The organism is Paracoccus onubensis, assembly GCF_003591515.1.
GTDB classification, from domain to species: Bacteria; Pseudomonadota; Alphaproteobacteria; order Rhodobacterales; family Rhodobacteraceae; genus Paracoccus; species Paracoccus onubensis.
This window is the reverse complement of the sequence record NZ_QZCG01000008.1, coordinates 1-57,671: the sequence shown is the minus strand read 5'-3', so window position 1 is coordinate 57,671 and position 57,671 is coordinate 1. Positions and strand designations below refer to the sequence as shown.

General features: G+C 61.4%; 48 protein-coding genes (1 of these 48 running past the window's edge). 27 read left to right on the top strand and 21 right to left on the bottom strand.

Going from position 1 to position 57,671, the window contains the following annotated elements; translation table 11 throughout:
* Positions 1 to 64: the beginning of a YbfB/YjiJ family MFS transporter gene (locus D3P04_RS12425; RefSeq protein WP_182912831.1), read on the bottom strand. The gene continues 1,085 nt to the left of window position 1, outside the view; only the first 64 of its 1,149 coding nucleotides appear in the window; the start codon lies at positions 62 to 64; the stop codon falls past the left edge of the window.
* 133 nt (positions 65 to 197) lie between these two features.
* Positions 198 to 422, bottom strand: coding sequence for a hypothetical protein (locus tag D3P04_RS23115; protein WP_147391928.1), 225 nt, complete (start codon positions 420 to 422; stop codon positions 198 to 200).
* Positions 423 to 448: 26 nt separating this feature from the next.
* On the opposite strand from D3P04_RS23115, the gene D3P04_RS12420 reads away from it, so the two are divergent.
* Positions 449 to 1,768: a short-chain fatty acid transporter gene (locus D3P04_RS12420; RefSeq protein WP_119749345.1), complete on the top strand. Its 1,320-nt coding sequence runs from the start codon at positions 449 to 451 to the stop codon at positions 1,766 to 1,768.
* 72 nt (positions 1,769 to 1,840) lie between these two features.
* On the top strand, positions 1,841 to 2,755 hold the full coding sequence (locus tag D3P04_RS12415) for a LysR family transcriptional regulator (protein WP_119749344.1): 915 nt from the start codon (positions 1,841 to 1,843) through the stop codon (positions 2,753 to 2,755).
* 172 nt (positions 2,756 to 2,927) lie between these two features.
* Here D3P04_RS12415 and D3P04_RS12410 read toward each other — a convergent pair whose 3' ends face one another.
* Genes D3P04_RS12410 through D3P04_RS12400 form a run of 3 tightly spaced genes read right to left on the bottom strand, consistent with a single transcriptional unit; the run spans position 2,928 to position 7,760 of the window.
* The gene (locus D3P04_RS12410; protein WP_119749342.1) at positions 2,928 to 5,126 is read right to left on the bottom strand and encodes an acetate--CoA ligase family protein; all 2,199 of its coding nucleotides are present in this window, start codon (positions 5,124 to 5,126) and stop codon (positions 2,928 to 2,930) included.
* Positions 5,127 to 5,136: 10 nt separating this feature from the next.
* Positions 5,137 to 6,672 (bottom strand): acyl-CoA carboxylase subunit beta, encoded by a 1,536-nt coding sequence (locus D3P04_RS12405; RefSeq protein ID WP_119749340.1) that lies wholly within the window; start codon positions 6,670 to 6,672, stop codon positions 5,137 to 5,139.
* A gap of 11 nt (positions 6,673 to 6,683) precedes the next feature.
* Positions 6,684 to 7,760: a mandelate racemase/muconate lactonizing enzyme family protein gene (locus tag D3P04_RS12400; RefSeq protein ID WP_182912830.1), complete on the bottom strand. Its 1,077-nt coding sequence runs from the start codon at positions 7,758 to 7,760 to the stop codon at positions 6,684 to 6,686.
* A gap of 189 nt (positions 7,761 to 7,949) precedes the next feature.
* Between D3P04_RS12400 and D3P04_RS12395 the strand changes: the two genes are divergently transcribed.
* From D3P04_RS12395 to acnA, 4 genes are all read left to right on the top strand, one after another.
* A complete protein-coding gene (locus D3P04_RS12395) occupies positions 7,950 to 8,921 on the top strand; it encodes a Bug family tripartite tricarboxylate transporter substrate binding protein (protein ID WP_119749336.1) in 972 nt (323 codons plus the stop codon).
* Positions 8,922 to 8,945: 24 nt separating this feature from the next.
* The gene (locus D3P04_RS12390) at positions 8,946 to 9,443 is read left to right on the top strand and encodes a tripartite tricarboxylate transporter TctB family protein (RefSeq protein ID WP_182912829.1); all 498 of its coding nucleotides are present in this window, start codon (positions 8,946 to 8,948) and stop codon (positions 9,441 to 9,443) included.
* A 13-nt stretch (positions 9,444 to 9,456) separates the two neighbouring features.
* A complete protein-coding gene (locus tag D3P04_RS12385) occupies positions 9,457 to 10,929 on the top strand; it encodes a tripartite tricarboxylate transporter permease (protein ID WP_119749332.1) in 1,473 nt (490 codons plus the stop codon).
* Positions 10,930 to 11,069: 140 nt separating this feature from the next.
* Positions 11,070 to 13,724, top strand: coding sequence for an aconitate hydratase (gene acnA, locus D3P04_RS12380; protein ID WP_119749330.1), 2,655 nt, complete (start codon positions 11,070 to 11,072; stop codon positions 13,722 to 13,724).
* A gap of 82 nt (positions 13,725 to 13,806) precedes the next feature.
* On the opposite strand, the gene D3P04_RS12375 is transcribed toward acnA, so the two are convergent.
* Together D3P04_RS12375 and D3P04_RS12370 are read right to left on the bottom strand one after the other, a co-directional pair.
* A complete protein-coding gene (locus D3P04_RS12375; RefSeq protein ID WP_119749328.1) occupies positions 13,807 to 15,165 on the bottom strand; it encodes an acetyl-CoA carboxylase biotin carboxylase subunit in 1,359 nt (452 codons plus the stop codon).
* A gap of 5 nt (positions 15,166 to 15,170) precedes the next feature.
* Entirely contained in the window at positions 15,171 to 15,392 is a 222-nt protein-coding gene (locus D3P04_RS12370; RefSeq protein ID WP_119749326.1) for an acetyl-CoA carboxylase biotin carboxyl carrier protein subunit, read from the bottom strand.
* Positions 15,393 to 15,795: 403 nt separating this feature from the next.
* On the opposite strand from D3P04_RS12370, the gene D3P04_RS12365 reads away from it, so the two are divergent.
* Positions 15,796 to 16,659 (top strand): TrmB family transcriptional regulator, encoded by an 864-nt coding sequence (locus D3P04_RS12365; RefSeq protein WP_182912828.1) that lies wholly within the window; start codon positions 15,796 to 15,798, stop codon positions 16,657 to 16,659.
* Between the two features lie 90 nt (positions 16,660 to 16,749).
* Here D3P04_RS12365 and D3P04_RS12360 read toward each other — a convergent pair whose 3' ends face one another.
* The 6 genes from D3P04_RS12360 to D3P04_RS12340 all read right to left on the bottom strand — a co-directional run bounded on the left by D3P04_RS12360 (position 16,750) and on the right by D3P04_RS12340 (position 24,676).
* The gene (locus D3P04_RS12360) at positions 16,750 to 18,099 is read right to left on the bottom strand and encodes an MFS transporter (RefSeq protein ID WP_119749322.1); all 1,350 of its coding nucleotides are present in this window, start codon (positions 18,097 to 18,099) and stop codon (positions 16,750 to 16,752) included.
* Positions 18,100 to 18,324: 225 nt separating this feature from the next.
* Positions 18,325 to 18,507, bottom strand: coding sequence for a hypothetical protein (locus D3P04_RS23110; protein WP_147391927.1), 183 nt, complete (start codon positions 18,505 to 18,507; stop codon positions 18,325 to 18,327).
* Positions 18,508 to 18,584: 77 nt separating this feature from the next.
* Positions 18,585 to 20,705: a glycosyltransferase family 2 protein gene (locus D3P04_RS12355; RefSeq protein ID WP_119749320.1), complete on the bottom strand. Its 2,121-nt coding sequence runs from the start codon at positions 20,703 to 20,705 to the stop codon at positions 18,585 to 18,587.
* 39 nt (positions 20,706 to 20,744) lie between these two features.
* Complete coding sequence (locus D3P04_RS12350; protein ID WP_182912827.1) at positions 20,745 to 22,451, bottom strand: HAD-IIIC family phosphatase; 1,707 nt, start codon at positions 22,449 to 22,451, stop codon at positions 20,745 to 20,747.
* 157 nt (positions 22,452 to 22,608) lie between these two features.
* Positions 22,609 to 23,682, bottom strand: a complete 1,074-nt coding sequence (locus D3P04_RS12345; protein WP_119749316.1) for a hypothetical protein — start codon at positions 23,680 to 23,682, stop codon at positions 22,609 to 22,611.
* 226 nt (positions 23,683 to 23,908) lie between these two features.
* Positions 23,909 to 24,676, bottom strand: coding sequence for an IclR family transcriptional regulator (locus D3P04_RS12340; RefSeq protein WP_119749314.1), 768 nt, complete (start codon positions 24,674 to 24,676; stop codon positions 23,909 to 23,911).
* Between the two features lie 202 nt (positions 24,677 to 24,878).
* Between D3P04_RS12340 and D3P04_RS12335 the strand changes: the two genes are divergently transcribed.
* The 4 genes from D3P04_RS12335 to D3P04_RS12320 all read left to right on the top strand — a co-directional run bounded on the left by D3P04_RS12335 (position 24,879) and on the right by D3P04_RS12320 (position 30,984).
* A complete protein-coding gene (locus tag D3P04_RS12335; protein ID WP_119749312.1) occupies positions 24,879 to 26,186 on the top strand; it encodes an MFS transporter in 1,308 nt (435 codons plus the stop codon).
* Between the two features lie 59 nt (positions 26,187 to 26,245).
* A complete protein-coding gene (locus D3P04_RS12330; RefSeq protein WP_119749310.1) occupies positions 26,246 to 27,901 on the top strand; it encodes a GMC family oxidoreductase in 1,656 nt (551 codons plus the stop codon).
* 10 nt (positions 27,902 to 27,911) lie between these two features.
* Positions 27,912 to 29,693, top strand: a complete 1,782-nt coding sequence (gene xsc / locus D3P04_RS12325) for a sulfoacetaldehyde acetyltransferase (protein WP_119749308.1) — start codon at positions 27,912 to 27,914, stop codon at positions 29,691 to 29,693.
* Positions 29,694 to 29,964: 271 nt separating this feature from the next.
* The gene (locus D3P04_RS12320; RefSeq protein WP_119749306.1) at positions 29,965 to 30,984 is read left to right on the top strand and encodes a phosphate acetyltransferase; all 1,020 of its coding nucleotides are present in this window, start codon (positions 29,965 to 29,967) and stop codon (positions 30,982 to 30,984) included.
* Positions 30,985 to 31,094: 110 nt separating this feature from the next.
* Here D3P04_RS12320 and D3P04_RS12315 read toward each other — a convergent pair whose 3' ends face one another.
* Positions 31,095 to 31,961: a MurR/RpiR family transcriptional regulator gene (locus D3P04_RS12315; protein WP_119749305.1), complete on the bottom strand. Its 867-nt coding sequence runs from the start codon at positions 31,959 to 31,961 to the stop codon at positions 31,095 to 31,097.
* A gap of 91 nt (positions 31,962 to 32,052) precedes the next feature.
* On the opposite strand from D3P04_RS12315, the gene D3P04_RS12310 reads away from it, so the two are divergent.
* The 6 genes from D3P04_RS12310 (at position 32,053) to D3P04_RS12285 (ending at position 39,128) form a co-directional block, all read left to right on the top strand.
* Positions 32,053 to 32,688, top strand: a complete 636-nt coding sequence (locus D3P04_RS12310) for a TRAP transporter small permease subunit (RefSeq protein WP_408634377.1) — start codon at positions 32,053 to 32,055, stop codon at positions 32,686 to 32,688.
* Positions 32,688 to 34,016, top strand: a complete 1,329-nt coding sequence (locus D3P04_RS12305) for a TRAP transporter large permease (RefSeq protein ID WP_119749303.1) — start codon at positions 32,688 to 32,690, stop codon at positions 34,014 to 34,016. Before D3P04_RS12310 ends, D3P04_RS12305 begins: the two co-directional genes overlap by 1 nt.
* Before the next feature lie 51 nt (positions 34,017 to 34,067).
* Entirely contained in the window at positions 34,068 to 35,108 is a 1,041-nt protein-coding gene (locus tag D3P04_RS12300) for a TRAP transporter substrate-binding protein (RefSeq protein ID WP_119749301.1), read from the top strand.
* Positions 35,109 to 35,181: 73 nt separating this feature from the next.
* Complete coding sequence (locus D3P04_RS12295; RefSeq protein WP_119749646.1) at positions 35,182 to 36,549, top strand: glutamine synthetase family protein; 1,368 nt, start codon at positions 35,182 to 35,184, stop codon at positions 36,547 to 36,549.
* Positions 36,550 to 36,577: 28 nt separating this feature from the next.
* Positions 36,578 to 37,960: an aldehyde dehydrogenase family protein gene (locus D3P04_RS12290; RefSeq protein WP_119749299.1), complete on the top strand. Its 1,383-nt coding sequence runs from the start codon at positions 36,578 to 36,580 to the stop codon at positions 37,958 to 37,960.
* Between the two features lies 1 nt (position 37,961).
* The gene (locus tag D3P04_RS12285; protein WP_119749297.1) at positions 37,962 to 39,128 is read left to right on the top strand and encodes an iron-containing alcohol dehydrogenase; all 1,167 of its coding nucleotides are present in this window, start codon (positions 37,962 to 37,964) and stop codon (positions 39,126 to 39,128) included.
* A gap of 112 nt (positions 39,129 to 39,240) precedes the next feature.
* Here D3P04_RS12285 and D3P04_RS12280 read toward each other — a convergent pair whose 3' ends face one another.
* On the bottom strand, positions 39,241 to 39,927 hold the full coding sequence (locus D3P04_RS12280) for a GntR family transcriptional regulator (protein WP_232844995.1): 687 nt from the start codon (positions 39,925 to 39,927) through the stop codon (positions 39,241 to 39,243).
* Positions 39,928 to 40,080: 153 nt separating this feature from the next.
* Between D3P04_RS12280 and D3P04_RS12275 the strand changes: the two genes are divergently transcribed.
* From D3P04_RS12275 to D3P04_RS12230, 10 genes are all read left to right on the top strand, one after another.
* Positions 40,081 to 41,019: a sugar phosphate isomerase/epimerase family protein gene (locus D3P04_RS12275; protein ID WP_232844994.1), complete on the top strand. Its 939-nt coding sequence runs from the start codon at positions 40,081 to 40,083 to the stop codon at positions 41,017 to 41,019.
* Positions 41,016 to 42,758, top strand: coding sequence for a dihydroxyacetone kinase family protein (locus tag D3P04_RS12270; RefSeq protein ID WP_119749291.1), 1,743 nt, complete (start codon positions 41,016 to 41,018; stop codon positions 42,756 to 42,758). Before D3P04_RS12275 ends, D3P04_RS12270 begins: the two co-directional genes overlap by 4 nt.
* Positions 42,759 to 42,903: 145 nt before the next feature.
* Positions 42,904 to 43,956, top strand: a complete 1,053-nt coding sequence (locus tag D3P04_RS12265; RefSeq protein WP_119749644.1) for a PdxA family dehydrogenase — start codon at positions 42,904 to 42,906, stop codon at positions 43,954 to 43,956.
* A 54-nt stretch (positions 43,957 to 44,010) separates the two neighbouring features.
* Positions 44,011 to 45,006 (top strand): tripartite tricarboxylate transporter substrate binding protein, encoded by a 996-nt coding sequence (locus D3P04_RS12260; RefSeq protein ID WP_119749289.1) that lies wholly within the window; start codon positions 44,011 to 44,013, stop codon positions 45,004 to 45,006.
* A 104-nt stretch (positions 45,007 to 45,110) separates the two neighbouring features.
* Entirely contained in the window at positions 45,111 to 45,623 is a 513-nt protein-coding gene (locus D3P04_RS12255) for a tripartite tricarboxylate transporter TctB family protein (RefSeq protein WP_119749287.1), read from the top strand.
* A gap of 15 nt (positions 45,624 to 45,638) precedes the next feature.
* Positions 45,639 to 47,144, top strand: a complete 1,506-nt coding sequence (locus D3P04_RS12250) for a tripartite tricarboxylate transporter permease (protein WP_119749285.1) — start codon at positions 45,639 to 45,641, stop codon at positions 47,142 to 47,144.
* A 10-nt stretch (positions 47,145 to 47,154) separates the two neighbouring features.
* Complete coding sequence (locus tag D3P04_RS12245; protein WP_119749283.1) at positions 47,155 to 48,546, top strand: NAD(P)H-dependent oxidoreductase; 1,392 nt, start codon at positions 47,155 to 47,157, stop codon at positions 48,544 to 48,546.
* 10 nt (positions 48,547 to 48,556) lie between these two features.
* Positions 48,557 to 49,813 carry a 3-oxo-tetronate kinase gene (gene otnK / locus D3P04_RS12240; protein WP_119749281.1) on the top strand — a complete coding sequence of 419 codons (1,257 nt, stop codon included), beginning with the start codon at positions 48,557 to 48,559 and terminating at the stop codon, positions 49,811 to 49,813.
* Positions 49,810 to 50,463, top strand: coding sequence for a 3-oxo-tetronate 4-phosphate decarboxylase (gene otnC, locus D3P04_RS12235; RefSeq protein WP_119749279.1), 654 nt, complete (start codon positions 49,810 to 49,812; stop codon positions 50,461 to 50,463). The genes otnK and otnC overlap by 4 nt, the downstream gene beginning before the upstream one ends.
* A complete protein-coding gene (locus tag D3P04_RS12230) occupies positions 50,460 to 51,233 on the top strand; it encodes a hydroxypyruvate isomerase family protein (protein WP_119749277.1) in 774 nt (257 codons plus the stop codon). Before otnC ends, D3P04_RS12230 begins: the two co-directional genes overlap by 4 nt.
* A 236-nt stretch (positions 51,234 to 51,469) precedes the next feature.
* On the opposite strand, the gene D3P04_RS12225 is transcribed toward D3P04_RS12230, so the two are convergent.
* The 6 genes from D3P04_RS12225 to D3P04_RS23870 all read right to left on the bottom strand — a co-directional run bounded on the left by D3P04_RS12225 (position 51,470) and on the right by D3P04_RS23870 (position 57,492).
* Positions 51,470 to 52,327 carry a MurR/RpiR family transcriptional regulator gene (locus tag D3P04_RS12225; protein ID WP_119749275.1) on the bottom strand — a complete coding sequence of 286 codons (858 nt, stop codon included), beginning with the start codon at positions 52,325 to 52,327 and terminating at the stop codon, positions 51,470 to 51,472.
* Positions 52,327 to 53,229, bottom strand: coding sequence for a PHP domain-containing protein (locus tag D3P04_RS12220; RefSeq protein ID WP_119749273.1), 903 nt, complete (start codon positions 53,227 to 53,229; stop codon positions 52,327 to 52,329). The genes D3P04_RS12225 and D3P04_RS12220 overlap by 1 nt, the downstream gene beginning before the upstream one ends.
* 67 nt (positions 53,230 to 53,296) lie before the next feature.
* Complete coding sequence (locus D3P04_RS12215; RefSeq protein ID WP_119749271.1) at positions 53,297 to 54,568, bottom strand: ABC transporter substrate-binding protein; 1,272 nt, start codon at positions 54,566 to 54,568, stop codon at positions 53,297 to 53,299.
* Positions 54,569 to 54,603: 35 nt separating this feature from the next.
* Positions 54,604 to 55,440: a carbohydrate ABC transporter permease gene (locus D3P04_RS12210; protein ID WP_119749269.1), complete on the bottom strand. Its 837-nt coding sequence runs from the start codon at positions 55,438 to 55,440 to the stop codon at positions 54,604 to 54,606.
* Positions 55,437 to 56,369, bottom strand: a complete 933-nt coding sequence (locus D3P04_RS12205) for a carbohydrate ABC transporter permease (RefSeq protein WP_119749267.1) — start codon at positions 56,367 to 56,369, stop codon at positions 55,437 to 55,439. The genes D3P04_RS12210 and D3P04_RS12205 overlap by 4 nt, the downstream gene beginning before the upstream one ends.
* Complete coding sequence (locus D3P04_RS23870; RefSeq protein ID WP_119749265.1) at positions 56,359 to 57,492, bottom strand: ABC transporter ATP-binding protein; 1,134 nt, start codon at positions 57,490 to 57,492, stop codon at positions 56,359 to 56,361. The genes D3P04_RS12205 and D3P04_RS23870 overlap by 11 nt, the downstream gene beginning before the upstream one ends.
* Positions 57,493 to 57,671: the final 179 nt, after the last annotated feature.

Below are 57,671 nucleotides of genomic sequence, written 5' to 3'. Positions count from 1 at the left end.
CCCCGACAAACGGCGCCGCCGCGCCTGCCAGAATAAGCGCGTATTCGGATCGGGTCTTGCGCATTCGCCCTCCTGTCGACCGGCCATCGTGAAACCGTTCTGTTTCGGTGGTAACTGTCCGGACCGGCATAAGGCAAACCACATCTGTTGATCTTCTCATATCAGAATTCCCGAACCCGGGACTTTCGGCTGATGGTTCAAATCCCTTGATCCGAACGCTCCAATTTAACTCGCTTGAGCGACGGCATGAATTCAGCAATGTTTTTCAGGCAAGCCGGATTGCGCAGACTGGCGGGGAAATCAAACATTGCATCAGTGATTTCCGCAATAGCCTTTACCAGCGCGATATAGGGAGCGAGCCGGGCACGGGGGGTGTCCGGCGGCCTTGCTGTTACCTGAGAAGTAACAAAATCGCGGAGCATGCCGCGCGAAGGGAGGAAGCCTGCAAATGTTTGGAATGATATTTAAACTATCGGTCCGGGCCGTCGAAAGATGGATGCCCGACCCTTTGCTGTTTGCCTTCATCCTGACAATTCTATCGGCCATCGCCGCAATCGTGCTGATGGGGACGGGGCCGGTCGAACTGGTCAATTACTGGGGCGATTCAGTCTGGGAATTGCTGGCCTTTTCGATGCAGATGGTGCTGATCGTCGTCAGCGGCTTCGTGCTGTCGACGACCCCGCTGTTCAGCCGGATGCTGACACAATTCGCCTCGCTGGCAACGTCGCCGGTCAAGGCCATCCTGCTGGTGAGTCTGGGCGCCCTGACCGCAAGCTGGCTGAACTGGGGATTGGGATTGATCGTCGGCGCCATTCTGGCGCGCCGGATCGCCGCGCGCGTGCCGCAGGTCGATTACCGCCTGCTGGTGGCAAGCGCCTATTCCGGCTGGATCGTGTTTCACGGCGGGCTTTCGGGATCAATTCCCTTGCTGATCGCAACGCCCGATCATTTTCTGGTCGACACGATCGGGGTCATTCCGGCATCCGAAACCATCTTCACCGCCTTCAACCTGTTCATCGTCATTTCGCTGTTTATTGCCGTTCCCGCAATAAACCTGCTGATGCTGCGCGGGATCGACAAACCCGTCTGCGTCGACCCCGAAAAGCTGAAGGCGGAGGACAGCTTTCCGGTCGATCCCGGCAACGAAACCCTTGCCGACAAGTTGGAAAACAGCTGGCTTGTGTCCCTGCTGATCGGCGGGGCTGCCATGTTTTACGTGATCTATTGTCTTGTGACCGGGAAAAGCGGGCTGAATATCAACACCATCAATCTGTTATTCCTGGCTCTGGGCATTATCCTGCATGGCACGCCAAGGCGCTTTATCGCGGCACTGAACGAAGGCATCAAGCATGTCGGGGCCATCGTTATCCAGTTTCCGTTCTATGCCGGGATCATGGGAATCATGTCGATGTCCGGCCTGTCATCCGCATTGAGCGACTTTTTCATCCAGGTATCGAATGCCGATACTCTGCCGATCTGGTCATTCCTGTCCGCCGGCGTCCTGAACCTGTTCATTCCGTCGGGTGGCGGGCAATGGGCTGTGCAGGGTCCGATCATGATGGAGGCCGCCCTGCAGTTGAATGCCGATCTTCCACGGGTCGCCATGGCTGTGGCATGGGGCGACGCATGGACGAACCTGATCCAGCCTTTCTGGGCGGTGCCCATCCTTGCCATTGCAGGGCTGAAGGCACGCGATATTATGGGATTCTGCATGATGCAGACCTTTGCGTCGGGCGTGTTGGTCATCAGCGGTCTTTGGTTGTTCTGAAAGCTCTCTTGAAAACCTGGCCGGGCGGTTCGTCATGACTGGTCCGGTCATTCTTGCCTGGCAGGATGTGACGTGAATCTCAGACGACTTGAAACCTTTTACTGGGCCGTGAAACTGGGCAGTTTCAAATCCGCGGCGGAAAAGATCAACTCGACCCAATCCACCGTTTCGATGCGAATTCAGGAACTCGAACGGGAACTGGGCGTGGTTTTGTTCGACCGCGCCAAAGGGGCTGCCCGGCCAACCGATCTTGGCCGCGAACTGCTTCCCTATGTCGAAAAGGTTTTGCGCAGCACCGCAGAGATGCGCGATCGCATTTCGGCAACGGGAAGCATCTCGGGGCTGGTGCGTATCGGCGTGGCCGAGGTCGTATCGATGACCTGGCTGCCGCTTTTCGTCAGCGAGATGCGGCACAGGTTCCCCAAGGTGCAGATCGAGATCGAAGAGGCCCTGACCCGCGAGTTGGAAACCAGGCTGGATGCCGGCAGTCTCGATGTCGTGCTTGCCCCCGGCGGGGACCGGAACAGCCGGCATGTGACCCGCCCGCTTGGGTCGGTGGAATTCGCATGGATGGCCAGCCCGTCCCTGTGTAACCCCGGGCACCCGCTGGCGCCCGCCGATCTGGTCGAGCTTCCGGTTATCACGCTTTCCGAAGAAAGTTTTCATGCCGTTACCATTGCCGAATGGTTCGGTTCGGTCGGCAGCCCGGATTATGTCGGCATCTGCAAAAGCATGGGGGTTGCGGGATCACTTGCGATGATGGGGCTGGGCATTACGCTGCTGCCGGTGCAATGTTTCACCGACGCTCTGGCCGAGGGGAAGCTGATCCGGGTGCAGACCACGCCGGCATTCCCGATTATCCCGTTTCGGGCGCTGGCCAGTCGCACGAATGTCAGTAGGCTGCCGGAAACCGTTGCCAATATCGCGGCAGAACTCAGCACATTCACCGACGCCCCGGACATGCCCCCGCATTCCGGCGCTGCCTAACCGCAATCTCGATACCGGTTAATGCTGCGGATGCGTGGATCCAAAGGATAAGCGGCGATGAAATCCGTCATTCGGCAGATCGCGCTCCAGCTTTACGCCATCGGAGTGTCGTTCGAAAGAAATCCCGTATCACCAGATGCGAATGTCAGGCCGAAGGCGATACGGGAGCAGGTCAGGACGTTTGGTTTCGGGCAGCGAACCTCCGTTCGAGATGGCCCATGATCGACAGAGCCCGGGCCATCGGCGCAATTTCATCGAAGACCGGCAACCCGATCAGCCGGGCCTTTTCCCGGTATTGCCGCCGTTTCTCGTCAAGCTCCGCCGAGCCGTCGGTGCGCAGCGCCAGCACGAAATGCGCAATATCAGGATATTCATGTATCGCGTTTTCGATTACCGTGAAAAGGTTACCTATCGGGTCAACGCTGCCCCGGCCAACAAAAGCTGCAAGATTCAGGTGCAAGGCGATTGCGTCGGGCCGGGCCCTTTCAAGCACATGCCCAAGGATATCGCCAGCGATCCAGCCGTCCTTTTCCTGAAGGGTACGGACGGGAGTGTCGATTGGATTGACGACACTCGTCCCCGGCGGCAAATCCATCTGGGCAAGCGGCGCCATCGCCTCTGCGGAAAAGGGCGAGACGTTCAGCCCATATTGCGCGAACGCGTCGGTGCCCAGCACGCTTGATCCGCCGCCATTGCCGAACAGAACAACTTCCTGCGTGGGTCTGCCCGGCCGAAGTTCCAGCGACTGCAACGCCAGAAGCGCGTCGATGAATTCGTCGATCGTCGTTACCAGCGCCACAGGAAGCTGGGCGGCAAGCGCATCCCATGCACTGTCGTCACCGGCGAGCGCCCCGGTATGCGAGGCTGCCGCCGCCCGGCCATGCGCGCTGCGTCCGCCTTTCAGAATGATCACCGGTTTCGGCGCCGGATAGCGGCTTAGCAGATCAAAGAATTCTCGGCCCTCGCGGATATCCTCGATATAGAGACCGACAGCCCTGGTCTGTGGATCGGCGAAGTAGAATTCCACAAGTTCATGCGGCGTCACATCCGCGCTGTTGCCAATAGTGACGAGTCCCGAGAAGCGCAGGCCACGCCACTGTCCGCGTTTGATGATATCGGTCGAGAGCCCGCCGGATTGCGAGACGATACCGATCCGCCCGGTTTCGGTCGGGGCTCCGACCGGAAAGGTCAGCCCGCCGCGTGGCGAATAGGTGCCCAGGCAATTGGGACCAATCACCCGCACCCCGGCGATGCGCGCCCTGGCAACCAGATCGGCCTGCAATTCGCGCCCCTCTGCAACCTCGCCAAAGCCCGAAGAGATGACTTGAGCGATTTTCAACCGGCCCTTCGCCTCGGCAATGACGTCGGGAATATGTCGGGCGCCGATCGCGATATAGGCATAGTCTACAGGCGCAGGAGCAGCAGAGATGGAAGGATAGGCGGGCAGCCCCTCGATCTCGGAAGCCTGCGGATGGATCGGGAAGATCCGACCGGTATAGCCGAAATCCTTAAGCCGGCGGATGAAAGTGTTGGCAATCGCGACGTCTTTGGTGGATGCGCCAAGCACCGCAACGGTTTCGGGAGAGAAAAGCGGTGCGAATTCGACAAGTGGAACCTTCGCGTCAGCAGGGGCAGGCGCCTCGGGCTGCCCGGTTTCGGTCGTCAGGATAAAACGCGCATCCGCCGCCATCATGCCGCGTTCGGACAGGATCACCGGGTTCAGATCGACCTCGGCAATCTCGTCGGCGAAACCGAGAAGCAGCCCTTCAGGACCGCCAAGGGCAAGCATTGCGTCGATCAGCGGCTCTTCGTTTACCGCCGCCTCGCCGCGGACACCGGCAAGAAGGGCATACCCCTTCAGTTCTGCCAGCATTTCGGCCGCCATGCGACGATCGATCGGGCAGATGCGGAAGGACACGTCCTTCAACACCTCGACAAAGATCCCCCCGAGACCAACCATCAGCATTGGTCCGAATTCGGGATCGCGGAAACCGCCGATGACGATCTCGCGGCCTGTCGGGATCATTTCCTCGACCAGCCAGCCCTCGACCCGGGCAGTTGCGATTTTCGGACGGCGGGACATCTCGCGAATTGCATCCGCAACATCGGCAGGACCCGCAAGGTTCAGGATCACCCCACCCGCATCCGACTTGTGCATGATTTCGGGAGAAATGACCTTGACCACGAAAGGACCGGTCATCTTTGCAGCATGCCCGGCGCCTTCCTCGGGCGTAATCACCACCGCCGAGCGAGGCGCATGAATCCCGACGCGGGCAAGAAGCGCCTTGCCCGCAGCCTCGTCAAGCGCAGTCCGCCCGCTGGCACGAGCCTGTGCGATGATGTCGCGTATGGTCTTAAATTCGGCGTTCATGAGAATCCCCTCAATAACTCGTGGGCCAGCTGCGCATCAGATGCTGGCCGATGCCGCCGGTCCGCCGCTGACGCTGGATGTCAAACATGCGGATCAGATAGGCACGGGTTTCCTGGGGCTTGATTACGTCCTGGGTCGAGAAAATCTCCGCCATATCCCAGACCTCAAGGTCTTTCCGGATCTCGGCCAGAGCGTCATCGAAACCCTCTTGTCCGGGTGAGAGGTTGTGAACGATGTTGGTGGCGAAGACGGGATCCATGAATGAAATCTCGGCCATCGGCCAGGCGATCATCGCGTCGTTATGCGCGCCGCCACCCATTGCCACATAGGCGCGACCATAGGCTTTGCGGCAAATCACCGTCACTTGCGGCACGGTGGTCAGACAGGTGGCATTCATGAAATTCATGATATGGCCCGGCGCGCCACGCTTTTCGGCATCGGTTCCGACGACAAAACCCGGCGTGTCCATGAACCGCACGATCGGGATGTTAAAGCTGTCGCAAAGGACGGTGAAATCGATGATCTTGCGGCAGGCTTCAGCCGACAGCGCACCCCCGCCGACCTGCGGGTTATTAGCGATCACGCCCACCACCTTGCCGTCAAGCCGCGCCAGCGCCACCACTGCGGATTTGCCGAAGCGAGCCTTGAATTCGAACAAGCTGCCTGTGTCGAATATTACCTCGAGGATCTTCTTCATGTTATAGACTTGCGCGCGCCGCTCGGGGAGGACAGCGAGAATCCGATCCTGATCCTCGCCCGAACCATCGCTGACGGCAGCTTCGGGCGGGGTCTCGCCATTATGCGACGGCATATAGGACAGGAATTGCCGGATCGCGGCCATCGCCTCTTCGTCGGTATCGACAAACTGGTCGATGAGGCCGGTCATTTCGGCATGGATACGCCAGCCGCCCAGTTCCTCGAGATCGACCTTTTCACCGATCGCCATCGAGACGAGCCGCGGGCTTGAGACCGACATGATCGAGCCTTTGCGCATGACCGAAAAATCCGAACAGCAGCACAGCCATGCCGATGAACCAAAGGATGTGTCCAGCGCCGCCGCCGCCCAGGGCGTGTCGCGCATCCGACGAAACTGGGTGATGTCGTTGCCCAGCAGCATACCCATGCCCTTCGAGCCCATGGCATCCGGCAGCCGCGCGCCCGTCGATTCGCCGATATGGACAAAAGGCATCCCGCGCTCGGTGCAGGTGCGCCGTATATAGCCCATCTTTTTCGAATTGGTGCTGCCGGTCGAGGCGCCCTTGACCGTGAAGTCGTTTACCACCACGCCTGCGTCGCGCCCGGCGATCCGACCGAAACCGGTGATCTTGCCGTCGCGAGGCGTGCGTGCGGCCTCATCTGCGGAATAATTCGAACGGCCAAGCAGACCGGTCTCGAAGAAACTGTCCTCATCCACCAAAGCAGCAAGCCGTTCGGCAGCATTGAGCTGGCCCTTTTCGCGACGCTGAGTCAGTTTCCTTTCGCCGCCCATGGCGGAAGCGGCCTCGCGCCTTTGGTCAAGATCGGTCATCAGGGTTTCATGCGGCATCTTTATCCTCCTCAATTAACGTAGTCGCGACGTTCGGCGGTCAGCCGTTCAACCTGCGTGGAATCCAGCGTGGGATGGAAATTCGCGGGCAGATGAACCGCTCCGTCACGGAACTGCATGGGTTCGGCGAACAACCGATCCCTTGGCTTCAGGAAGCCATTGAATTCGCCGGCATTACGGACGACGCTGCGGGCGATGCATGCCTCCATCCAATTGTGGATTTCCGAGCCCAGACCGTCACCCAGCACCGGCTCCATGCCATGAGCGCGCACTGCCTCCAGCCCTTCCCGCAGCCGCTGCAATCCGCCGAAGCGCTTTAGCTTCAGCTTGCAGAAGCCAACGCCGGGGATAGTGCCGGCGCGTTCGATATCCTCCAGCGCACAGATCGGCTCATCAAGCATCAGCGGCACTGTCGAGGCTGCGGCCACCGCGCCATTCGCCTCCCAGTCTTCGGCAGGACAGGGTTGTTCGAAAAGCTCGATCCCGGTGGGATCGAGCGCGGCGGCAAAACGAATGCCCTCATCGCGGCTGAACCCGCGATTCGCGTCAAGGCGCAACGTGGCGCGCCCGGCAACCGTGGTCTGGATCGCGGCCACCCGGGCAAGATCTGAAACCATATCCTTGCCGACCTTTACCTTGAAGGTCCGAAAACCCTGCGCCAGCCATTCCTCAATTTCCGCCGGAATCCGGGAAAGATCGGTCTGGTTGATCGGGGTCAGAAGCGGCAGTGTCGCGGCCTCCGTCACGTCAAGCAGCGGATGACGGCCCAGATGTTCAAGCGCGGTGGCAAGCGTCGTGGCCGCGACTTTGCTCTGACCGAACTCCTCAAGCACCTGCTCCAACGCTTCGGCCGGTTCTCGCCCACATGCAGCCCGCAGGTGGCGGTCAAGGAATGCCCAGGCCCCATCGCGCGTTTCGTCACTCGATCCCGGCGAGACGTGGCCATCGGCAAAACCGCAATTGCCGTCCTCATCCTCAAGTTCAAGCAGGAAAGGCTCGAATTCCTCAAAGGTGCGGTAGGACAGGCGATAGGGGCGGATAAGCGGCAGGTTCAATCTGCGTAATACGGCTTTCATAAGTCTCGGCACCGGGTTCCTCCTGAGAGTCTGCCGCATTTTCCAACCGCTCTTTCCGCGATCGAAGCGGCGTAAGACGCGGGCGGTATGGTTGGTTATTTAGTAGTTGCGTTAGCGACTACTCTACCCTAACCTTTGCCATGCGTTCCCCGCCGATGCAACAGCATTGTTGTCGGGGAAAGCGCGAAAAGGGAGGAAGACATGAGAGCTTTGATGAAGGCGGCCGTGCTTGCGGCTGCAGCCGCAGGCTTGACCGCTCCTGTCGCGGCACAGGACTACCCTTCGGGCGACATCCGCTACATCCTGCATGTGAAACCCGGCGGCGCGACAGATGTGATGGCACGGCGTCTGGCGGATGGGCTACAGAAGGCATTGGGGGTGAATGTCGTCGTCGAGAACCGCGACGGCGGCAGCGGCGCGCGACAAATGGCACAACTCGCCCGGGCCAAGCCGGACGGCCAGACCATCGGTTCGGTCACCGCGTCCCATCTTGGCATGTTCCTGCAATCGAATACTTTCGACGCGGATTCGGTGACATGGGCCTGTAACATGGTACTTGACCCATATCTGCTTGCCGTCCGGTCCGACAGCGGGATCGATTCTCTCGCCGATCTGGTCGAGAAGGCAAAAGCTGCACCGGGAGAGTTGTCCGTCGCCGGTTTTGGCGAAGCTTCAGGCGGACAGGTCGCCTGGCAGATGTTTGCCGATTCGGCCGAGCTTGGCGATGGCGACATAAACTGGGTGCCTTACAGCAGTGTCGGCGACGCGGTGGTCGCAACTCTCGGCGGCCATAACGATATCGCAATCGCCTATACCGACCTTGTTCAACAGCATGTAAAGGCGGGCACACTCAAGGTGATCGGCGTCATGTCGACGGAACGCCTGCCGAAATTCCCCGACGCGCAGACTTATGCCGAGGCTGGCTATCCGGTTGATACCACATGGCAGCAGTTCCGGGGTATCGTCATGCCGGCCGAAACCCCGGCCGAGATTCAGGACGCGCTTTGCGGTGCGGTCCAAGAGGTCATGCAAGCCCCTGAAATGGTAAAATATATCGAGGATTCCGATCTCGTTCCGGGCTTCATGGCACATGAGGAGTTCACCGAATTTGTGCATGCGCAGGACGAGGCGGCAAAGACCTGGACCGCAAAGCTCGGCATCGCGGGTAATTGAGCAATGAATAGTCAGGACATAGCCTTGACCAGGAACATCAAGCACAAACAACAGGTTGAAAACCCCACGCGGACAGAGAAAAGCCTCCGCCTGTCGGGCCGAACGGTCGATATCATCGTCTGTCTGGCGCTTTTGATCATGGGAATTTGGTTCGTGGTGGAAGCGTTACATATGCCCTCGGGCCGCGAAGCTCTGGATCCCGGCACCTTCCCGATCATTGTCGGAGGAGCGCTTGCGCTCTTTTCCCTCTTGCAACTTGGCCTTTCGATCTCGGCGCGCGGGCAATGGGCGGCGGTCGAGGTGCAACGCCCGCTCTGGCTGGTGATCAGCATGGCGATGATACTGGCCTTCCCGGCCGCCGTGGAAAGGCTGGGCTATTATCCCGTCGCGGTGATCTGGGTGCCGGTCTTCGGCTGGATCGCCGGCATCCGCAGCCCCGTCGGACTTATTGCCGCCACGCTGATCGTTCTGGCGCTCGGGAAGTTCGTTTTCGAGATGCTGCTCAGCACACCGCTGCCATGACCGGAGGTTGGAAATGATCGAGAATTTTCTGCATGCCGCGGCGCTGGTGCTGACGGTCAAAGTGATGGGCGCACTCTTTTTCGGGGTACTGGTCGGTTATTTCGTGGGAGCCATGCCGGGGCTGACATCCTCCATAGGGATGGCGCTGCTCATTCCCTTCACCTTTGGACTTGAACCCATCCCGGCCATTGTCATGCTGGTGTCGATCTACATGGCTTCGGACTATGCTGGCGGAATCCCGGCGATCCTCGTCAACGCGCCGGGTCAGCCGGGTTCTGCGGTGACCGCCTTTGACGGGTATCCGATGTGCAACCGGGGTGAATCTGGTCTTGCACTCAACCTTGCAATCATGGCGTCGGGGGCAGGGGCGTTCATCAGCTTGCTGCTGCTCGTCGTCTCGGCTCAGGTAATGGCCTCATCCGCGCTTGCATTCGGGCCATCGGAATATTTCGCACTGGCAATCATCGGATTGTCCCTGATCGGAGTGCTAAGCGCCGGTTCCACTCTCAAGGCAATCATCGGGCTCTTGTTCGGACTGACCGTCGTCACCATTGGCATTGACCCGATCCGCGGCACCGAACGTTTCGTTTTCCACCCCTATCTGATCGACGGAATTCCCTTTCTGCCTGCACTGATCGGGCTTTTCGCGCTTTCCGAGGTCTTCGTGATGATCGAGACGGCGAATGACAGGATCGACCGGGTAAAGCACGCATCTTCGGCCAACCATTCGCTGCGCACATTGATGCCCTACCGGCGGACGGTGCTGCGCTCGTCGCTGATTGGTTATCTCATCGGGGTAATTCCCGGGGCAGGCGCCTCGATCGCTTCATTGGTCAGCTATGGTGTGGCCAAGAAACTGTCGCCCAGCGGCGCGAGCTTCGGGACAGGCAATCCCGAAGGGATCGTCGCCTCCGAGGCGGCCAACAATGCTTCGGTTTCGGGGGCGCTGGCGCCACTCCTGTCTCTTGGCATTCCCGGCTCGGCCAGTGCGGCGGTGCTGATCGGCGGGCTGACGATTCAAGGGCTTCAACCTGGACCCCTTCTTTTTGCAGACAATCCCGAGATCCCTTTCTCGATCTTCGTAAGCCTGCTGGCTGGCCTGCCGATCATGCTGCTGATCGGTCTCTTCGGCGCAAGGCTCTGGGTGCAGATCACGCGTATTCCACGACCGATCATCGCCACGGTCGTGGCTTCGATCTGCATGCTTGGATCCTATGCCGCCGCGAATGACACTTTCGAAATGATGGTGACGGCCACCTTTGGGGTGATCGGCTATGTACTGCGCCGTTGCGACATTCATCCCGCGCCGATCGTGCTGGCCCTCGTGCTGGGCGAAATGCTGGAAGCAAATCTGCGCCGGGCGATGATTCTGGCCAACGATAACTTGCTGACCGTGATTTCACATCCGATTACGGCGGGGCTGATCCTTGCCTCGATCCTGGTACTTGCGTCACCGCTCTTCGGGCGGAAGCCAGCCGCAAGCTGAACCGATGACCCCTCCGGCATCAGGAACCACCATCGCCGTCCCGGCTGCGGTGCTGGCTCTGTCGGCGGGGTCGCGGTCGTGGTCCGTACAACACCAGAGACCTGCCAAGGGCCGGCGATTCCAAAGGAAGGTCAAAAGACATGCAGGATTGTGCAAGTCCCGAACTGCTTCGTCCGCTTGGCGGTGGAACGCCGGGTAACCATTATCTGAGCCTTGCCGCTGCGGAAGCCCTGTACGGGCCGCTTTGCCATTTACCCAGATCGCTGCTGGTATTGGCCGAGGATATTCTTTGGCGCAAAAACGGGGATGCCGCCCGGATCGAACTTGACGCGCTACGTGCCGCCGTGACCGGAGACATGAATGCTGCCCCGATCTCCTTTGCACCGGGCCGGGCGCTTTTGCAGGACTTCCTTGGCATTCCGTTGATGACCGATCTCGCTTCGATGCGCGACGTACTTGCGCATGCAGGGGCCGAACCTCACCGGTTGGAGCCACGGATCCCGGTCGACTTCGTGGTCGACCATTCGCTTTCCGTCGAGATCGCGGGCCGGTTCGATGCATTGCTTCGCAATCGAGAGATCGAATTTCAGCGAAATACCGAACGCTTCGAATTCATTAAATGGTGCGAGAATGCGTTCGAAACGGTTCGGGTGATTCCACCCGGCCGCGGCATCATGCATCAGGTCAATATCGAATGGCTAAGCACCGTGATCCGGGACACGCGCATTGCCGGCCGCCGGGTTCTGCGCCCCGATACGATGATCGGAACCGACAGCCACACCACGATGGTCAACGCGCTCGGCATTCTCGGCTGGGGTGTCGGCGGGATCGAGGCAGAAGCCGCGATACTTGGCCTGCCGCTTGGGCTTGAAGCGCCGAGAGTAGTGGGGCTGGAATTGCGGGGCGTGCTGCCTCGCGGCGCGGCGGCGACTGATCTCGTGCTGCATATCACCGCTTTTCTACGCCAGATCGGCGTGGTCGGCGCCTTTGTCGAAATGCACGGATCGGGGCTTGCCGGCCTATCGCTGGCCACCCGCGCGACCATCGCAAATATGGCCCCGGAATACGGCGCCACTTGCTGCTATTTTCCAATCGACCGGGCAACGATTGCCTATCTCGCCATGACCGGGCGCAGCGGCGATCATCTTGCCGAGATAGAGAACTATGCCCGCGTGCAGGGTCTCTGGTCCGAAACGGGCGAAGCGGCAACCGGCCTGACTGAAAATCACGTCTTTGACCTTGCTACGGTCGAGCCGGTCATGGCAGGACCAAGCCGCCCCGAACAGCGGGTGACGCTTGGTCAGGTGCCGGCATCCTTCGATGCGCGGCTCGCCGCTCTGAAGGTGGACGAACCGGCTGCATCCGGGACATTCGGCCACGGCGCGATAGTCATCGCTGCGATCACAAGCTGTACCAACACCGCCAATCCCATGCTGATGATCACAGCCGGGATGCTTGCTCGCAATGCTGCGGCGCGAGGGCTGACGCCAAAACCGTGGGTCAAATGCTCGATGGCGCCGGGTTCGCGCGCGGTTACGGATTATCTCGACGCCGCCGGCCTGACGCCTGCGCTCGAGGCTCTGGGTTTCCACACGGTCGGCTACGGTTGCACCACCTGCAATGGAAATTCCGGGCCGCTTGATCCGGAATGGCAGAGGCAAATCACCGAAAACAACCTTGCCACCGTCGCGGTTCTGTCCGGTAACCGGAATTTCGAAGGACGCATTCATCCTTCGGTAAAGGCCGCCTATCTTGCATCTCCGGCGCTGGTGATCGCGGCGGCAATCGCGGGATCGATCTCGGTCGATCTGTCGCACGATCCGCTGGGTGTGGATGCAAAGGGCCGCCCGGTGCATCTTGACGAAATCCTTCCTGACCCCGATGAGGTCGAGGGCGCGGTGCGGCGTTTCGTTACCGCCGGACGTTTCCGCGATACGTATTCATCGGGGCAGATGATGACGGAAGACTGGCGCTTATTGCCCGCCCCCGCCACCGCTCGTTTTCCCTGGAAGGATGACAGCCTGTTCATCCGTTCTTCGGATTTTCCCAAACTTCCGCCGGCATTCGATCCACAAACGGGCGCCGCGGGAATGCGGCCGCTCCTCGTGCTGGGCGATGGAATCACCACCGATCATATTTCGCCCAACGGGGCGATCCGTCCTGGCACGCCGGCAGCGGAATGGCTGACTGAACGTGGCGCAACGCGACCCGGAAACTATGGTCTGCGCCGCGGAAACCCCGCGATTTGCGCACGCGGAATGTTCGACAATCCACTTCTTGAAAACGCATTGGCTGGCGGGCTTCGCGGCAATCTCGCGCCCGCTGCCTCTGGTGAGCCCGTTCCGGTCTGGACCGCCGCGCAAGAGCGAATAGCGCGCGGCGAAAGCTCGATCATCGTTGCCGGACGCAACTATGGCGCCGGTTCATCGCGCGACTGGGCGGCGAAAGGATTGCGAATGCTGGGCGTCGTCATGGTTCTGGCGGAAAGCTTCGAACGGATCCACCGCAGCAATCTGGTCGGGATGGGCGTAGTGCCACTGACCTTTGCGCCGGGCTGGAACGCAGCGCGAATTGCCCTGACAGGAACGGAATTGCTCGATATTTTGCCCGAAGCCATGTTCGCCCCCCGTTGCCGGATGCGGTTACGGATCCGCCGCGCACAAGGAACCGGGCAGGAAAGCGAAATCCTGTTTCCCGTCAGGCTGGACGTGCAATCCGAGTCGGAAATCGAGACCCTGCGCGCGGGCGGCATCCTGCCACAGATCCTTGGCCGGCTGCTGGATGACGCTGCCTGACAGAAAGGATGCATCGCGAAAGATTATGGCATCTCCAGGGTGACAGACCTCGCGGCAGGATTCCGGTTTATTTATCCTCAGCCTATGCGGGTTCAAGTAGCGTGACGCGCTGGTCGTCTATGAAACCGGTGTAAATGTCGCCACGGCGGAATCCCGGGCTTGACAGACAGGCGATCAGAAAGTCCCGATTGCTCCGCAACCCTTCGATCGCGATCCCCTGCAGTGCCGTGACAGCCCGGTCGCAGGCATCTGCGCGATCCCGTCCATGCGCAATCACCTTCGCCAGCATCGGATCATAATAGGGCGTCACAACATCACCCTCGCGATAGGCGCTGTCGATCCGCAAACCCTCTGTCTCGGCCGGAAGCTGGAAGCGGGTAAGGGGTCCCGGCGAAGGCAGGAAATTCTTTTCCGGCATCTCGGCATAAAGGCGGCATTCGATGGAATGGCCGCTTGGCGCGATTTCGGTCTGCGCCATCGGTCCAAGATCTCCACGGGCAAAACGCAACTGCATCTCGACAAGATCAAGACGGGTGACCATCTCCGTCACCGGATGCTCTACCTGGATGCGCGTGTTCATCTCGAGGAAAAAGAACTCGAAGCTCTCGACATCGACGATGAATTCCACGGTGCCCGCACCGCGATAGGTGGTGTGGCGGCAAAGCGCAACCGCAGCCGCGGTCATCCGTTCAAGAGTTTCAGGCGGAAGCAGAGGGGCAGGGCTTTCCTCGATCACTTTCTGAAATCGCCGTTGCAGCGAACAGTCACGTTCATAAAGGTGAATCGCACCCGCCGCCCCGATACCGAAAACCTGAATTTCGACATGGCGGGCCTTGGGCACGTAGCGCTCCAGGAATACGCTGCTGTTGCCAAAAGCTCTGCCGGCCATGGATTGCGTGGCGGTGACAACCCGGTCGAGCTGATCCGGGCCGTCAATCTGACGCATACCGATCCCGCCTCCGCCGGCCGCAGCCTTGACAAGCAGCGGATAGCCCACCTGCGCGGCTTCGTCAGCCAGATCGCTGTCAGGGCCGATCACACCCGAACCCGGAACCACCGGCACACCGGCCGCAGCGGCCAAGGCGCGTGCTTGCGCCTTGTCGCCCATGGCGCGGATCGTTTCGGGCGCAGGGCCAACCCAGGTAAACCCTTCCGCCACGACACGGCCCGCGAATTCGGCGCTTTCGGACAAGAACCCATAGCCTGGATGTATCGCATCGGCACCGGTCTGCCTTGCGGCTGCCAGCACTTTTCCCATGTCGAGATAGCTTTCACGTGCGGGTGAGGGGCCGATAGCCACGGCAATATCTGCCTCTTCCACATGAGCAAGCGTGGCATCCGCCTCTGAATAGATCGCAACGGTTTCGATACCGAGTTTACGGGCAGAGCGGATCACCCGGCGCGCAATCTCGCCACGGTTGGCGATAAGCAGCCTTCGCATCGCGATCAGGCCTCGAGACGGGCGACGACCGTGCCTTCGGTCACTGTGGCGCCCTCTTCGAACAGGATTTCGTGTAGCACACCCGGCTCGGGCGCGGATACGGGTATCTCCATCTTCATGGATTCAAGAATCATGATCGCCTCGCCCTCGTCGATCCTGTCACCCGGCTTTGCCTCGATCTTCCAGATATTCCCTGTGATCTCGGTCTTGATGTCGATGATTGTCACCTCGGTCTCCTCCTTCGCTCCGGCACAAGATCGCCTTTCTTGAAAAGAGAGATAGCATGAGGTATGCGTAGTTGCAATAACAACTACTTTTGGGAATCAACTCAGGTGACGCAAGGCCGGTCCTTCGTCAATCCGGCCGCTGCGTGGAATATCCGCCTAGCATCACATGCCCTGAGGATAAGCGAGAGGAAGAGAATCAGGATTTCGAGGGTCGCCATTAGTTGTTCCGTTTGCTACTCCTATCAAGTCCGGGACATGGCGCGGCCCGCGCATAAGCTGCAATCAGCAGTACGGGGAATACCGCAATTGCACTGTCGTCAGAACCGGTCCTGACTGGCAGAGACGGAATGCCCCGGCTAATGGACGGATAGAATGAAATGCAAGGTGAACCATGACGGCACGAGTGTCAGAAGCAAGCAACGCCCCTGCGGATGTAATTTCCGATCTGCGCAAGCTTGGGCTAACGGAATATGAAGCCCGGGTTTATTTCCAGCTGCTCTGCGCAAGCCCGGCAACGGCCTATGAGATCGCCAAAGCCGCAAATCTGCCGCGACCGAACACCTATAACGCGCTGGAAAGCCTCGTGCAGCGCGGCGCGGTGCTGCCGGTCAGCGAATCCCCCGCCCGCTATGTCGCGGCACCGCCCGAGCAATTCCTCGAGTCGGTCGCGCGACGAACCAGTACACTTTGTACCGCAATCACTTCGCGGCTGAAGGATGTCGCGCGGCCGATAGATGACCAGTATGTCTGGACATTACGCGGCGTGACCAATGTGCATGACAAGATCGCCTCCCTGATCGATGGCAGTCAGGAGTCGTTGATGATCAAGGCCAGCGATGAGATCCTCCGCCGCCATACCGACAGCCTGCGCGCCGCCGCCGAGCGCGGAGTCGAGATGCTGATGGTCCTTTTCGCCAGCGATGTAAGCGAATTTCGCTTCGGCCCCAACTGCAAGGTCTACAGCCACGAGGGCAACGGGGTCCGAATGGGCAAGACCGATAACCTGTTCACCATCGCGGCCGACCATGTAGAGATGGTAACGGCTCAGATCCTCGAGGTCGTGGTGGCTGTCCATACCCGCAATGAACCAATCGTCACCATGGCCGAATCCCTTGTGCGACATGATTTCTACATGGCCGAGATTTTTCAGCGTTTCGGCCCCCAGATCGACGACGCTTTCGGCCCCTATTTACGCGATTTGCGGCTGGCCTGCTTTACACCGGCGCAGGCGGATTCATTCCGGCTGAAGACCGGTATCCGCGACTGAGGCGGCACGAATTCGGCGATGACCTTGATTTCCGCGCCAGACACCGGCCATCAGACCGGAAACCGGTGATGGCCGATGCAGTTGCTGAAATCATGATCGGGCCGGCTTGTGGCGTGGGCGCAGCCCGGGGAACCCACGTCCCCGCAGCGACGCACCGGCGGTTTCGGTCACGAACAGCAAGGCGACCGCCCCGACCACGCAAGCGCCCATCATGTAATAAGCCGGTATCAGATGACTTCCGGTTTTCGCAACCAGCCAGTCATTGATCAGCGGCGCGGTTCCTCCGAAAAGCGAAGTCGACACGTTATAAGCAATCGCCAGCCCCGCATATCGCACATGGGTGGGGAACATCGCCGGGAAAGTGGCCGAAATGGTGGCCAGTTGCGGAACATAAAGCAGACCCAGCACCGCAAGGCCGACAAGGGCACTGACCGGCCCCCGCTCCATCAGCTGGAACATCGGTACGGCGGCGATGAACAGCCCGACGATGGAAAACCACCACAGCGCCTTGCGCCCGTAACGATCCGAAAGGGCGCCCGCAAAGGGAAGCAGCACCATCATCGTCAGCATGGCCAGCAACGGCACCAGCAAAGAGGCGTTATTTCCCATCTTCAGCGTCGTGCTCATGAATGTGGGCATATAGGCCAGCAGGACATAATTGACGACGTTCAAGGTCACCACAAGCCCGCTCAGCAGCAGCAGCGGTTTCCAGTATCCACTCAGCAATTCCCGCAGCGGCACGGTTTCGTTCTCTTCCTGCTCAGCGGCCTCAGCCAATTCGCGGAATACCGGCGTGTCCTCCATTTTCGACCGCAGATACAGCCCCGACAGGCCAAGCGGCGCCGCGATTAGGAAGGGCAGACGCCATCCCCATTCACCCATCGTTTCATCCCCAAGAACAAGCGAGCAGCCCAGCATCAGGAAGGCGCCCAGCGAAAAGCCGGCCAGCGTCCCGAATTCAAGGAAACTGCCGTAATAGCCGCGCTTGTCGTCGGGGGAATACTCGGCCATGAAGGTTGCCGCCCCGCCATATTCGCCACCGCTGGAAAATCCCTGCACCATGCGCAGGATGATCAGCAGCACCGGCGCGGCCCAGCCGATGCTGTCATATGTGGGCAAAAGGCCGATGCCCAATGTCGCCACCGACATGATGATGATCGTCCAGGCCAGAACAGTCTTGCGCCCCAGCCGGTCGCCCAGGGGGCCCCAGAACAATCCACCCAGCGGGCGAACCAGAAACGAAATCGCAAATGTCGCAAGCGCAAACAGCGTCGCCTCTGCAGTGCTGCCGGGAAACAATGCGGCCGAAATATAGGTCACGCCATATGCGTAGACCCCGTAATCAAACCATTCTGTCGCATTTCCGATTGCCGATGCCGCAATTGCACGCCGCAGCAACGCAGGAGAGGCCTCCTCTGAAGCCAGTGCTGGATTGTCCATGATACCCCCTAAAAAACAACTAGTTAAATTGGATTCTACATTTGAATATTTGTCACCCCGAGGATTAACTATCCACGTTCGACTGCGGCTGTAAAGATGAATATTATAGAATTCTGCCTTCGGACGACAGAAAATTTTATCGCGGTCATGCCTGCGGGGTACTGAACTACCTGCGATGCGGAACCGGAATCCGCCGATCCTGACGGCCTGTGTCTTGTATGATTTTCACATCCGGGAAAGCCGCTCTTCCGGGATCAGGCCTGAAGCGATCCGGTTGCGGTCCGGCTCGGCCATGATGTTGTCCAGCGCGGTTTGCGTCAGCGGCGTGCGGGGAAGAAATTCCGGCAGGTGACGACGGCGCAGGCTGTCGCTTCGCGCCGGTATTCTTCGATGACCTGACCACGACACCCGCGCTTACCCGGATAAGGGACATACCGGTCTTCGTCGCCTGCCACGATCCCGGCCCGGCGGCTGGAATGAACCGGTCATAGCGGGCGATCAAGCCCTGAATTGACCGTTGGGATAGCGCGTTCCAGCCGATCAAGGCGCTTCTTGCCGCCGCTGACAAGCGCCCGCTCTCGCAGAACCTCCAGATAATCCGGTGTCAGGCGGCAGTTGCGATACAGTTTCAGCAGGCTGCTGCGCGTGGCCTCCCCCGTCACGATGCTGCGCATGGTTTTGCTAAGCACCTTGCCGTTGCGCAGCATCAGGGCGGTCTTGTGATCGGCATGGCGCAACGGAATGTGACAGGAATTCGCGGGACTGAACCGTTCGCAATGGCGCCGGTCCAGTTCCACTTTCGGATCGTAGAACAACCAGACTTGCGCCGCCGAGGCCGATTCCCTGGCGGCATCGTGAAACGCGCCATCCCAATCCGCCATCCGCCCGGAAAGATAGCGGCCATCCCAGCCGGCAATCCGGCTTGAAAGGCTGGACTGAGGTGAAAACGCCGCCACTTTACAGCCCGGCGCCAGGGATGAAAAAGCCGCAGCCCCATATCCGCCCATCGAGGTTCCGAACATGGTTACAGACTGGAACTGCCGGAAAAAGCCGCTTTCCTTGAGCGACAGCAGATAACGATGCAACCCGTCATTGCGATACCAGGCGGGAATGAAGGTCATTACTCCCAGATGCGACCAGCCCGCCTTGCGGACGAAATCATAGCCCCAGGGATCACGCGCCACGGGATTTTCACGGGCCGAGGACAGATTGTCGAAGGAAACCAGCAGATGCTCGTGGCTGCGCGCGGCATGTACGCATGCATAATTCGGCATCGAATGATAGAATCCATGCGCCTGTCCCGATAGCCGGAAATCCCCCAGCCAGCCGGGCGCAAGGCTTTGGCGCGGCAGGTTTTTCCCCTCGGTATCTGCGGCCCTGTCCGCGCCATCTTCTTCGGATTGGTCATCCTGTTCCGTTCCGGCCCAGGTCTCTTCTTCATTGTCAGGTTCTGCCTCGCGCGCCGTCAGTTCGGACGCCCAATGCATATTGCTTTCATCCTGAAACGGCCGCGTCGTCGCCACCCCGACGGGAACATGCCACTGGAACATCGATGCTGGAGGATGCTTGCCCTCCAGAAACAGCGCGATGGCCTGACGCGCCTGCGGATCCTGACCGGCCAGCAACCGGTCCAGCCGTGATCCGAATTCGGCGATCACGGCCTGATGCGCGTGCAGGATATCCGGGAATTCCTGAAACAGATCCTGTCGCAGCTTGTCCAGCTTCTGACAGCTGTCCTGCGGCAGGATGATATCGATAAAGTTGAAATTCCACCGGAAGAACTGGGTTATCGTGGCTTTCAGCATATCCGGTGTTATGAACGGCAAATCTGGACCCGCGCCCACATGCCGCAGCAGCCAGGTTTCCGGGTCCTGCGACACATAGGAAACCACTCGCCCAAGACCAAAGCCCGGCGCCTCCCGCGGAGCAAGCCAGCCACCCTCGAGAAAACGGCCCTCGGTATCGTCGCCGGCGCCGTTCAGCCAGATCAGAGGCTCTTTCCGCTTCGCGAATTTCGGTTTCAGAATCGGTCGCCCGGATTGTAACCTGCGGGCGACCGAGGGGCGGAAAAGCGATCGCATTATCGTTGCCAGCAATGGCCCGCGCCGCCCGTCGCTCGTTCCCCGTCCGAACCGTTGGCACAGCAATTCCCCTGAATGACGCCGCTGCCCCGAGCTGCCGACAATCTGGCAGGTCAGGCTCAGCACATCGGGGGCCTGCGGCAGCGCCGCGAACAAATCCCCCAGCATGCCGTCGCCGGTCTCGATATGCACGAAATCTTCGGGCATCAGCCACAACAGGTATTCGGCATCCTTTCGGCCTTCCTGCAGAATGGCCTCTGTCGTCGCGCGCTGCCGCGTATTCGCCGCAGCCAGACCCGGATGTGCGCTTGGGCGATAGCTTATCAGTCCCGCATTCTCCAGCGCGCGGCCCAGCGCATCCGCCTGTTCGTTCGCGCTGTCGCCATATACGGTAATTCGATCAAACCCGATGCGGCGATGATGCAGAACCCATTCAACCAGCGTCGGTCCGGAATCGTTCATCAGCATATGCAGGCTGACATCGGGCTGCCCGGTCTGCTTTGAATGGTCGATAAGATTGTTCATTTTTCTACAATGCAACAAGAGTAACTGAAAACCGTGCGGTCAGGCCATATTGATGAAATTCGCAATTTTGAAATACCCTTTACGGGTATAATGGTCGCTATCCACGAATTCCTCGGCCGGGACCAGTTTTTCCACATCTATGAAAATGGCCCCAGGATGAGCCTCGCAGAATTCCCGGCACATGGTGTTATAGACGGCCCGCGCCCCGGACGTCCGGGCGGCCTGCTCACCGATCTGTTCGGCTGCGCCCAGGATGAACAGTTTTGCATCAGGCCGCATCAGGCCGATGGTTTTCTCGAAACTCCGCCGCACAAGGTTCAGCCGCTGCGCCTCATCCAGATCCAGATGATGTAAATGGTTCAACATCTGAATGGCGGTCTTCGGCTGCCGGACAAGACCAAACAGGCGTTTCGGCGGGATCGTCAGCAGGTAGCGGTCCGTCTCGTCGGGAAAGCCATAGGTGAAAAGATTCTTCGTCAGGAAAGCGAAAAACATCGACAGAATGATCACATCCGATGCCTTCAGGCTTTTGTCCAAAGCCTCCATCTCGGCAAGATTATGCCCCGCCACATGGTTCAGAGCCCAGTGATTTGCAATCCGCTGTTCACGAGGGTTCAGGAAGAACCCGGCATCGTCATAGCGGACGATAAGGCCGTCATCATCCGGCTTGTTGACGAATTCATCCCGTTCGCTGCCGCAATAGAAGGATACCTGTTGCAGGTCGCATCCGCCGACAAGGCAAAGCTGCCCCCCGGCATTCGCCGCCGCATCGCCGAATTCGTCGACCTGCCGGATCCATCCCACTTCCGCGGGGATATCCAGCGAATTGGCCACAGGCTTCGCGATCTCGAATTCGGGCCGTTCCAGATGATTCCAGACCCATTGCTCGACCCCCATATTCAGGGTGCGGCAGGAAAAGGCGAAATGATGCACGACCGTGCCGTTGAACCTGCGGCGCAGGCAGAAAAATCCGACCAGCCCGTAATCGCCGTATTTGTCCCTGACATGGATCAGCCCGGCATGAACGCCGGGAATGCGCAGAAGCTCCTGCAATTCGGCCTTCTGCTCATCGGTCGTCACCCGCTGCTTGGTAAAGTTCAGCTGGTTCGTGCGATTGATCAGCTCATAGACCCGATCCATCCGATCTTCGAAATCCGCGATGATCTTGATCTGGATATCGGATTGCCGCAGAAACTCCTCATTCGACAGGTTGCCGGAAATCTGCGCCTGTTCCTTGGTTTCTAGAACACGGTATTGCTGCAAACGCGCGTGATCGCGGTCATCCTTGCCCCGCAGCTGAGGCAACCCGGCCAGCCCGGAAAGATCGGACTGCGACCCATCTGTCGAGCCGGTGGCATCCAGGCAGGCGATGCGGGGCGAGAAATATTTGACCTCTTCAAGGTTCAGGTGATTGTCGTCCAGAAACAGCGCATTTTCATCGCGAAGCTGCATCCGTTCCAGGATCGACCTGACGGCCTGACCTTTCGGGCTCCATTCGATATGCGGAAATACGAATTTATCCCAGACGCCCAGCCTGACCAGTTCGGCTTTCGCCTGCTCGAAATCGTTCTTGGAACAGATCGAGCACATGATCCCGCGATCGACAAGCGTATGTACCAGATCGATATGCGCTTGGACCGGTGTGATATCACCTTCGGATAATGTGCCGTTCCAGAAGGTCTCATCCAGATCCCAGATGACGACCTTGACGTCTTTGTCAATAATCGCGAAGCGTGGATCACTCATATACATCTCCTGAACTCATAAACAGAGCCCCATTACCGCCAACCATTCACAAGCTCCAGCGCCGTTATCATATAACGTTAAAATAATCGCGAAGGACAACCGCCGGCCCCTTGCCCTGCCGGACAATCGCCGCGACCCGGGAGCCTGCGCCTTGTCGTCACTTCCAGTTCATAAGATTCTTCTGTCGGTGTTTCTGGACATTTTGCCAGGGCAACTCTTCGGAATCCACGGTCATCCTTGCCGACGCGGCAAGGATCATCTCATGCGAGGTCGGTCTGAGCCGCGCGTTTCCCGGGGGCGGACCGCTTCGCTCTTTTGCCATTGCCAGCGCCGAGCGGGCGATTTTCTCGTTTCCAAGGCTGCTGACGGCCTTTGCGAAACGCGGCAGAAGATGCGCATGCCTTCCCTCGCCGATCCTGGCTTTCATCGCATATAGATACCATGGCACGGTGCGGCCGGCGCGATAGATCCGGGCGAATTCCTGTGGCGACATCCTTCCCGCAACAATCTGCCGCACGACCGTCGACAAAAGCCCGGCCCGGCGCAGGAACAACGCGGATTTATGCCCTGCATAGCGCGCCTTCAGGTGAACGACATTCGGCGCGGTAAAGCGGTCTATATGGCGTTGATCAAGCTGGAAGCCCGGATCGTAGACCAGAAAAACCTGTCCCGCGGCGGCGGATTCAGCGGCCCCGTCGGCGAAAGCCCCGCTCCAATCCGCGCGGCGGCCTGCGGGAAACCGGGTTTCCCACGGCACCAGTTCGGGTTTCAGCGTCGATTGCGGCGAAAAGGCGATCACCGTGCAGCCGGGTGCCAGCGAGGCAAAGGCGCATGCCGCATATCCCCCCATCGAGGTGCCGGTCATGACGACCTTTCCGAACCGCCGGAAAAACCCCTGATCCCGCAGATTTTCCAGATGATCCAGAACCCCCGGATTTCGGTACCAGTCGGCCCCGAAGGTCATTACCCCCAGTTGCGACCATCCATTCTTGGCAACAAAATCATAGCCCCAGGGCAGACGATCCAACGCATCTTCGGCGGCGGAAGAGACATTGTCGAAGCTGACCATAAGCACATTGTCGCCCCGGTCGGTGAACACAGCGCCGAAACCGTCGCCGGAGATATAGCTGCCGCTGCGATGACCCGATCGTCGGAAATTGATCAGCCATCGGGGCGCGGGTTCGGCGCGATCCGCTTCAGGCTCAATATCGTGGCTGCTTGGATTGATCATATACTCTTTGCTCCGCCATCGAAACATGAACGCTAATCGTTAAAAAAATGAAAACCCGGGCGTGCTTCCGTGCTATTTTATCCGGTTTGCCTCTGCCGTTGCAAGCCGCGATTCCGATGTCTTGCCGTCACGCCCTTCTTCAGCGGCATTGCCGGGCGCGGGCCTCGGCCCCGCTGCCGATGGCGGGGCGTTTGCACATGGCGCGAAGCTTGCCACCGGGATGGACCTAACCGATCACCTGCGTCAGGGCATCCGCCGCCTTTCGCAGGTCATCAAGATGCGTCAGCCCCTGTTCCAGCGTCAGTCTCTGGTGAGGGGCGTGAAACGACACGGTCGCCGCTAGATCTCCGTCCTGACCGGGAACCGGAACGGCAATCGCGATCATTCCCTGAACAAATTCTTCGTTATCGGTTGAGTAACCCTGATCGCGAATGCGATCCAGCTGTTGTCGAAGCTGGGCCGGATCGGTGATGGAGTTGGCCGTGTAGGCCTGCAATTGAGCGGTCGCCAGAAAGCGGTCGAGAAGTTCGGGCGCCATATGGGCAAGGAAAACCTTGCCGGCCGAGGTCGCATGCAGCGGCACGCGCGAGCCGACATGCAGCTGGATTCTCAGCGGCCATTGGGTTTCGACACGATCGACATAAATCATCGCATCGGTGTCGGGGATGGAAAGGTTGCAGGTCTCACGGATGCGCTCGTTCAGCCTGATCAGGATTTCACGCTGTGCCAGATTGTGCTGACCCAGCCGCATGACTCCCAGCATCATTTGCCGCAGTTTCGCGCCGGGAAGGTAGCTGCGCCTGTCGATATGCCGGATGAGAAAGCCTTCTTCCTCCAGCGTTGCGACAAGTCGGTGGATCGTCGGCTTGGGCAAGTTCAAAGACGCGTTCAGCTCCATAACCGTCATCGGTCTTGAACTTAACGCAAGCGCCTCAAGAATAAGCAGATTTCTTAGACTTGTCGCGGGTTTTTCGGGTGTTGCAGAGACCGGCATTCGAACTTCCTTTTTGCGCAGCGACAACCTAATCGCTCTTTGCATGATCGTCTACTTGTCCAAAAAATGAGACTGATAGTCTCATTTTTGCGTTGACTCTGCATATCCGCCAATGTCAAATCCGGTCCAGATCGTCGCGAGGAGGCGGCGGTGCAGGCATGAAGATGTCAATGACAACCGTCACAACGCATGGGAGGGCGTAATGTCGGACGCAGCTTTGACCGGCTATTCCAAAGGGGTAGTTACTAACGATGTGCGAAAGGTCGCATTGGCAAGTCTCATCGGGTCCACGATCGAGTGGTATGATTTTTTTCTCTACGGCGTGGTTGCCGGAATCGTCTTTAACGAACTTTTCTTTCCTTCCGACGACGCGACGATTTCAATTCTTCTGGCATATGCGACTTTCGCGGTGGGTTTCGTCGCCCGTCCGTTGGGGGGCCTGATCTTCGGTCATTACGGAGACCGGATTGGCCGGAAGACCATGCTGGTGATTTCCCTGCTGCTGATGGGCGGCGCCACGGTCATGATCGGGCTTTTGCCGACCTATGAGAGCATCGGCATCCTGGCGCCGATATTGTTGCTGATCCTGCGTGTCGCACAGGGTATCGGAATCGGCGGAGAATGGGGCGGCGCGGTCCTGATGGCCTATGAATACGCGCCGCAGGGAAAGCGGGGCTTTTATGCGTCCATCCCCCAGATCGGGCTGTCGCTGGGCCTGTTCATGGCAGCGGGCGTCATGGCGCTGCTGACCCTTTTGCCAGATGACGCTTTCATGGCCTGGGGCTGGCGCTCTGCTTTCGTGGCCTCGATCATTCTTGTTTTCCTTGGCACATGGATCCGCGCCACGATCAACGAAAGCCCCGAATTCGAAAAGGCAAAGGCCGAATCCCGTGGGCGTGATCAGGGCCTGCCCATCGTCACGATGCTGAAGCGCTATCCGGCCAATGTGCTGCTGGGCATGGGCGCCCGGTATATCGATGGCGTGTTCTTCAACATCTTCGCGGTCTTCTCGATCGTCTACCTGACGCGTTACGTCGGGATGGAGCGGTCCTTTGCCTTGTGGACTGTCTGCGGTGCCGCAGTCGTGATGATTTTCTGCATTCCCTTCTTTGGCCGGCTGTCCGACCGGATCGGTCGCCCGCGCATCTATGCGATCGGCTCGTTTCTTCTGGTCCTCAGCGTGTTTCCCGCATTCGCATTGATGTCCAGCGGCGATCCCTTCCTTGTCATCCTTGGGATCGTGCTGCCGTTCGGTATCGTCTATCCGATGTGCTACGGCCCCGAGGCGGCGCTGTTCGCGGATCTTTTCGATCCCACGGTCCGCTATACCGGCGTCTCATTCGTTTACCAGTTCTCGGGAATATTCGCGTCAGGCATCACGCCGATGATCGCAACGGGTCTGATGGCTGTGAACGACAACGATCCCTTCTGGCTGTGCTGCTATGTCGTCTTCGCCGGCATCGTATCGATGATCAGTGCCATCCTGATCGGACGACGCCCCCAGATCTGAAAACGGCAGGGACCTTTGCGGGTCCTTGCACCCAACAGCCGCCTTGGAAGGAGTATAAGATGAGTCAGGCACCGGACAGTGCGGATTACGTGGTGGTTGGCGCGGGATCGGCCGGCTGCGTGGTCGCCAATCGCCTTAGCGAGGATCCGTCGATCACTGTGACGCTGATCGAAGCGGGAGGCCGCGATTCCAGCCCGTGGATCCACATTCCCGTCGGATATTTCCGGACCATGGATAATCCCGCCTTCGACTGGTGTTACCGCACAGAGCCCGATGCCGCTTTGGGTGGCCGTTCCCTGCCCTGGCCGCGCGGCAAGGTTCTTGGCGGCTCGTCTTCGCTGAACGGATTGCTTTACGTCCGCGGCCAGCGCGAGGATTACGATCACTGGGCGCAGCTTGGCAATCGCGGCTGGTCCTGGACGGATGTCGCCCCGATCTTCGAGGAACTCGAAACCTTTCAGCGTGGCGGGGCCGAGGGCCGGGGCACGAGCGGTCCGCTACAGGTATCCGACCCGCGCCTGCGTCGGGAAATCTGCGAAAGATGGATCAGGGCGGCGAATGCGAACGGCATCGAATACAACCCGGATTACAACGGTCCCGTTCAGGAGGGCGTCGGACATTTCCAGCTGACGGTGAACAAGGGCAAACGCTGCTCGGCGGCCACCGCATTTCTGAAGCCTGTTCGCGACCGCGCCAATCTGTCGGTCGCAACCCGGGCGCAGGTTCTTCGCGTGGTGGTCCGCGACGGTGTGGCGACAGGGGTGGAAATCGCCCGTCCCGATGGTAGCAGGCAGGTGATTACCGCGCGTCACGAGGTCATTCTTTGCGCGGGGGCGATCGGCTCGCCCCAGATCCTCATGCTGTCCGGTATCGGCGATCCGGAACATCTTGCCTCGCATGGTATCGGGACGGTTGCCGCCTCTCCGGAAGTCGGCCTGAATTTGCAGGATCATCTTCAGGCGCGATTGGTATTCAAATGCCATGAGGCGACCCTGAATGACGAGGTCCGCAGCAGCTTCAACAAGATGAAGATCGCTGCCGAATATGCCATGTTCCGCACCGGCCCCATGACCATGGCGGCCAGTCTGGTCTTCGGCTTCATGAAAACCCGCCCCGAACTGGCGACGCCGGATATCCAGTTCCATATTCAGCCATGGTCGGCGGACAGTCCGGGCGAAGGCGTACATCCCTTTTCGGCATTCACCCAGTCGGTCTGTCAGCTTCGCCCGGAAAGTCGCGGGTCCGTCGCATTGCGCTCGGCGGATGCAAGGGACGCGCCGGTGATCAATCCGAATTATCTTGCGACCGAAACGGACCGCAATACCATCGTCGCCGGCATCAGGATTGCCCGCGCCCTCGCCAGAACCGAGCCGCTGAAATCGGCGATCTCGGAAGAGTTCAGGCCAGCGGCGGATCTGGACGGCGATGATCAGCTTTTGGCCTGGGCGCGGCTGAATTCGACCACCATCTATCACCCCACGGGCACATGCCGGATGGGCACCGACGGAAAAGCGGTCGTCGATCCGCGATTGCGGGTGCGTGGGGTGCGCGGTCTTCGTGTCGCCGATTGTTCGATCATGCCGCAGATCGTTTCCGGCAACACGAATGCTCCGGCCATGATGATCGGCGCGAAACTGGCGTCGATGGTTCTGGAAGACCGCCCGGTCACGCGAATGGCGGATGAGCCGCGCGATCCGATTCACAATGTAGCATAGGAGATTCAGGATGCGAATGACGACTGAGGAGTCTTTTGTTAAGGTATTGCAGCTTCACGGTATCGAGCATGCGTTCGGGATCATCGGTTCTGCGATGATGCCTGTGAGCGATCTTTTTCCGCGTGCGGGGATCCGTTTCTGGGACTGCGCGCATGAGACGAATGCGGGTCTGATGGCGGATGGTTTCACGCGCTCGACGGGAAAGATGTCGATGGCGATCGCGCAGAACGGGCCGGGGGTGACGGGTTTCGTGACGCCGGTCAAGACGGCCTATTGGAACCATACGCCGCTTTTGCTGGTGACGCCGCAGGCGGCGAACAGGACGATCGGTCAGGGCGGGTTCCAGGAGATGGAGCAGATGCGGCTTTTCGCGGATTGCGTCTGCTATCAGGAAGAGGTGCGCGACCCTTCGCGCATTCCCGAGGTGCTGAACCGGGTGATCATGCAGGCCTGGCGCAACTCGGCGCCGGCGCAGATCAATATCCCGCGGGATATGTGGACGCAGGTGATCGATGTGGATCTGCCGCAGGTGGTGGCGTTTGAGCGGCCCTCGGGCGGCGAGCAGGCGGTGGCCGAGGCGGCAAGGCTGCTGTCGGAGGCCGATTTCCCGGTGATCCTGTCGGGGGCGGGCGTGGTGCTGTCGGGGGCGATCCCCGATCTGGTCGGGCTGGCCGAGCGTCTGGATGCGCCGGTCTGCAGCAATTATCAGCATAATGACAGCTTCCCCGGCGCGCATCCGCTGGCCATGGGCCCTCTGGGCTATGACGGCTCGAAGCCGGCGATGGAGATCATCGCCCAGGCCGATGTGGTGCTGGCGCTGGGCACGCGGTTCAATCCGTTCTCGACCCTGCCGGGCTATGGGATCGACTACTGGCCGAAGGAGGCGAAGATTATCCAGGTCGATATCAATGCCGACCGGATCGGGCTGACCAAGAAGGTGACGGTGGGTATCCAGGGCGATGCGGGCAAGGTGGCGCGGAGCGTTCTGGCGCAGCTTTCGGAGAGCGCCGGCGATCAGGGGCGCCAGGAGCGGCGCGATCTGGTGGCGCAGACCAAATCGCGCTGGGCGCAGGAACTGTCGAGCCTGGATCACGAGGATGACGATCCGGGCACCGAATGGAATGCCGGCGCGCGCATCCGCGATGCCGGGCTGATGTCGCCCCGTCAGGCCTGGCGGGCGATCATGCAGGCGGTGCCGAAAGACGCGATCATCAGCAGCGATATCGGCAATAACTGCGCCATCGGCAACGCCTATCCCAGCTTCGGGGCGGGGCGCAAATATCTGGCTCCCGGCCTGTTCGGCCCCTGCGGCTATGGCTTCCCGGCGATCCTGGGCGCCAAGCTTGGCAATCCCGGCACGCCGGTGATCGGCTTCGCGGGGGATGGCGCTTTCGGGATCTCGATGAACGAGATGACCGCCTGCGGGCGCGACGACTGGCCGGCGATCACCATGGTGATCTTCCGCAATTATCAATGGGGCGCGGAGAAGCGGAACACGACGCTGTGGTACGACAACAATTTCGTCGGCACGGAACTGGACCGCGGCACCTCTTATGCCGGGATCGCGCAGGCCTGCGGGGCGCGGGGCGTGCAGGTGAGCTCGCAGGAAGAGCTGACTTCGGCGCTGCATGAGGCGGTCGAACGGCAGATGGCGGCGCGGGAGACCACCTTTATCGAGGTGCTGCTGAACCAGGAGCTGGGCGAGCCTTTCCGCCGCGACGCGATGAAGAAGCCGGTGGTTGTGGCGGGGATCGATCCCGCCGATATGCGCCCGCAGCAGGGCGCTGCATGAGCCCCCCCGCATGACGCTCCCCGCATGAGCGGCGCCGGCGGGATGTCCGCTGGCTCTCTTTCCGCGGGCTGGCGATCATGAGGAGAACGGCCCCGCTCCCCTCGCGGCCCGCTTCTTTCGCGGCATGTGCCGGGGGTCGTCTGTCCCGGATTTGCCGCTCTGGTTCCGGTGGCGGTGACGGCGCAATGCCTGCCCGGAGATTCCGGCGCGCCCGCTGCGGTGACCGTCTTTCACCGTCACTGGCCCGCATGTCACAGCATGAGGAAGATCCATGAAACCGCTGGAACGCATCCTGTCCGATGCCCGCGCCACTCCGCGCCATATCATCCTGCCCGAGGGCGGGGACCCGCGCGTGGCCGGGGCCGCGCTGCGGCTGACGCAGGAGGGGCTGGCGCGGATCACATTGATGGACGGGCCGGATTTGCCGGGGGTGAGGGGCCTGCGCGCGGCGGATGCGCCCGATCTGGCCGAGCTTGCCGGTCACTGGCATCGCCTGCGGGCGCCGAAGGGCATGACGGCGGCCCGGGCGCTGGAGGAGATGCGCGACCCGATCCGTCAGGCGGCGATGCGGGTGCGGCTGGGTCAGGCCGACGGCACGGTGGGCGGGGCGGTGGCCACCACGGCCGAGACCGTGCGCGCGGCCCTGCAGGTCATCGGCCGGGCGCCGGATGCGGGGATCGTCAGCAGCTTCTTCCTGATGCTGTCCTGCGCGAAGGAGGCGCCGGTCCGGGGCGGGATGATCTTCGCCGATTGCGGTCTGGTGGTCGCGCCCGATGCGGATGAGCTGGCCGCCATCGCGCTTTCGGCGGCCGGAAGCTGCCGGCAGGTGCTGGCCGAGACGCCGCGGATCGCGCTGCTGAGCTTCTCGACCGCCGGCTCGGCCGAGCATCCCAGCCTGATCAGGCTTCACGAGGCGCTGGCCCTGATCCGCGCCGCCGATCCCGATCTGGAGGTGGATGGCGAGATTCAGTTCGACGCGGCGCTTGACGGGGCGATCCGGGCCCGCAAGGCCCCCGGCAGCCGGTTGACCGGGCGCCCGAACGTGTTCATCTTCCCCGATCTGGCCGCCGGCAATATCGGCTACAAGATCGCCCAGCGCCTGGGCGGACTGACCGCCATCGGCCCGATCCTCCAGGGCCTGGACAAGCCCGCAAACGACCTGTCGAGAGGATGCACGACCGAGGATATCATATACGCCGCCGCGATCACCGCAGTGCAGGCCGGTAAACATCAACAACAACACAGCCCCGATCCCGCAAAAACACAGGCAGCACACAACCGGACAATGTGAGAGGCGAGGTCCCGCAACAAAGGGCAGCGGAGAGGAAGGATGATTGGAATTGCCGGTCACAGGCGGGTCGCGTGGCCTGAGCCCGGCTGAACACCCCGCTGTCTCTGCCGCTAGACCCGTCCGCTCATCTTCGGAGCACGGAAGACGCGGGTGCGGGCGAAGACGTCTTCCAGGCGGTTCAGGCGCTCTTGCACCTGATCGGGCAGATGACCCTGAACCTGCGCCAGCAGCGCCTCGACCACCACCATCAGCGTGGCGGTTGAATCCCAGGCGGCGGGCATCTCGATATGGCAGGGCAGGGTATGGGTCGCGTGGGCGGCTGCGGGGGACAGCCAGCGATCGGTGATCAGCACCACCTTGACCCCATGGGCGGCGGCCAGTTCCGCCAGATGGACCGCGTTCGATTCGTAGCGGCGGATGTCGAAGATCACCGTCACGTCGCCGGCGCGCATGTCCAGCAATGCCTGCTGCCAGTCGGTCAGGTGGTCGGCCAGATAGGTCACCTCGGGGCGGATCACCCGCAACAGCGTCGCCATGTAATCGGCATGGGCATGGGTCAGCCGCCCGCCCATCACGGTCACCTTGCGGGCCGGATCGGCCAGCATTTCCGCGGCGCCGTTGAAATCCTGCGCCGGGATCTGGCCCAGCGTTGCCTCGATATTGCCGACAACCTGCGCGGCGAAGGACTGGATCGGATGGGCCTGCGGTTCGCGCGCGCCTTCGGGCAGAGAGAGCGGCGCGACCAACAGCCGTTCCACCTCGGTCCGAAGCGCGGCCTGATAGTCGGAATAGCCCCGGAAGCCAAGCTTTTGCACCAGCCGCACGATGGTCGGCGAGGAGACTTCCGCCGCCCGCGCCAGAGTGGTGATCGAACCCAGGGCCGACATCGGGAAATGCGACAGGATATGCGTGGCCGCCTGCCGTTCGGCGCGGGTCAGCCCGCCCAGGGATGCCCGCATTTTCTCTTCGATCTTCATCTTTGGCCTCGTCCTCCTGAATCAGAAACATTTGTAACAGAAAATTTCGTTCAGAAAAATTCTTGACAGAATCGGGTTGTCAAGGGAACGCTTGATCAAAAAACAGGGAGACGAGTCGCATCATGGAATCGATTGCATCCGGGCGCTTTGTGGCTTTTCGTGCCGAATCTCGGACGGGCTGGCCGTTGCGCTTTCCCGTTCCGCCGCAGAGGCCATAGCCATGCCCCGCGCAGCAATCGCCTTCGTGCGGATCGTGGAAGCGGTGAATTACCGCATAGGCCGCATCGCCATGTATCTGTTTCTCGTGCTGGCTGGCGTGCTGCTGTGGTCGGTTATCACCAAGGCGTTCTTCCGCCCGGCGCTGTGGACGCAAGAGATGGCCCAGTTCACCATGGTCGGCTATTTCGTCCTTGGCGGCGCCTATTCACTGATGCTGAACGCCCATGTCCGGATGGATTTGCTGTATGGCCACTGGTCGCCGCGCCGGCGGGCGGTCATCGACAGCATGACCGTTCTGGCACTGATCTTCTTTCTGGCGGTGACTTTATGGGGCGGGGTCGAGAGTACGATCTATGCCTTCGAGGTGGGCGAGCGGTCGCGCACCGTCTGGCGACCCTATATGGCACCGATCAAGATCGTGATCTGTGTCGGCGTGCTGCTGATGCTGCTGCAAAGCATTGCCTTCCTGATCCGCGATATCGCCACCCTGCGCGGGGAGCGGATCTGATGCCCAACGAATATATCGCGATCACCATGTTCGCCGGGATGATGGCGATGCTGCTGACCGGGCAGCGCGTCTTTGCCGGAATCGGCTTCGTTGCCGTGCTTGCCGCGGTGATGCTGTGGGGCGGTCAGGGCGGGCACGATATCGCCTTTACCAGCACGATCAAGCTGATGAACTGGTATCCGATGCTGACCCTGCCGATGTTCGTCTGGATGGGCTACATCATGTCCGAGACCCGGCTTGCCGACGATCTCTACCGGATGTTCCATGTGTGGTTCGGCCCCGTTCCCGGCGGGTTGGCCATCGGGACGATCCTGCTGATGGTCCTTGTCTCGGCCATGAACGGGCTGTCGGTGGCCGGGCTTGCCATCGGCGCGACCATTGCCCTGCCCGAACTGCTGAAGCGCGGTTATGACAAGCGGATGGTGACGGGGATCATTCAGGGCGGATCGTCGTTGGGAATCCTGGTGCCGCCCTCGATCGTGCTTGTGCTGTATTCGATGATCGCGCGGCAGCCTGTGGGGCAGCTTTGGCTTGCCGGGATCCTGCCGGGGCTGCTGATGGCGGCGATGTTCCTGCTTTACGTGGTGATCCGCTGCGGTATCAACCCAAGGCTCGGCCCGCCGCTGCCGCGGGAAGAACTGGCCAGTATCACCTGGGCCGAGAAGATCGGCCTGCTTCGCGCGGGGCTCCTGCCAGTGATCATCTTTGCGGGGATGATGGTGCCCTTCGTGCTGGGTTATTTCAGCCTTGTCGAAAGCAGCGTTGTCGGTGCGGCTATCGCCACGCTGGTCGCGTTGATGAAACGGCGGTTAACCCGCAAGGTGTGGGAAAGCTGCATGGTCAGCACGCTGGGCGTGTCCTGCATGTTCATGTGGATCCTGCTGGCGGCCCTGGCCTTCGGCGCGGTTTTCGACGGATTGGGCGCAGTGCGTGCAATCGAAGGCTTTTTCCTCGAGGATCTGGGGCTGACACGCTGGCAGATCATCATTCTGATGCAGGTCTCGTTCCTGATCATGGGGATGTTTCTGGACGATACCGCCATGCTGGTCATCGTCGCGCCGCTTTATATTCCGCTGGTGCAGGCGCTGGAGTTCGATCTGATCTGGTACGGAATTCTGTACACCATCACCTGTCAGGTCGCCTATATTACTCCGCCCTTCGGCTATAACCTGTTCCTGATGCGGGCGATGGCGCCCGATCATGTGACGCTGGGCGACATCTACCGCTCGATCGTGCCGATCGTGGGTATCATGATCCTGACCCTGATCATCATCATGGCTTTCCCGCAGATCGCGCTGTGGCTGCCCAATCTCGTTTACGGACAATGACGAAAGACAGGGGCGGCAGGAACCGCCCCGCAACCCAACGGAGGTAAAGACATGACCACGACCAGACGGAAATTCCTGTCCACCAGTGCGCTTGCAGGGGCCGGGGCGCTTGCCGCGCCTGCTGTGCATGCGCAATCGGCGCCGATCAAATGGCGGATGCAGACCTATGCCGGTGCTGCGCTTGGCGAGCATGTCTGCAAGCCCGCCATCGAACGCTTCAACAAGATTGCCGCCGGGCAGATGGAGATCGAGCTTTACTATTCAGATCAGCTTGTCCCGACATCCGAGCTGTTCCGCGCCATGCAGAACGGCACTATCGACGCGGTGCAGTCGGATGACGATTCCATGCAATCGCCAACCGAGGTGACGGTTTTCGGCGGCTATTTTCCCTTTGCCAGCCGTTACAGCCTGGATGTGCCGGTGCTGTTCAACCAATACGGGCTGAAGGAGATCTGGGAACAGGAATATGCGGCGGTGGGCGTTCAGCACATCTCGGCGGGGGCCTGGGATCCGTGTCATTTCGCCACCAAGGATCCGATCAACAGCCTTGCCGATCTTGAAGGCAAGCGCGTCTTCACCTTCCCCACGGCGGGACGGTTTCTCGCGCAATTCGGCGTCGTGCCGATGCAATTGCCATGGGAGGATATTCAGGTCGCCCTGCAGACCGGAGAGCTGGACGGTATCGCATGGTCGGGCATCACCGAGGATTACACGGTCGGCTGGGCCGATGTGACCAAATATTTCCTGACCAACAATATCTCGGGTGCATGGATCGGACATTTCTTTGCCAATGCCGACCGCTGGAACGAAGTGCCGGATAATCTGAAGCTGCTGATGGAGGTCTGCTTCGAGCAATCGCATTACTACCGCCAGTGGTGGTATTGGGGCGGCGAGGCCGATCTGCGGGTCAACGGGCCGAAGCTGGAGCTGACCTCGATCCCCGACGCGGAATGGGCGACGGTCGAAGAGAAGGCGCGCGAATTCTGGGACGAGATCGCGACCGAATCCGAAGTGAAGGCCAAGGTGGTCGGGATCTTCAAGACATATAACGATGTCATGGCCAAGGCCGGGCGTCCCTATCGCTATAGCTGATCCGGTGATCCGGCCGGGCAGGATGATCTGCCCGGCCGGAGTCCTGCCATTTTTTCGGTGAATGGATTCTCATATGCCCGCAAACCTGACGCTTGAAAGCCTGCAGGCCGCCTTTGATACCGGCGAGATCGACACGGTTCTGGTCGTCGCCCCGGATATGCAGGGCCGCCTGTTCGGCAAGCGTTTCCATGCCGCCTTTTTCCTTGATGGCGGGCATCGGGAAACGCATTGCTGCAACTACCTGCTGGCGCTCGACATGGAAATGCAGACCGTTCCCGGCTATCGCAGTGCGGGCTGGTCGCAGGGCTATGGCGACTATGTGATGAAACCCGACCTGTCGACATTGCGCCGCCTGCCATGGCTGCCGGGCACCGCCATGGTGATGTGCGATCTGCTGGATCATCACACGCATGAAGAGGTGGCCGTCTCGCCCCGCGCCATCCTCAAACGGCAGGTGGCCCGCGCCCGCGAGATGGGGTTCAAGCCGATGATGGCGACAGAGCTGGAATTCTATCTGTTCGACAACAGCTATGAAAGCTTTCGCGATCAGGGTTTCGGCACACTGACCCTGATCTCGGCCTATAACGAGGATTACCACATCTTCCAGACGACCAAGGAAGAAGACGTGATGCGGACCATCCGCAACGGTCTTTACGGCGCGGGCATCCCGGTCGAGAACACCAAGGGCGAGGCGGATTCCGGTCAGGCCGAGGTCAATTACCGTTATTCCGACGCGCTGGACACCGCCGACAATCACACGATCATCAAGCAGGCGGTGAAGGAAATCGCCTGGGCCAGAGGCAAATCGGTCACCTTCATGGCGAAATACGACACCGCCAAGGCGGGCTCGGCGGCGCATGTCCACCAGTCGCTGTGGACGCCGGAGGGCAAGCCCGCCTTCCATGATCCCGGGGATGAACACGGCATGTCGGCACTGATGAAGCATTTCGTGGCAGGCCAACTGGCGGCGGCCGAGGAGATGACGGTTTTCCTTGCCCCTTATGTCAACAGCTACAAGCGCTTCACCGAGGGGCTGTTCGCGCCAACCAAGGCCGTCTGGTCCATCGACAACCGCACCGCCGGTTTTCGCATCTGCGGCGAGGGGACAAAGGCCGTCCGCGTCGAATGCCGCATTCCCGGCTCGGACGCCAATCCCTATCTGGCCTGCGCCGCGCTGCTGGCCGCCGGGCTGAACGGGATCGAGCGCAAGCTGGACCTGCCCGCCGAGATGAAGGGCGACATGTATCACACCGAGGGCCTGCGCGAGATTCCCCGCAACCTGCGTGACGCCGCGGCCCTGCTGAATGTGTCGGAAACCTATCGCAGGGCCTTCGGGGATGAGGTGGTCGAGCATTACCACCACGCGGCGCAATGGGAAATTTCCGAGACCGACCGCGTGGTCACCGATTTTGAGCTTCAACGCCTGTTCGAGCGTTCGTGAAAAACGGCGCTCCCCTTATGAGGACAAGATGACACCGATCAAAGTGATTTCCCCGGTAAATGGCGCGGTCTATGCCGAGCGTGTTCCCCTGACGCCCGATGAGGCGCGTGCGGCGGTCGCCCGCGCCCGCGCGGCGCAGAAGGAATGGGCAGCGCGTCCGCTTGATGAGCGCATCGCGCTGGTCAGGGCGGGGGTGGCCGAATTGATCGCGATGGGCGACCGGATCGCGGCGGATCTGACCGGACAGATGGGCCGCCCGATCCGCTTCGGCAAAGGCGAGATGGGCGGCGTCAGGGATCGCGCCGATTACATGGCCGGGATCGCCGCCGAAACCCTTGCCCCGAAGATGGTCGAGGACAGCGATACATTCCGCCGATACATCGCGCGGGAACCGCTGGGTGTGGTCTTTGTCATTGCGCCCTGGAATTATCCCTATCTGACGGCGATCAACACCATTATCCCGGCCCTGATCGCCGGGAATGCCGTGGTGCTGAAACATGCCAGCCAGACCCTGCTTGCGGGCGAGCATCTGGCGCAGGCGTTCCATGCCGCGGGTGTTCCGGAGGATGTATTCCGGAATATCGTGCTGGATCACGCCACGACCGAGGCCCTGATCGGCGAGCGTGCCTTTGACTTCGTCAATTTCACCGGCTCGGTCGCTGGCGGGCGGGCGATCGAGCGGGCGGCGGCGGGTACCTTCGTACCGCTGGGGCTTGAACTGGGCGGCAAGGATCCGGGCTATGTGCGCGCGGATGCCGATCTGGACGCGGCGGTGGATTCGCTGATGGACGGGGCTATGTTCAATTCGGGCCAGTGCTGCTGCGGGATAGAACGGATCTATGTCCATGAAAGCCTGTATGATGCCTTTGTGGAAAAGTCCGTCGCATGGGTCAATGCGCTGCGACTGGGCGATCCGAATGACGAGGCGACGACGCTTGGCCCGATGGCGAATATCCGTTTCGCCCGGACCGTCCGCGAACAGATCGCCGAGGCGCTGGCCAAGGGTGCGACACCGCTGATCGATCCGGCGCATTTCCCGGCGGATGACGGCGGCGCCTATCTTGCGCCGCAGATCCTTGTCGATGTGGATCATTCGATGCGGGTGATGACCGAGGAAAGCTTTGGCCCGGTCGTCGGCATCATGAAGGTTTCCGGCGATGACGAGGCAGTGCGGCTGATGAATGACAGCCCTTACGGTCTGACCGCAAGCATCTGGACGCAGGACTACGACAAGGCCGCCGGGATCGGCGCCCGGATCGAGACCGGGACCGTGTTCATGAACCGCGCCGATTATCTTGACCCGGCCCTGTGCTGGACCGGTTGCAAGGATACCGGCCGTGGCGGGTCTCTGTCCTATCTGGGTTACCTGTCGGTCACCCGCCCGAAATCCTATCATCTGAAAAAGGTCTGACATGAGCGACAATAACGATCTTCCCAGCCGCAACTGGACCTACCCGACCGCGATCAAGTTCGGTACCGGCCGCATCGGCGAATTGGCCGAACATGTTCAGGCGACGGGCCTGCGCAAGCCTTTGCTGGTGACCGACAAGGCGCTGGCAGGGCTGCCGATCACTTCCGCCGCTCTGGATGTGCTGGAGGATGCCGGGCTTGGTCGCGCGGTCTTCTCAGATGTGGATCCGAATCCGAATGAGGCGAACATGACGGCGGGGATCGCGGTCTATCGGTCCGGCGGGCATGACGGGGTGATTTGTTTCGGCGGCGGCTCTGCCCTGGATCTGGGCAAGATGATTGCCCTGATGGCGGGGCAGCGGGCGGATCTGTCGGTCTGGGATCTGGAGGATATAGGCGACTGGTATACCCGCGCCGATGCCGGTCGGGTCGCGCCGATCATCGCGGTTCCGACCACGGCGGGCACCGGCAGTGAGGTCGGGCGCGCAGGCGTGCTGACGAATTCGACAACCCATAAGAAGAAGATCATCTTCCATCCGAAGCTGATGCCGGTCGTCACCATTTGCGACCCGGCCCTGACCGTGGGGATGCCGAAATTCATTACTGCGGGCACCGGCATGGACGCGCTGGCGCATTGCCTCGAAGCCTATTGCTCGCCCCATTACCATCCCATGAGCCAGGGCATCGCGCTGGAGGGAATGCGGCTGGTTTTCGAGAATCTGCCGGTCGTCTATCGCGACCCCGAAAATCTGACGGCGCGTGGCCATATGATGAGTGCCGCAGCGATGGGCGCGGTCGCCTTTCAAAAGGGTCTGGGCGCGATCCATTCGCTGTCGCATCCGGTCGGCGCGGCCTATGGCACCCATCACGGCACCACCAATGCGGTTGTCATGCCGATGGTTCTCGACTTCAATCGCCCCGCGATCGAGAACCGCATCGCGGCGGCGGCGGGTTATCTGGGCATTGCGGGCGGCTTCGACGGCTTCCGCGCCCGGATCATGGAACTGCGGGCCGAACTTGCGATCCCCGAAAGCCTGACGGCGATGGGCGTTGAGGCGGACAGGTTGGACGAGTTGACCGAAATCGCACTGGAGGACCCTTCCTGCGGCGGCAATCCGGTCGAGATGACGCGCGAAAACACCCGCGCGCTTTTCGGGACATGTATGTAGCTGCTCGCCAAGGGTAATCCTGGGCACATCCATTCTGTGCGGCGGCTATTCCGGTGATTGGTGAACTGGCCGGAAAGCCGAACAGGGGCCGCGGGCGATCGCGCGTTGCCGGTCAGCTTTCCAGCCCGTCCTTCACCCGTTCCCATGCGCGCGTCAGATGCTCGCCCAATATCTTCGCCAGGCGATCCGCGTCGCGGGCTTCCAGCGCCGCCATCATCTCTTCGTGTTCGGCCACGGCGCTGGCCCATTTTTCGGGGCCTTCATGTCCGATGAAGCGGATTCGTTTCAGCCGGGTCTGAAGCCGCGCGTGAATCTCGGACAGCGTGTCATTGTCGGCAAGCGCCACGATGGCAGTGTGAATGGCCTGATTCAGCTTGTAATAATCCAGCCGGTCGCCGCGACGATAACAGACCAGCATCTCGTCATGCATCGCCCGGACCGCGGCGATCCCCTTGTCCGAAGCGACCTCGACCGCGCAGCGCCCCGCGAATTGTTCCAGCGCGCCAGCGACCTGCAACATGTTCAGCACCTCCTTGGCGCCGAATTCCTTGACCATCGCGCCGCGGCTGGGAACCAGCTCGACCAGCCCTTCGCTGGCCAGGAACTTGATCGCCTCGCGCAGTGGCGTCCGCGATACCCCAAGGCGGGCGCCCAGCTGGCCCTCGTTCAGCCGCGCACCGGGAGGCAGGTGGCCTTCGATGATCATATCTCGCAGCCGGTTGAGAATTGCATCATGCAATGACTGGCGCTCGATTTTGATCTCCATCTCGGGTTCATCCGACATCCGGGAATTCGCCACGCTGCTAGACCTCCTCGTCAATTATTCCAAATGGCTATGCGCAGCCGGGCCGTAAGTCAATGATGCGTTCTGAAGTCTGTATACAAAATACTTGATTATAGAAAATGCCCATGCTAGCGAAGCCGCCAGAGGAGCAGAATCGGGAGGAAAGGCGTGACACAACGTTGGACAGCAGAGGAATGGCCCATCGCGGCGGCGATGATTCCGTTTGGGGGCAGGTTGCCGGATGGACGTCTGGTGCAGGATGCAGCGCCCGAAATCTGGGCCGAAAGTCTGACCGACGTTGCCGATGCGGGGTTCGACGCGGTGGATCCGACCGATTCATGGTTGCGCATCGCCGATCTGGATCTTGCGCGGCGGGCTGAATTTGTCTCGATCTGCGAAGGGCTTGGCCTGTCCGTCCCGGCGATCTCGACGGCGCGGCGCAGCGTCATCGACCCGCAGCATGGCGACGAATATCTGGCCTATAGCCACCGCGTCATCGACACCGCCGCCGAACTTGGCATCGGCCATGTCAGCTTCGGTTTCTTCGGCCCGCTGTCGCCGAAACAGATGAAGGCACTGTGGTTCTGGACTGAACAGGGGGTGCAGAACCCCGACGATCCCGACATCTACCGCCTTGCCGTAAGCCGCATCCGCGAGTTGGGCCAGCATGCCGAAAGCTGCGGTATCCGGATCTCGCTCGAGATGTACGAGGATACCTATCTGGGCACCGCCCGCGATTCCGTGCGCTTCGTGACCGAGGTGGATCACCCTGCCGTCAAGCTGAATATCGACATCGGCAACCTGATCCGGCTGCATCGTCCGGTCGAGCCCTGGGCGGAAATGATCGAGCTATGCGCGCCCTATGCCGGCTATTGGCATGTGAAGAACTATTACCGGATCGAGGATCCCTCGGGTCTGGTGATGACCCATCCGGCGCCGCTGCTGGGGGGCACGATCAACTGGCGCACGGCGATCAGGCGGGCGCTGGAACTGGGTTTCGACAGTCCTTTCCTCGTCGAGCATTACGGCGGCGACGGCTTGTCGGTCAGTGCCGCCAACCGGGACTATATCAGGCGCATCCTGTCGGGAAGGACGATCCGCACATGACCAAGGTATTTGATCAGCCGGACCAGTTCGCCGCCTCAGCGCTGGCGGGTTTTTGCGCCGCCTATGCCGATCGCGTGGTCGCGGTGCCACATGGGGCGGTTCGTGCCGCGCCGGGATCCGAGGGCAAGGTTGCGCTGCTGGTCGGTGGCGGATCGGGGCATTACCCGGCTTTTCTGGGCTATGTCGGCGCGGGGCTGGCGGATGCCGCGGTTGCCGGAGACGTCTTTGCATCGCCATCGACGGCATGGGTTTACGGGGTCGCCAAGGCGGCGAACCGGGGCGGCGGCATGATCCTTGGCTTCGGCAATTACGCGGGCGACGTGCTGAATTTCGGCGCAGCGGCAGAGAGGTTGCGCAGCGAGGGGATCGATGCGCGGATCCTTGCGGTAACCGACGATGTGGCCAGCGCCTCGCGCGAGGAACAGGCCAAACGGCGTGGCGTGGCGGGCGATCTGCCGGTTTTCAAGATCGCTGGCGCTGCGGCCGAGGCCGGACTGGAGCTGGATGCTGTGATGGAGGTGGCCGAACAGGCGAACCGCGCGACCGTTTCGTTCGGCGTGGCCTTCGACGGCTGCACCTTGCCGGGTCAGGAGGCTCCGTTATTCACGGTCGAGGCCGGGAAGATCGGCATGGGCCTTGGCATCCATGGCGAGCCGGGCATCCGCGACGAAAAGATGGTGCCCGCTGCCGAGCTTGCCCGGATGCTGCTGGACCCGCTTCTGGCTGAACGGCCCGAAGGGCATGACGGTCGCGTGGCCGTGGTGCTGAACGGGCTTGGCCGTACGAAATACGAGGAATTGTTCGTTCTTTGGCATCACCTGACCGGGCTGCTGGACGCGGCGGGCCTGACGCCGGTTCAGCCCGAGATCGGCGAATTCGTCACAAGTCTGGACATGGCGGGTTGTTCGCTGTCGATCACATGGCTGGATGACCGGCTTCAGGAATATTGGTGCGCACCCGCAGATACGCCGGCATTCCGGCGCGGCCATGTGGCGCCCGCCGCGCCCGGCCGGCAGGTTGCGGCGATGGTCGAGGCCGCGCCCGAGATTCCGCCCGCTTCGCCGGAATCGCAGAAGACCGGTGCCTGTATCGCCCGGCTGATGGCCCGTCTGGCTGAAGCCTTGACCGAGGCCGAGGAAGAGCTGGGCCGGATCGATGCGCAGGCGGGCGACGGGGATCATGGTCAGGGCATGGCGCGCGGCTCGGCCGCGGCTGCGGATGCCGCCGCGAAGGCTGCTGACGCCGGGGCGGGGGCGGCCACCGTGCTGTCGCTGGCGGGCGATGCCTGGGCCGATCGGGCCGGGGGTACATCCGGTGCGTTGTGGGGCGTGTCGCTGCGGGCATGGGGGCAGGCATTGTCGGATCAGGCCGCACCCGATGCCGCGACTGTGGCGCAGGGCGCGCAGGATGCCTTTGACGCGGTGATCCGGCTTGGCCGAGCGCAGCGGGGTGACAAGACGCTGGTCGATGCCTTCGCCCCCTTCGTTGAAACCCTGCGAGATGCCACCGATGAAGGGCGGCCGCTTGCAGAGGCATGGGTTCTCGCGGCTCAGGCGGGGACAAAGGCGGCGGAAGCGACCGCCGATCTGGTGCCGAAACTGGGGCGCGCCCGTCCACTGGCGGAACGCAGTGTCGGCCATCCCGATGCGGGGGCCGTATCTTTGGCCCTATGTGCAAGAGTGATCGCCGAAGAACTGACGAAAGGCCTTTCGTGGTTAACTAATTTTAAACGAGCATAGCTTATCGCAAAGTTGATGGCTTCGTGACGGCGAAAGGAAACCGCATCCGATCTGGACCCGATATCCGTCATGGAATGGCGCGGGAACAAAATTCTAGACCAAATGCTAAATATTGTATACAGAACGCTAAATGGAGGATTCGCATATGCGTATAGCGCTCGCGATAGGAGATGCGGGGGGCGTCGGCCCGGAACTGGCGGCAAAACTTCTGGCACATGAGGATATGCGGGACCGCGACGTGATCGTGGTTGGTGATGCCAGCGTCCTGAGGATGGGCGCCGAACATGCGGGTGTCGCGCTTGATCTGCCGGTTGTCCGGCCCGGGGATGATATGCCTGCCGGGCAGGTGCTGATCGACCTGGCGAATTGCCCCGCTGACAGCGTAAAGCTGGGTGTGTCCAGCCCCGAAGCCGGCGCGGCCTCGTTGCAGAATTTCGCCGCCGTGCTTCGTCTTGCCAGGGCCGGGATCGCCGATGCGGTGATGTTCACCCCTTATAACAAGCATTCCATGCGGCTGGCCCGTCCCAGCTATGTCGATGAGATCGGTTTCATCGACATGGTGCTGGATGCCGAACGCAGCGGCCGCGAATTCAATGTGCTGGACGAGGTCTGGAATGCCCGCGTGACCTCGCATATCCCGCTGAGCAAGGTCGCCGGGACGCTCAGCACCGAGCGAATTCTGGGCAGCCTGCGCCTGACATCGGAAGTCATGGCCGGTGCCGGAAAACCCGGCGCGCGGATCGGTGTCGCGGCATTGAACCCGCATGCGGGTGACGGCCGTAATTTCGGGCATGAGGATGAAGATATCATCGCTCCGGCAGTCGAGGCCGCCGTGGCCGAGGGCATCCCGGCCAAGGGCCCGATCCCGTCCGATACCGTTTTCGTGCGCGCCACGCGCGGCGAATTCGATGCCGTGCTGACCATGTATCACGATCAGGGCCAGATCGCGATGAAACTGATTGGTTTCGACCGGGGGGTGACCCTGATCGCGGGCTATGGTTTCCCGATCGTGACCCCGGCTCATGGCACCGCCTTCGATATCGCGGGGCAGGGCAAGGCGGATCCGGGCGCAACCCTGACCGCGGCGCGGCTGGGCTGGGATCTGGCCAAATTGAATCCCAAGCGCGGCGATATTGCACCATTGCCCGCAGGCTGGGCGACCGAAGAGGTCAGACCCAGCGCGATGGTGGCCGGCTAGGCCGCTATCCCGGATCGTAATCCGTCAGAGGTGAATTCAGTGGAGGAGAAAACCATGACCAAGATCAAAACCGCATTATTAACCGCCGCCGCCGTGATGGTAGCGGCTCCGGCGATGGCCGAATGGGCGCCAAATCGCCCGATCGAATTCGTTGTTGCGTCGGGCGCCGGCGGCGGCACCGATAATTTTGCCCGTACCATCCAGTCGGCGCTGACCCGCAACGACATCGTGGACGCGCCCATGGTGGTGCTGAACAAGGGCGGAGGCTCGGGCGCAGAGGCGTTCCTTTATGCGCGCCAGAATGCCGGTGATCCGAACAAGCTGATCTTCGGCACGAATAACGTCTACCTGCTGCCATATGTGGCGAAGCTTGCCTATACGACCGAGGATTTGCAGCCCGTCGCCACGCTGGCGCTGGATGAGTTTCTGGTCTGGGTCAAGGCGGACAGCCCCTATGAATCCATCACCGATCTGATCGACGCGGCCAAGGAAGCCCCCGGGACGATTACCTTCGGGGGCAGCCAGTCGAAGGATACCGACGAGACGCTGGTGGCCTTGATCGAGCAGGTCTCGGGCGCGGATTTCAAATATGTTCCCTTCAACGGCGGCGGCGAAACCGGCGTGCAGCTTGCCGGCGGCCATATCGCGGCGAATGTGAACAACCCGAACGAGAATATTGGCCAGTGGCAGGCTGGCGCGGTGCGCCCGCTCTGCGTCTTCTCGCCCGAGCGGATGGCGGAAAGCGAGCCGATCGGCGACGATATGGGCTGGCACGATATCCCGACCTGCAAGGAAGCCGGGCTGGATATCGAAAGCTACCAGATGCCGCGCACGGTGTGGCTGCCCAAGGACACGGATCCCGAGGTTGTGGCCTTCTACGAGGATGCCATGAAAAAGGTTGCCGAAACGCCGGAATGGCAGGATTACCTGACCAAGACCTCGCAGACCGGCGCCGTTCTGCTGGACGAGGAGCTTGCCTCCTTCATTCAGACGAACGAGGATAACACGGTCAAGGTCTTCCAGGCGGAAGGCTGGACCGCGGCAGAGTAAAAATCACTGACCGAAGCGGGCCTGCGGGTATCATCCGTGGGCCTGCCTGTTGGAATGGGGCAGGGTGATGAACTCCCCTGCCATGCAGGCGGAAAGGGAGAACCATGACCGTCAGACGTTTTCATGCCGAGGTCGGAACTGCCTTCGCGACAGCCGGGCTTGGCATCGCCGCCGTGACCGGTGCCGCAGGATTGGGCTTCGGCTGGGAAGAAAGCGGCCCGCAACCGGGATATTTCCCATTCTATGTCGGGCTGATCCTGATCGGGGCGAGCCTGTGGAATCTCATGCGGGCATTCATGAAGCATCGCGCGGCAGTCTTGCATGAGCGCAACTCGGGCGAGATCGAGGAACCGTTTCTGGGGCGCGAGAATCTGGGGCGGATCGGCATGTTTCTTGCGGCCATGGCGGGTTTCGTCATCGGTACGCTGACACTGGGCGTTTATGTCGCCTCGACGGTCTATATCGCCTGGAGCGCGTGGCGGCAGGGCGGCTACCGGCTGTGGGTGGCGCTGGCCATCGGCGCAGGGTTCACCATCGTGCAATACGTGATCTTCGAGGTCATTTTCAAGATTCCGCTGCTGAAGGGACCGATCGAGCCCCTTTTGGGCATCTATTAGGAAAGGCGCTGGATCATGGGTAATCTCGATCTTCTGATGCATGGTTTCGGCGTCGCGATCACGCCGATGCACCTGATGCTGATGGTGGGCGGCGTGCTGATGGGGCTGGTCGTCGGCGTGCTGCCGGGACTGGGCGCGCCGAATGGCGTGTCGCTGCTGATCCCGCTGACTTTCGCGCTGGATCCGACCTCGGCCATCATCCTGCTGTCCTCGATGTATTGGGGGGCGCTGTTCGGCGGCTCCACCACGTCGATCCTGTTCAATATCCCCGGCGAGCCAAGTTCCGTCGCGACCACATTCGACGGCTATCCGATGGCGCGAAAGGGGGAATCCACCCGCGCGTTGACGCTGGCCTTCATGTCGGCCGGGGTTGGCGCATTGATCGGCGTCATCGTCATTACGCTGCTGGCGGGCTGGGCGTCGAACTTCGCGCTGCAATTCGGGGCGCCGGAATATTTCGCCGTCTATTTCCTGGCCTTTGCGGCGTTCATCGGCATGGGCAGCGCATCGCCTGCCAAGACGCTTGTTTCGCTGACCACCGGTTTGCTGCTGTCCACGGTCGGCATGGATACGGTAACGGGCGAAATCCGTCTGACCTTCGGGCTGGATCAGCTTCTCAGCGGGATCAGCTTCCTTGTCGTGGTGATCGGCCTGTTCGGTATCGGTGAGCTTTTGTCCACCGTGCAAGAGGGGCTGCGCTTCCGCGGGGTCGGCTCGAAGATCGATCTGCGCGATGTGCTGAGGACCATCGCGGAACTGCCGCGCTACTGGGCGACCACGATCCGGTCGGGCCTGATCGGCATCTGGATGGGCATCACGCCGGGCGGCCCGACCGCCGCCTCGTTCATGAGCTACGGCATTGCCCGTCAGGCATCCCGCAAGGGCGAGGCTTTCGGCACCGGCCGCCCCGAGGGTATCGTCGCCCCTGAAACCGCCGACCACAGCGCCGGAAGCTGCGCCATGTTGCCGATGCTTGCGCTTGGCGTGCCGTCTTCGGCCACGGCGGCAGTGATGATGGGTGGGCTGATGATCTGGGGGCTGACGCCCGGCCCGATGCTGTTCGCGACAAAGCCCGATTTCGTCTGGGGCCTGATCGCAAGCATGTATGTGTCGAACCTGATCGGCGTGATCCTGGTTCTGGCGACCGTGCCGATGTTCGCGGCATTGCTGCGCATCCCCTTCGCGATCATCGGGCCGATGATCGTGGTGATCTGCTTCGTCGGGGCCTATACCGTCTCGAGCGCGAGTTTTGATCTGTGGCTGGTGCTGCTATTCGGGCTTGTGGGCTATCTGTTCACCAAGCTGGGCTATCCGCTGGCGCCGCTGGTTCTGGCGATGGTGCTTGGCCACAAGGCCGAGAACGCCTTTCACCAGTCGATGATCCTGTCGAACGGATCGCTTGAGATCTTTTTCTCGAACACGCTGGTCACGTCGATCATGCTGATCGCGCTGGCGCTGCTGATCTTGCCGAAGACCCTGCAGCTTGGCTCGCGCCTGCGCCGCAAGGCCCCGGTCGAATAAGGAGAACAGGATGAACCATCTTCGTTATTTCGCGGGGCGGAGCGCCCGTCAGATCGAATGCGCCATTGTCGGAACCGGCGGTTTCGGACGCAGTTTTCTGGCGCAGGCGCGGCATATCAAGGGCCTGACCTGCCGTGTCGCCATCGACCGGGACGCCGGAATTGCCGCCGATGCGCTGCGCTCGGTCGGCACCGATCCGGGGCAGATCGTCGTATGCAGCGACGCCGCCTCGGCCCGTGCCGCGTGGGAGGCAGGGCAATCCATTGCCGCCGCCGATCTGGCGCTGGTGACGGATCTGCCGATCGAGGTGGTGCTGGAGGCGACCGGCAATCCCGAGGGGGGCTCCCGTCACGCCCGCATCGCCATCGAGGCGGGCAAGCATGTCATCATGGTCACCAAGGAAACCGACAGCGTGATCGGCCCGATCCTTGCGCGTATGGCGGCGGAACGCGGCTGCGTGGTCTCGCCCGTCGACGGAGATCAGCCCAGCCTGCTGATCGGCCTTGCCACATGGGCCGAGGCAATCGGCCTTGAGATCGTCGCTGCCGGAAAATCCAGCGAATACGATTTCATCTTCGATCCGGCGACCGATACGATCACCAGCAACGGCCGCACGGTTCCGGTCCCCGGTTTCGGAGACTGGATCGAGGCGGGCGACCGCCCCTGGCCCGAAGTGGCTCGCGCCCGCGCCCGTCTTGCCTCGGCGCTGCCGCAGCGCGCGGCACCCGACCTTTGCGAATTGACCGTGGTGGCGAATGCGCTTGGCATGGTCCCGGACCGCGCCGATTTTCATGCGCCGATTGCCCGTATTACCGAAATCGCCGATTTCATGGCGGTCAAGGCGGATGGCGGTCTTCTGGAGGGCAAGGGACAGCTTGATGTGTTCCACTGCCTGCGCCTGCCGGGCGAGCCCAGTTTCGCGGGTGGTGTCTTCATCACAGTTGTTTGCCGCGACGATGAGACCTGGGACATGCTGCGCGACAAGGGTCATGTCGTCGCCCGCAACGGCAGAACCGCGATGATCGGCCTGCCGCGCCATCTGCTGGGGCTGGAAGCCGCCACATCGGTTTTCGAAACGGCGCTTCTGGGCGTCTCCTCGGGGGCCGATAGGCCGCTTCCGGTGATCGACCTGACGGCGCACGCCGATGCCGATCTTCCGGCGGGCACGCTGCTGCTGGCCGAAGGGCATCATCACACGATCGCCAATGTCTCGGCCCGGATGACCCCTGCCGCGCCCCTGTCCGACGATGCTCCGATCCCCTATTATCTGGCCTCGGGGCGCAGGCTGAAGCGTGATATCCGCGCGGGTCAGTCGATCCTGTGCGGCGATGTGGATCTGGACACGGATGCCGAGATGTATCGTCTGCGCAAGGCACAGGATGCCGTGACCGACTGGAACTGAAGGGGATAACATGCTGCTGGGCTGTATCGGCGACGATTTCACCGGCTCGTCCGATCTGGGCAATACGCTGGCCAAGGCCGGGATGCGGGTGGTGCAATATAGCGGCGTCCCCGAAGATCCCGCCGCGCCGGATGTCGAGGCCGGGATCGTCGCGCTCAAATCCCGCTCGGTCCCTGTGGAAGAGGCGGTGGATCTGTCTCTGAAGGCGCTGGACTGGCTGAGGGCGCAGGGCTGCCGTCAGTTCCTGTTCAAATATTGCTCGACCTTCGATTCCACGCCCGAAGGCAATATCGGACCGGTGGCCGATGCTCTTGCCGATGCGCTGGGCGCGGATCGCGTGATCTTCTGCCCGGCTTTCCCGGCAACTGGCCGGATGATCTATCAGGGCCATCTGTTCGTGGGCGACCGCCTGCTGTCCGAAAGCGGAATGGAGAACCACCCGCTGACGCCGATGACGGATCCCGATCTGCGCCGCTGGCTGGCGCCGCAGGTATCGCGTGGCGTCGGGCATGTCCCGGCATCGGTTGTCTGGCAGGGATCGGAAGCTGTTCGGGCGCGTCTGGATTCTGAAGCTGCCGAAGGCCGCCCCTTCGTCATCGCCGACGCCATCCGGGATGAGGATCTGCTGGTGCTGGGCCGGGCCATTGCCGACCTGCCGCTGTTGACCGGAGGTTCGGGTATCGCGCTCGGCTTGCCGCAAAATTTCCGCGACCAGGGGCTTCTGGCAACCAACCACCCTGTCTGGCAGGGCCAGCCCGGAAAGGCCGTTATCCTGTCCGGGTCATGCTCGCGCGCGACGCGGGGGCAGGTGGCGTGTCATATCGCCGAGGGCTCGCCCGCGCTTGAGCTCGACCCCGAGGCGGTGCTGTCGGGCGCGATGACCCCGCAGGATGCCGCGGATTGGGCACTGACACAAACCGGCCTGCCGCTGATCTATTCTTCCGCCGATCCTGATGCCGTCCGCGCCGTGCAGTCCCGCCACGGAACCGAGGCCGCCGCATCCGGGCTGGAGGCATTCTTCGCCGAAACCGCCCGGCTTCTGGTGGCGGGGGGCGTGACGCGGCTGATCACCGCGGGCGGGGAAACCTCGGGCGCCGTGGTCGAGGGGCTTTCCGTCGAGACTCTTGAGATCGGGCCTGAAATCGACCCCGGCGTTCCCGCGATCCGCGCCCGGCCCAATCTGGTGCTTGCTTTGAAATCCGGTAATTTCGGGTCAGAGGATTTCTTTGCAAAGGCAGCCCGGCGCCTTGAAGGAACGACAGCATGAGCGCCGAGAACCAATTGCGCGAACGCATCTGCGAACTGGCGCGGTCGATGTTCGACCGTGGCCTGACCGCCGGCTCCACAGGCAATATCTCGGCCCGGACCGAGGATGGCGGGCTTCTGGTCTCGCCCACCGGAACCAGTTTCGGACGGCTGGATCCGGCGCGGCTGTCGCGCTTCGATGCCAGGGGTCGCCATATCGACGGCGACCGCCCGACCAAGGAAATGCCCCTGCACAGCGCCTTTTACGAGACCCGCGGGCGCACGGCGGCGGTGGTGCATCTGCATTCCTGCCATGCCGTCGCGCTGTCTGCCCTGCCCGATGCGGATGCGCAGGATTTCCTGCCGCCGATTACGCCTTATGCCTTCATGCAAATGGGCCGGGTGCAGCTTCTGCCCTATTTCCGCCCCGGCGATCCCGCCATCGGCGATGCCGTGCGCGGGCTGGCGGGCAAGCGTTCCGCCGTCATGCTGGCCAATCACGGGCCGGTCGTGGCGGGGCTGGATCTCGAAGGCGCCTGCAACGCGATTGAGGAACTGGAGGCGACGGCCCGGCTGGCGCTTTTGCTGCGCGGGACGACACCAAACATGCTGACACCCGAACAGGTGGCCGAACTGGTCCGCATTCACGACGTCGCATGGGACGAGGCATGACCCGGTTTTCGGCCAATCTGGGGTTCCTCTGGGCCGATCTGGCTTTGCCCGATGCGATCCGCGCCGCGCAGAAGGCGGGTTTCGATGCGGTCGAATGCCACTGGCCTTATGATCACGATCCCAAGCAGGTCCGCGCCGCATTGGAGGAAACCGGTCTTCCGATGCTGGGCCTGAACACCTTGCGCGGCAATCCGGGTGAAAACGGCCTAGCCGCCCTGCCGGGCCGCGAGGCGGAGGCCCGCGCCGAAATCGACCGTGCCATCGCCTATGCCCGCGCCATCGGTTGCGGCGCTGTTCACGTCATGGCGGGTTTCGCAACCGGCCCCGATGCCGAGGCCACCTTTCTCGCCAATCTCGACCATGCCTGCCGCGTCGCGCCCGATCTGACCATCCTGATCGAGCCGCTGAATCGTTATGACGCACCCGGCTATTTCCTGACCGGCTCGGATCAGGCGGCGGCATTGATCGCGCAGGCGGGTCATCCGAACCTGCGGCTGATGTTCGACTGCTATCATCTGCAGATCATGGAGGGTGATCTGACCCGGCGGCTGGAACGGCATCTGCCGGTCATCGGCCATATCCAGATCGCCTCGGTTCCCGATCGCGGCAGGCCCGATCATGGCGAGCTGGATTATCGCCATGTTTTCCTGACCCTGGAACGTCTTGGCTGGGATTGTCCTTTGGGCGCGGAATATAAATGCGCAGGCCCGGCCGAAGACAGCCTTGGCTGGATGACAGATCTGTCCCGGACATCCGGCGCTGGCGAATAGGATCGGTTCTTCGCATCGATCGGTGGCGGATACCGCATTCAAAGGGGCTGTACGCTTTAAAGCATGCCGCGCCCGCCCGGTTTCACTCCCGCTCCCTCTGCTTCTTCTTTGTCCAAATACCTCGGGGGTCGCCGGCGGGTCGCGCCACTGGTCCGAGAGACCAGTCGGCGACGGGCAGCGCCCCCGGCCGTCGCGGGACGCAAATCACCGGCGTGTCCGATTCAGCGCGACAGGCCCTAACGCTTCGGCCTTTTGCGTCCTGCGGGTTTTGCCTGTCCCAATGCGATCAACTCGCCCGCCAACTTGTCGCAAAGGAACAGCTTGCCGATCAGTGGCGCCATCTCGCCGCGTTCCGGCAACGGATCCAGAGGCGTTACGGTCAGGACCGCATCGCAAAGCGGCGCAAGCGCCTCGGTGCCCTGACCGCAAATCGCGACTGTGAAGGCTCCGGCCTCCCGGGAATGTTCGAGGAAACGGGCGGTGCGCAGGGTCAGGCCGGTTTCCGAGACGATCATCGCGACCGAACCCCGTTTGCGAGAGGCAAGGATTTCGTCGGCCACGACATCGTCGTTCCAGGCGCGGGCGACCAGTCCGATCCGCGAGAAGCGATAGGCAAAGAGATGTGCGCCCATGCCCGAGATACCCGATCCGAAGATATCGATATGCGGCGCGGCCTTCATGGCAAGCGCGACGCGGCGAAGGGTATCGGGATCCACGTTTTGCGCCGTCGCCTGCAGGGCGCTGCAAAGACGATCCACATGATCGACCGGCCTGCGCGGCGCGGCGGTGTTGCGATAGACGATATCCGCAGCCAGCGCGACCCGAAGATCGCGCAGGCTGTGAAACCCCATCGTGCGGCAGAAGCGGATAACGCTGGCCTCACCGGATTTCGCCTCATGGGCGAGATCGGCCACCGAAAGACGTATGGCTTCTTCGGGACGCTCGACGAAGATCCGGGCCACCCGTTCCTGTGCTGCGGGCATCGCGGAAATCTTCGCGTGAATCGCGGCCAGCGTCGCTCTTCCCAGCGCCCCTTTCGCCGCAGCTCCCTGGGGCGGGAAGATGTTCTGCGTCGAATGGGGTGAATTTTCCATCAGCGCCAGCAGGGGTTGGTCCAGGCGCGCTTGCCGTCCTGACCGAAAATGATGACTCGGAACCACGGGCTGCCGTCAAGCCCATCCATCGGCAGTTCGGCGCGGCTGACGCCAGCCTCGAAATGATAGCTGTTTTGATATCCTTTGCCCGCGATCAGGATTCCCGAAGCGGGGGAACATTCGACCAGCAGCCTGTCGCCCAGAAGCTCGACATTCTGGATGGTCGGGCCTTGCGTCGAATAGTAATCGCCAGCCTTGAGCGCCGCGACAATCGCGTCGGCCGAGCGATCTGCAGCCTTCAGCATCACCCAGCCCCCGCCGAAGTCGGGGGTACGGAAATGCGCGTCGTCGCAGGCATAGGTCAGCAGCTTGTGGCCCTTGTCTGCAAGCCCGTCCAGCATATAGGCTCCGTCGCCCTTGTCATGCATGACCTGACAGCCGTGATTATAGATCTCGACCGCGTGGGCGGCATCGATCAGCGTTTCGGCGTCATCCATCGAAAGCTGATACCAAGCCGGATGCGCGATACCGACAAAGGCGCCGGCCGCATTGGCGCGGCGGGCCAGTGCGGGACCGGTTTCGGTCTCGGCGGTCGGTGCGAAATCCGGCGGCAATCCGACTGCGACAAGATGCCAGATATCCGACATTTCGGTGCGCGGCGCGTGGATCTCTGCTCCGAGGATCGGGGTGAATGTTTCGGTTTTCAGATGCGTGATATCGGTGATCGGGAAGTCGAACGATTTCAGGAAATGATCGGTGATCGACAGAAAATCGTAACCTGCCGCGCGATAGCGGGCGGAGACCTCATCCGGCGTCAGCATCCCGTCCGAACGGTTCGAATGGGTGTGAATATTGCCTTTGAGGAAAGATCCGGGAAGATTGAAGGGCGAAAGTCTGGTCATGATTTGTCCTTGATACGCCATTGAATGAGGGGAAGGCCGGGGACATGCCCCGGCCCCTGTCCCGGGGTTATTTCGCGATCAGATCGTTGGTGATCCCGACCATTTCGGCAAGACCTTCCTCGGTGCTCAGATCGCCGCTCATCACTTCGGCAATGATCTCGCGTTGCGTGCGCCAGATCTCGACCGAGTTGGTGCCGGGATATCCTGCCCATGGAATCGCACGGTCGATCTGATCAAGCGAGATGCGCCAATTGGGGTTTTCCTTGTAGAAATCACCCAGCAATTCGGGGGCCATCGCGTTCTGGTTGGTCGGCATGTATCCGGAACCGCGAACGGCAATATCCTGCCCCTCTGGCGAGGACACGAATTTGATGTATTCCCAGGCCGCCTTCTGTTTTTCGGGATCGCTCGTCAGGATGACCGCACCATTGCCGCCGGTCGGAATCCTGCCCTCGTTCGGGTTGTCGATCGGGAACACGGCGGTTCCAAGGGTGAACTTGCCCGCCGACAGCTCTCCGAACGAGTTGGCGGAGTTCACCGACTGAATGGTAAATCCGGTCAGCCCCGCGACGAATTGCTGGCGCGCCTGTTCAAAATCCATTTGCTTCATGCCGCCTTCGGTGACGAAACGACGGGCGAGTTCCAGCGCATTGGTCCCGGTCTCGCCATCCCACGCGACGGTCATGCCATCCTCGTTCATGAAAGGCGCCCCCTGCTGCGAGATCAGGGCCCGCCACAGCCAGTCATCCGGCCAGACATCGACCGTATAGGCCATGCCGGTGACACCGCCGCCAAGCTCTTCGATCTTCTTGCCAAGCTCGATCCAGCCATTCCAGTCCGTGGGCAGATTGCCGGTATCGCCACCGGCCTTCTCGATCAGTTCCTTGTTGTAGAAGATGACCGGGGTCGAGGCGTTGAAAGGCATTGCCCATATCTTGCCGTCGATGGTGGTCAGGTTGCTGATCGCCGGGTTGAAGTTTTCCTCGATAAATGCCTGACCGCCTTCGGCTTCGATGAATGGGGTCAGGTCGGTGATCTGATCCCGGGCCGACAGCGTGCGGACCAGTTCCGGAAGCAGATGGAATCCCGAGTGATAGACATCGGGGGCATTTCCGGTCATCGCATCTCCGATGATGGATTGGTGACCGGTGTCATAATTCTCGGCCGACGCGCGGAACTCGATCTTGATATCGGGATGCTGCTCCATGAAGGCCTTTGCCTCGGCTTCGTGGAACGTGTTGTGACCCGGCCAGGGATGCATCACCTGAATGGTGACATCGGCGAAGGCCGGACTGCCCAGAACAAGGCCGAGCGCGAGGGAGGAAAGAAGTTTGCGCATCGAAAGACTCCGTTTCTCATGCGTGGAGGGAAAGCTTATTTGACCCCGGTCATGGTGATGCCGCGGATGAAGTGGCGCTGCGCGAGCAGAAAGCCGATCATCAGAGGCGCCGTCAGAATCGTCGCCATGGCCATCAGGGCGCCGTAATTGGCTCCGCTTTCACTATCGGCGAAGAAGGCAAGGCCAAGGGGCGGCGTCATCAGGTCGTTCGAGCGGATGACGACCATCGGCCAGTAAAGGTCGTTCCAATGCGCCGTGACCGAGAAGACTGAAAACGCCGCGACCGAGGGCAGACAGCCGGGCACCACGACGGTCCACAGGATCGCCCATTCCGACATGCCGTCGAGCCGGGCGGCCTGAATGATCTCGTCGGGATAGGTCCGGAAGGTCTGGCGGAACAGGAAGATCGCGAAGACCGACAGGAAGAACGGAACCATGGCCGCGAAATAGGTGTCGATCGCGCCGATCGCGTTCAGGCCCAGAAACAGCGGCAGCGCCGGCGCCTGAATCGGTACGGTCAGCGAAAAGAGGACCAGTGCGAAAAGAAGGTCGCGGCCCCGGAACTCGAACTTCGCCAGGGCGTAGGCGCAGGGGATCGCGGTCAGAAGCTGTACGATCAGAATCCCGCCCGAGATCAGGACGCCGTTCTTCAGGAAGGTCAGTGCCGGGATATCGGTCACGGCCTGAATGTAATATTGCAGCCCGGTGAAGCTTTCCGGAAGCCAGCGGAATTCCGGCACGAAAAGCTCCGCGGGTGAACGGACCGAGGTCACGATCATGACGTAAAAGGGAAACATGAACAGGAAGGCCAGGAACAGCAGGATCACATGCGACAGGATCTGTCCGGGACGGAAGCGATGCGGCCTGTTCATCGGTAATGCACCTTACGGTCCAGCACCCGCGCCTGAATCCAGGCGAACACCATCATGATCGCAAGGAAGACGACCGTCATCGCGGCCGCCGATCCCATGCGGAAATAGCTGAACCCTTCAAGATAGGTCGTGTAAAGCAGCACATCGGTCGAGCCGCGCGGGCCTCCGTGGGTGATGACGGCGACGGTATCGAAAACCTTGAACGCCGTGATGGTCGAGGTGACGATGACGAACATCGTCACCGGCCCCAGAAGCGGCAGGGTGACGTTCAGGAAGCGGTCGAATTTGCTGTCCATGCCGTCCATGGCCGCCGCCTCGTAAAGGTCTTCGGGGACACCCGTCAGCCCGGCGGAGAACAGGACCATATTGAAGCCCGCAAGCGACCAGATATTGATCGCGGCCAGCCCTGCAAGCGCAAGATCGCGGTCGCCGAAGACATCAAGCGATGGCAGGCCAAGGCTTTGCAGCAGCAGGTTGAAAGGCCCGATCGTGCCGTGAAGCAGGTATTTCCAGACCATTGCCATCGCCACCACGGTCGCGGTCACCGGCAGGAAGAAGATCAGCCGGTAGAACCGCTGCCCCTTGCTCAGCCCGTCAATCAAAACGGCAAGGAACAGACCCAGCAGGACCGAGGCCGGCGCGACCATCAGCACATAGGCAAAGGTATTCCACAGTGCCCGTTTGAAGGTCCGGTCGCCGAAGAGTTCGGCGTAGTTTCCGATCCCGATCCATTCGATGCCCGTCTCACCGAATTTGTAGCTTGTGAAGCTGAGCAGGATCATCACCATGATCGGCGCCATCACCGTCAGCACCAAAAGCAGAACCGACGGCGCGGCAAGCCCATAGGCGATGCGCGGCGACAGGATCGCCCCCAGCCGGCGAGGCGGCATGCGGGATATCGATACGGATTGTGTCAGATCAGCCGGCATCTGCGAATTCCCGGATATGCGGCGCATCCAGCCGGCTGCCATTCGCATCGAAAAGCATGAAGCCGCGCGCCGGAAGCCAGACGGAAAGGCTTTGGCCTTCGGCGGATGGCGGTATCCGGCCGGCAGCGGCGCGGGCGCACAGGCGCGTGCCGCTGCCAAGGCGCAGGAAGACCAGCAATTCTGGCCCAAGCTGCTCGATTCGTTCGAGCGTGGCCGAAACCTCCAGATGATCGGCGGCGGGGTTCAGCAAGACAGCTTCGGGACGGAAGGCGACAGTGACCGGGTCGCGGGGCAGCACGGGCGCGAAACCGCCATTTTCAGAGATCAGCTCATCCGAGCTGATGGTCGCGATTTCCGGCGAACCGATGAAACGGGCGACGCGAAGATCGCAGGGATTGCCGTAAAGCTGCGTCGGGGTGGCGCATTGAACGATTTCGCCATCCATCATCACCGCAACGCGGTCCGACATGGTCATGGCTTCGACCTGATCATGGGTGACATAGACGAAGGTCGCGCCAAGGCGGCGATGCAGCGCGGCGATCTCGGCCCGCATGGTCACGCGCAGCCGGGCGTCGAGATTCGAAAGCGGCTCGTCCATCAGAAAGACACGCGGATGGCGGACAATGGCGCGGGCCAGCGCCACACGCTGACGCTGACCGCCCGAAAGCGCGGCGGGCTTGCGATCCAGCATCGGCTCGATCTCGACCAGCCGCGCAGCATCGATGACCGCCTGATCGATGCCGTTGCGCTTCGATCGCTGTCCCGGCCAGAGCCGCCCTATCCCCGGCAGGCGCGCCGGTGCCGGCAACCGGCGCATCCGCAGCGGTGTCCCGATGTTCTGGCGTACGGTCATATGCGGATAAAGCGCGTAGCTTTGGAACACCATGGCAATGTCGCGGGCGCTTGGCGGCAGATGATCGATCCCGGTTCCGTCGATGCTGACCGTTCCGCCCGATTGCGGCGCAAGCCCGGCCAGAATGCGCAGGAGGGTCGACTTTCCGCAGCCCGAGGGCCCCACGAGCGACATGAATTCGCCCGGCCTGATCGCCAACGAGACATCGCGGAGAGTCTGCGTTTCTCCAAAGGACTTGCTGATGTTTCGAAGCTGGACGGCAGCGGTCATTGTGGAACTCCCGAATCTCTCGGGATGGGAGATATCGGAGCAATACTTCAGAAAAATGACAAAAATCGGAGTTAAACTCCGACCAGGAGCAAACAGCTGCCGCCATCCGGAGAACGCCGCGCCGGCCCGGCTGCACATCCTCCTCTTCTTCTTTGAACAAATACCTCGGGGGTCCGGGG

Excerpts from the sequence above, each read along its gene's own strand:
- D3P04_RS12215 (WP_119749271.1), bottom strand. The coding sequence starts at position 54,568 with ATGCGCAAACTTCTTTCCTCCCTCGCGCTCGGCCTTGTTCTGGGCAGT.
- D3P04_RS12230 (WP_119749277.1), top strand. The coding sequence starts at position 50,460 with ATGACCCGGTTTTCGGCCAATCTGGGGTTCCTCTGGGCCGATCTGGCT.
- D3P04_RS12350 (WP_182912827.1), bottom strand. The coding sequence starts at position 22,451 with ATGAGTGATCCACGCTTCGCGATTATTGACAAAGACGTCAAGGTCGTC.
- otnC (WP_119749279.1), top strand. The coding sequence starts at position 49,810 with ATGAGCGCCGAGAACCAATTGCGCGAACGCATCTGCGAACTGGCGCGG.
- D3P04_RS12340 (WP_119749314.1), bottom strand. The coding sequence starts at position 24,676 with ATGCCGGTCTCTGCAACACCCGAAAAACCCGCGACAAGTCTAAGAAAT.
- D3P04_RS12320 (WP_119749306.1), top strand. The coding sequence starts at position 29,965 with ATGAAACCGCTGGAACGCATCCTGTCCGATGCCCGCGCCACTCCGCGC.
- acnA (WP_119749330.1), top strand. The coding sequence starts at position 11,070 with ATGCAGGATTGTGCAAGTCCCGAACTGCTTCGTCCGCTTGGCGGTGGA.
- D3P04_RS12345 (WP_119749316.1), bottom strand. The coding sequence starts at position 23,682 with ATGATCAATCCAAGCAGCCACGATATTGAGCCTGAAGCGGATCGCGCC.
- D3P04_RS12305 (WP_119749303.1), top strand. The coding sequence starts at position 32,688 with ATGCCCAACGAATATATCGCGATCACCATGTTCGCCGGGATGATGGCG.
- D3P04_RS12375 (WP_119749328.1), bottom strand. The coding sequence starts at position 15,165 with ATGCGAAGGCTGCTTATCGCCAACCGTGGCGAGATTGCGCGCCGGGTG.
- D3P04_RS12210 (WP_119749269.1), bottom strand. The coding sequence starts at position 55,440 with ATGAACAGGCCGCATCGCTTCCGTCCCGGACAGATCCTGTCGCATGTG.
- D3P04_RS12315 (WP_119749305.1), bottom strand. The coding sequence starts at position 31,961 with ATGAAGATCGAAGAGAAAATGCGGGCATCCCTGGGCGGGCTGACCCGC.
- D3P04_RS12290 (WP_119749299.1), top strand. The coding sequence starts at position 36,578 with ATGACACCGATCAAAGTGATTTCCCCGGTAAATGGCGCGGTCTATGCC.
- D3P04_RS12255 (WP_119749287.1), top strand. The coding sequence starts at position 45,111 with ATGACCGTCAGACGTTTTCATGCCGAGGTCGGAACTGCCTTCGCGACA.
- D3P04_RS12245 (WP_119749283.1), top strand. The coding sequence starts at position 47,155 with ATGAACCATCTTCGTTATTTCGCGGGGCGGAGCGCCCGTCAGATCGAA.
- D3P04_RS12285 (WP_119749297.1), top strand. The coding sequence starts at position 37,962 with ATGAGCGACAATAACGATCTTCCCAGCCGCAACTGGACCTACCCGACC.
- D3P04_RS12300 (WP_119749301.1), top strand. The coding sequence starts at position 34,068 with ATGACCACGACCAGACGGAAATTCCTGTCCACCAGTGCGCTTGCAGGG.
- D3P04_RS12410 (WP_119749342.1), bottom strand. The coding sequence starts at position 5,126 with ATGAACGCCGAATTTAAGACCATACGCGACATCATCGCACAGGCTCGT.
- D3P04_RS12385 (WP_119749332.1), top strand. The coding sequence starts at position 9,457 with ATGATCGAGAATTTTCTGCATGCCGCGGCGCTGGTGCTGACGGTCAAA.
- D3P04_RS12355 (WP_119749320.1), bottom strand. The coding sequence starts at position 20,705 with ATGAACAATCTTATCGACCATTCAAAGCAGACCGGGCAGCCCGATGTC.
- D3P04_RS12295 (WP_119749646.1), top strand. The coding sequence starts at position 35,182 with ATGCCCGCAAACCTGACGCTTGAAAGCCTGCAGGCCGCCTTTGATACC.
- D3P04_RS12205 (WP_119749267.1), bottom strand. The coding sequence starts at position 56,369 with ATGCCGGCTGATCTGACACAATCCGTATCGATATCCCGCATGCCGCCT.
- D3P04_RS12395 (WP_119749336.1), top strand. The coding sequence starts at position 7,950 with ATGAGAGCTTTGATGAAGGCGGCCGTGCTTGCGGCTGCAGCCGCAGGC.
- D3P04_RS12405 (WP_119749340.1), bottom strand. The coding sequence starts at position 6,672 with ATGCCGCATGAAACCCTGATGACCGATCTTGACCAAAGGCGCGAGGCC.
- D3P04_RS12225 (WP_119749275.1), bottom strand. The coding sequence starts at position 52,327 with ATGGAAAATTCACCCCATTCGACGCAGAACATCTTCCCGCCCCAGGGA.
- D3P04_RS12420 (WP_119749345.1), top strand. The coding sequence starts at position 449 with ATGTTTGGAATGATATTTAAACTATCGGTCCGGGCCGTCGAAAGATGG.
- D3P04_RS23115 (WP_147391928.1), bottom strand. The coding sequence starts at position 422 with ATGCTCCGCGATTTTGTTACTTCTCAGGTAACAGCAAGGCCGCCGGAC.
- D3P04_RS12335 (WP_119749312.1), top strand. The coding sequence starts at position 24,879 with ATGTCGGACGCAGCTTTGACCGGCTATTCCAAAGGGGTAGTTACTAAC.
- D3P04_RS12260 (WP_119749289.1), top strand. The coding sequence starts at position 44,011 with ATGACCAAGATCAAAACCGCATTATTAACCGCCGCCGCCGTGATGGTA.
- D3P04_RS12360 (WP_119749322.1), bottom strand. The coding sequence starts at position 18,099 with ATGGACAATCCAGCACTGGCTTCAGAGGAGGCCTCTCCTGCGTTGCTG.
- D3P04_RS23870 (WP_119749265.1), bottom strand. The coding sequence starts at position 57,492 with ATGACCGCTGCCGTCCAGCTTCGAAACATCAGCAAGTCCTTTGGAGAA.
- D3P04_RS12250 (WP_119749285.1), top strand. The coding sequence starts at position 45,639 with ATGGGTAATCTCGATCTTCTGATGCATGGTTTCGGCGTCGCGATCACG.
- otnK (WP_119749281.1), top strand. The coding sequence starts at position 48,557 with ATGCTGCTGGGCTGTATCGGCGACGATTTCACCGGCTCGTCCGATCTG.
- xsc (WP_119749308.1), top strand. The coding sequence starts at position 27,912 with ATGCGAATGACGACTGAGGAGTCTTTTGTTAAGGTATTGCAGCTTCAC.
- D3P04_RS12265 (WP_119749644.1), top strand. The coding sequence starts at position 42,904 with ATGCGTATAGCGCTCGCGATAGGAGATGCGGGGGGCGTCGGCCCGGAA.
- D3P04_RS12220 (WP_119749273.1), bottom strand. The coding sequence starts at position 53,229 with ATGACCAGACTTTCGCCCTTCAATCTTCCCGGATCTTTCCTCAAAGGC.
- D3P04_RS12270 (WP_119749291.1), top strand. The coding sequence starts at position 41,016 with ATGACCAAGGTATTTGATCAGCCGGACCAGTTCGCCGCCTCAGCGCTG.
- D3P04_RS12330 (WP_119749310.1), top strand. The coding sequence starts at position 26,246 with ATGAGTCAGGCACCGGACAGTGCGGATTACGTGGTGGTTGGCGCGGGA.